The organism is Metapseudomonas phytobenefica (genome assembly GCF_043392685.1).
GTDB lineage: Bacteria > Pseudomonadota > Gammaproteobacteria > Pseudomonadales > Pseudomonadaceae > Metapseudomonas.
In genome coordinates, this window is sequence record NZ_JBHZGM010000009.1 from 113356 (window position 1) to 168434 (window position 55079).

The 55079-nt window shown below is 65.1% G+C and carries 57 protein-coding genes and 1 pseudogene (2 of these 58 only partly in view); 23 read left to right on the top strand and 35 right to left on the bottom strand.

All coding sequences use genetic code 11. The features are described from left to right. The 3 genes from recJ to ACFW0B_RS10350 form a co-directional block, all read right to left on the bottom strand. On the bottom strand, positions 1-1655 hold the 5' portion of the coding sequence (gene recJ / locus ACFW0B_RS10340; protein WP_449147821.1) for a single-stranded-DNA-specific exonuclease RecJ. 61 nt of this gene lie to the left of the window's left edge; 1655 of the gene's 1716 nt are visible here — the first part of the coding sequence; the start codon lies at positions 1653-1655; its stop codon lies off the left edge, out of view. A gap of 101 nt (positions 1656-1756) precedes the next feature. Next, entirely contained in the window at positions 1757-2296 is a 540-nt protein-coding gene (locus ACFW0B_RS10345; RefSeq protein WP_449147822.1) for a YaeQ family protein, read from the bottom strand. 72 nt (positions 2297-2368) lie between these two features. Continuing rightward, positions 2369-3523: a GGDEF domain-containing protein gene (locus tag ACFW0B_RS10350; RefSeq protein WP_449147823.1), complete on the bottom strand. Its 1155-nt coding sequence runs from the start codon at positions 3521-3523 to the stop codon at positions 2369-2371. Between the two features lie 201 nt (positions 3524-3724). Between ACFW0B_RS10350 and ACFW0B_RS10355 the strand changes: the two genes are divergently transcribed. After that, positions 3725-4924: a CaiB/BaiF CoA transferase family protein gene (locus ACFW0B_RS10355; protein ID WP_449147824.1), complete on the top strand. Its 1200-nt coding sequence runs from the start codon at positions 3725-3727 to the stop codon at positions 4922-4924. Positions 4925-5120: 196 nt separating this feature from the next. On the opposite strand, the gene thrC is transcribed toward ACFW0B_RS10355, so the two are convergent. The 9 genes from thrC to ffh all read right to left on the bottom strand — a co-directional run bounded on the left by thrC (position 5121) and on the right by ffh (position 13681). After that, complete coding sequence (gene thrC / locus ACFW0B_RS10360; RefSeq protein ID WP_449147825.1) at positions 5121-6530, bottom strand: threonine synthase; 1410 nt, start codon at positions 6528-6530, stop codon at positions 5121-5123. A gap of 90 nt (positions 6531-6620) precedes the next feature. Continuing rightward, positions 6621-7925 carry a homoserine dehydrogenase gene (locus ACFW0B_RS10365; RefSeq protein ID WP_449147826.1) on the bottom strand — a complete coding sequence of 435 codons (1305 nt, stop codon included), beginning with the start codon at positions 7923-7925 and terminating at the stop codon, positions 6621-6623. Between the two features lie 110 nt (positions 7926-8035). Continuing rightward, positions 8036-8764 carry a disulfide isomerase DsbC N-terminal domain-containing protein gene (locus ACFW0B_RS10370; RefSeq protein WP_449147827.1) on the bottom strand — a complete coding sequence of 243 codons (729 nt, stop codon included), beginning with the start codon at positions 8762-8764 and terminating at the stop codon, positions 8036-8038. A gap of 390 nt (positions 8765-9154) precedes the next feature. Continuing rightward, positions 9155-10051: a site-specific tyrosine recombinase XerD gene (gene xerD / locus ACFW0B_RS10375; RefSeq protein WP_449147828.1), complete on the bottom strand. Its 897-nt coding sequence runs from the start codon at positions 10049-10051 to the stop codon at positions 9155-9157. 177 nt (positions 10052-10228) lie between these two features. Continuing rightward, positions 10229-10579, bottom strand: a complete 351-nt coding sequence (rplS, locus tag ACFW0B_RS10380) for a 50S ribosomal protein L19 (RefSeq protein ID WP_028630298.1) — start codon at positions 10577-10579, stop codon at positions 10229-10231. A 44-nt stretch (positions 10580-10623) separates the two neighbouring features. Further along, positions 10624-11376 carry a tRNA (guanosine(37)-N1)-methyltransferase TrmD gene (trmD, locus tag ACFW0B_RS10385; RefSeq protein ID WP_449147829.1) on the bottom strand — a complete coding sequence of 251 codons (753 nt, stop codon included), beginning with the start codon at positions 11374-11376 and terminating at the stop codon, positions 10624-10626. A gap of 9 nt (positions 11377-11385) precedes the next feature. Next, positions 11386-11922 (bottom strand): ribosome maturation factor RimM, encoded by a 537-nt coding sequence (gene rimM / locus ACFW0B_RS10390; RefSeq protein ID WP_449147830.1) that lies wholly within the window; start codon positions 11920-11922, stop codon positions 11386-11388. Positions 11923-11931: 9 nt separating this feature from the next. Then, positions 11932-12183, bottom strand: coding sequence for a 30S ribosomal protein S16 (gene rpsP, locus ACFW0B_RS10395; RefSeq protein WP_151136526.1), 252 nt, complete (start codon positions 12181-12183; stop codon positions 11932-11934). A gap of 124 nt (positions 12184-12307) precedes the next feature. Continuing rightward, positions 12308-13681, bottom strand: a complete 1374-nt coding sequence (gene ffh / locus ACFW0B_RS10400) for a signal recognition particle protein (RefSeq protein ID WP_449147831.1) — start codon at positions 13679-13681, stop codon at positions 12308-12310. A gap of 156 nt (positions 13682-13837) precedes the next feature. On the opposite strand from ffh, the gene ACFW0B_RS10405 reads away from it, so the two are divergent. Both ACFW0B_RS10405 and ACFW0B_RS10410 read left to right on the top strand, forming a co-directional pair. Continuing rightward, the gene (locus ACFW0B_RS10405; RefSeq protein WP_449147832.1) at positions 13838-14638 is read left to right on the top strand and encodes a cytochrome C assembly family protein; all 801 of its coding nucleotides are present in this window, start codon (positions 13838-13840) and stop codon (positions 14636-14638) included. A 151-nt stretch (positions 14639-14789) separates the two neighbouring features. Further along, positions 14790-15470 (top strand): annotated as a pseudogene (locus ACFW0B_RS10410) (transporter associated domain-containing protein); the annotation flags it as partial. A gap of 11 nt (positions 15471-15481) precedes the next feature. Here the strand turns inward: ACFW0B_RS10410 and ACFW0B_RS10415 are convergent. From ACFW0B_RS10415 to ACFW0B_RS10435, 5 genes are read right to left on the bottom strand one after another with little or no spacing between them, the layout of a single operon-like run. Next, positions 15482-16255 carry an SGNH/GDSL hydrolase family protein gene (locus ACFW0B_RS10415; protein ID WP_449147833.1) on the bottom strand — a complete coding sequence of 258 codons (774 nt, stop codon included), beginning with the start codon at positions 16253-16255 and terminating at the stop codon, positions 15482-15484. Then, positions 16252-17433 carry a formate-dependent phosphoribosylglycinamide formyltransferase gene (purT, locus tag ACFW0B_RS10420; RefSeq protein WP_449147834.1) on the bottom strand — a complete coding sequence of 394 codons (1182 nt, stop codon included), beginning with the start codon at positions 17431-17433 and terminating at the stop codon, positions 16252-16254. The genes ACFW0B_RS10415 and purT overlap by 4 nt, the downstream gene beginning before the upstream one ends. Before the next feature lie 17 nt (positions 17434-17450). Next, complete coding sequence (locus ACFW0B_RS10425) at positions 17451-17660, bottom strand: DUF1289 domain-containing protein (RefSeq protein ID WP_449147835.1); 210 nt, start codon at positions 17658-17660, stop codon at positions 17451-17453. Next, complete coding sequence (locus ACFW0B_RS10430) at positions 17660-18184, bottom strand: gamma carbonic anhydrase family protein (RefSeq protein ID WP_449147836.1); 525 nt, start codon at positions 18182-18184, stop codon at positions 17660-17662. The genes ACFW0B_RS10425 and ACFW0B_RS10430 overlap by 1 nt, the downstream gene beginning before the upstream one ends. Before the next feature lie 21 nt (positions 18185-18205). Next, positions 18206-18808, bottom strand: coding sequence for a CoA pyrophosphatase (locus tag ACFW0B_RS10435; protein WP_449147837.1), 603 nt, complete (start codon positions 18806-18808; stop codon positions 18206-18208). A 166-nt stretch (positions 18809-18974) separates the two neighbouring features. On the opposite strand from ACFW0B_RS10435, the gene ACFW0B_RS10440 reads away from it, so the two are divergent. Next, a complete protein-coding gene (locus ACFW0B_RS10440) occupies positions 18975-19529 on the top strand; it encodes an NUDIX hydrolase (RefSeq protein WP_449147838.1) in 555 nt (184 codons plus the stop codon). Positions 19530-19574: 45 nt separating this feature from the next. Beyond that, complete coding sequence (locus tag ACFW0B_RS10445) at positions 19575-20078, top strand: L,D-transpeptidase family protein (protein ID WP_449147839.1); 504 nt, start codon at positions 19575-19577, stop codon at positions 20076-20078. A gap of 153 nt (positions 20079-20231) precedes the next feature. On the opposite strand, the gene ACFW0B_RS10450 is transcribed toward ACFW0B_RS10445, so the two are convergent. From ACFW0B_RS10450 to ACFW0B_RS10460, 3 genes are all read right to left on the bottom strand, one after another. Continuing rightward, a complete protein-coding gene (locus ACFW0B_RS10450; RefSeq protein WP_449147840.1) occupies positions 20232-20591 on the bottom strand; it encodes a PilZ domain-containing protein in 360 nt (119 codons plus the stop codon). Between the two features lie 60 nt (positions 20592-20651). Next, a complete protein-coding gene (locus ACFW0B_RS10455) occupies positions 20652-21074 on the bottom strand; it encodes a DUF4124 domain-containing protein (protein ID WP_449147841.1) in 423 nt (140 codons plus the stop codon). A gap of 83 nt (positions 21075-21157) precedes the next feature. Next, positions 21158-21529, bottom strand: a complete 372-nt coding sequence (locus ACFW0B_RS10460) for a tetratricopeptide repeat protein (protein WP_449147842.1) — start codon at positions 21527-21529, stop codon at positions 21158-21160. Between the two features lie 293 nt (positions 21530-21822). Here ACFW0B_RS10460 and pyk point away from each other — a divergent pair, with 293 nt between their 5' ends. Further along, positions 21823-23274 (top strand): pyruvate kinase, encoded by a 1452-nt coding sequence (pyk, locus tag ACFW0B_RS10465; RefSeq protein WP_449147843.1) that lies wholly within the window; start codon positions 21823-21825, stop codon positions 23272-23274. A gap of 113 nt (positions 23275-23387) precedes the next feature. Here the strand turns inward: pyk and ACFW0B_RS10470 are convergent, their stop codons facing one another. The 3 genes from ACFW0B_RS10470 to ACFW0B_RS10480 are packed head-to-tail and all read right to left on the bottom strand — an operon-like array spanning position 23388 to position 26255. After that, on the bottom strand, positions 23388-24161 hold the full coding sequence (locus tag ACFW0B_RS10470; RefSeq protein WP_449147844.1) for an enoyl-CoA hydratase: 774 nt from the start codon (positions 24159-24161) through the stop codon (positions 23388-23390). 32 nt (positions 24162-24193) lie between these two features. Then, on the bottom strand, positions 24194-25135 hold the full coding sequence (locus tag ACFW0B_RS10475) for an iron-sulfur-binding ferredoxin reductase (RefSeq protein WP_449147845.1): 942 nt from the start codon (positions 25133-25135) through the stop codon (positions 24194-24196). Then, positions 25128-26255, bottom strand: coding sequence for a GGDEF domain-containing protein (locus tag ACFW0B_RS10480; RefSeq protein WP_449147846.1), 1128 nt, complete (start codon positions 26253-26255; stop codon positions 25128-25130). The genes ACFW0B_RS10475 and ACFW0B_RS10480 overlap by 8 nt, the downstream gene beginning before the upstream one ends. A 215-nt stretch (positions 26256-26470) precedes the next feature. On the opposite strand from ACFW0B_RS10480, the gene ACFW0B_RS10485 reads away from it, so the two are divergent. Continuing rightward, entirely contained in the window at positions 26471-27994 is a 1524-nt protein-coding gene (locus ACFW0B_RS10485) for a fumarate hydratase (protein WP_449147847.1), read from the top strand. A gap of 124 nt (positions 27995-28118) precedes the next feature. Here ACFW0B_RS10485 and ACFW0B_RS10490 read toward each other — a convergent pair whose 3' ends face one another. Both ACFW0B_RS10490 and ACFW0B_RS10495 read right to left on the bottom strand, forming a co-directional pair. Continuing rightward, positions 28119-28997, bottom strand: a complete 879-nt coding sequence (locus ACFW0B_RS10490) for a carbon-nitrogen hydrolase family protein (RefSeq protein ID WP_449147848.1) — start codon at positions 28995-28997, stop codon at positions 28119-28121. Next, complete coding sequence (locus tag ACFW0B_RS10495) at positions 28994-29584, bottom strand: GNAT family N-acetyltransferase (protein WP_449147849.1); 591 nt, start codon at positions 29582-29584, stop codon at positions 28994-28996. Before ACFW0B_RS10495 ends, ACFW0B_RS10490 begins: the two co-directional genes overlap by 4 nt. Before the next feature lie 113 nt (positions 29585-29697). On the opposite strand from ACFW0B_RS10495, the gene ACFW0B_RS10500 reads away from it, so the two are divergent. Next, positions 29698-30096: a nuclear transport factor 2 family protein gene (locus tag ACFW0B_RS10500; protein ID WP_449147850.1), complete on the top strand. Its 399-nt coding sequence runs from the start codon at positions 29698-29700 to the stop codon at positions 30094-30096. A gap of 106 nt (positions 30097-30202) precedes the next feature. On the opposite strand, the gene ACFW0B_RS10505 is transcribed toward ACFW0B_RS10500, so the two are convergent. From ACFW0B_RS10505 to ACFW0B_RS10525, 5 genes are all read right to left on the bottom strand, one after another. Then, complete coding sequence (locus ACFW0B_RS10505) at positions 30203-30784, bottom strand: DJ-1/PfpI family protein (RefSeq protein WP_449147851.1); 582 nt, start codon at positions 30782-30784, stop codon at positions 30203-30205. Positions 30785-30866: 82 nt separating this feature from the next. Beyond that, positions 30867-32024: a phospholipase D-like domain-containing protein gene (locus tag ACFW0B_RS10510; RefSeq protein ID WP_449147876.1), complete on the bottom strand. Its 1158-nt coding sequence runs from the start codon at positions 32022-32024 to the stop codon at positions 30867-30869. Then, the gene (locus tag ACFW0B_RS10515; RefSeq protein ID WP_449147852.1) at positions 32021-32602 is read right to left on the bottom strand and encodes a YceI family protein; all 582 of its coding nucleotides are present in this window, start codon (positions 32600-32602) and stop codon (positions 32021-32023) included. The genes ACFW0B_RS10510 and ACFW0B_RS10515 overlap by 4 nt, the downstream gene beginning before the upstream one ends. A gap of 341 nt (positions 32603-32943) precedes the next feature. Beyond that, positions 32944-33993, bottom strand: coding sequence for an alkene reductase (locus tag ACFW0B_RS10520; RefSeq protein WP_449147853.1), 1050 nt, complete (start codon positions 33991-33993; stop codon positions 32944-32946). 91 nt (positions 33994-34084) lie between these two features. Further along, a complete protein-coding gene (locus ACFW0B_RS10525; RefSeq protein ID WP_449147854.1) occupies positions 34085-34393 on the bottom strand; it encodes an ArsR/SmtB family transcription factor in 309 nt (102 codons plus the stop codon). A gap of 124 nt (positions 34394-34517) precedes the next feature. Between ACFW0B_RS10525 and ACFW0B_RS10530 the strand changes: the two genes are divergently transcribed. The 9 genes from ACFW0B_RS10530 to ACFW0B_RS10570 all read left to right on the top strand — a co-directional run bounded on the left by ACFW0B_RS10530 (position 34518) and on the right by ACFW0B_RS10570 (position 45007). Beyond that, positions 34518-35099, top strand: a complete 582-nt coding sequence (locus tag ACFW0B_RS10530; RefSeq protein ID WP_449147855.1) for an acyl carrier protein phosphodiesterase — start codon at positions 34518-34520, stop codon at positions 35097-35099. Between the two features lie 73 nt (positions 35100-35172). Further along, complete coding sequence (locus tag ACFW0B_RS10535) at positions 35173-36054, top strand: universal stress protein (protein ID WP_449147856.1); 882 nt, start codon at positions 35173-35175, stop codon at positions 36052-36054. Between the two features lie 420 nt (positions 36055-36474). Next, positions 36475-37359 (top strand): acyl-CoA dehydrogenase family protein, encoded by an 885-nt coding sequence (locus ACFW0B_RS10540; RefSeq protein ID WP_449147857.1) that lies wholly within the window; start codon positions 36475-36477, stop codon positions 37357-37359. A gap of 212 nt (positions 37360-37571) precedes the next feature. Continuing rightward, a complete protein-coding gene (locus tag ACFW0B_RS10545) occupies positions 37572-38357 on the top strand; it encodes an oxygen-binding di-iron domain-containing protein (RefSeq protein ID WP_449147858.1) in 786 nt (261 codons plus the stop codon). A 241-nt stretch (positions 38358-38598) separates the two neighbouring features. Then, positions 38599-39804: a M20 aminoacylase family protein gene (locus ACFW0B_RS10550; protein ID WP_449147859.1), complete on the top strand. Its 1206-nt coding sequence runs from the start codon at positions 38599-38601 to the stop codon at positions 39802-39804. A 26-nt stretch (positions 39805-39830) separates the two neighbouring features. Beyond that, complete coding sequence (locus ACFW0B_RS10555; RefSeq protein WP_449147860.1) at positions 39831-41159, top strand: citrate-proton symporter; 1329 nt, start codon at positions 39831-39833, stop codon at positions 41157-41159. Further along, positions 41160-42644 carry an amidase gene (locus tag ACFW0B_RS10560; protein WP_449147861.1) on the top strand — a complete coding sequence of 495 codons (1485 nt, stop codon included), beginning with the start codon at positions 41160-41162 and terminating at the stop codon, positions 42642-42644. Between the two features lie 88 nt (positions 42645-42732). Beyond that, a complete protein-coding gene (locus ACFW0B_RS10565; RefSeq protein ID WP_449147862.1) occupies positions 42733-43503 on the top strand; it encodes an IclR family transcriptional regulator in 771 nt (256 codons plus the stop codon). A 196-nt stretch (positions 43504-43699) separates the two neighbouring features. Continuing rightward, the gene (locus ACFW0B_RS10570; protein ID WP_449147863.1) at positions 43700-45007 is read left to right on the top strand and encodes an OprD family outer membrane porin; all 1308 of its coding nucleotides are present in this window, start codon (positions 43700-43702) and stop codon (positions 45005-45007) included. Positions 45008-45106: 99 nt separating this feature from the next. On the opposite strand, the gene ACFW0B_RS10575 is transcribed toward ACFW0B_RS10570, so the two are convergent. Beyond that, positions 45107-45985, bottom strand: a complete 879-nt coding sequence (locus tag ACFW0B_RS10575) for an ATPase (RefSeq protein ID WP_449147864.1) — start codon at positions 45983-45985, stop codon at positions 45107-45109. A 305-nt stretch (positions 45986-46290) separates the two neighbouring features. On the opposite strand from ACFW0B_RS10575, the gene ACFW0B_RS10580 reads away from it, so the two are divergent. Further along, a complete protein-coding gene (locus tag ACFW0B_RS10580; protein WP_449147865.1) occupies positions 46291-46554 on the top strand; it encodes a hypothetical protein in 264 nt (87 codons plus the stop codon). Here the strand turns inward: ACFW0B_RS10580 and ACFW0B_RS10585 are convergent. Both ACFW0B_RS10585 and ACFW0B_RS10590 read right to left on the bottom strand, forming a co-directional pair. Beyond that, positions 46551-47540: an NAD-dependent epimerase/dehydratase family protein gene (locus ACFW0B_RS10585; protein ID WP_449147866.1), complete on the bottom strand. Its 990-nt coding sequence runs from the start codon at positions 47538-47540 to the stop codon at positions 46551-46553. The genes ACFW0B_RS10580 and ACFW0B_RS10585 overlap by 4 nt on opposite strands. A 271-nt stretch (positions 47541-47811) precedes the next feature. After that, entirely contained in the window at positions 47812-48708 is an 897-nt protein-coding gene (locus ACFW0B_RS10590) for a LysR family transcriptional regulator ArgP (protein ID WP_449147867.1), read from the bottom strand. 98 nt (positions 48709-48806) lie between these two features. On the opposite strand from ACFW0B_RS10590, the gene ACFW0B_RS10595 reads away from it, so the two are divergent. From ACFW0B_RS10595 to ACFW0B_RS10610, 4 genes are all read left to right on the top strand, one after another. Continuing rightward, the gene (locus ACFW0B_RS10595) at positions 48807-49214 is read left to right on the top strand and encodes an ACT domain-containing protein (RefSeq protein ID WP_449147868.1); all 408 of its coding nucleotides are present in this window, start codon (positions 48807-48809) and stop codon (positions 49212-49214) included. A 5-nt stretch (positions 49215-49219) separates the two neighbouring features. After that, complete coding sequence (locus ACFW0B_RS10600; protein ID WP_449147869.1) at positions 49220-49822, top strand: LysE/ArgO family amino acid transporter; 603 nt, start codon at positions 49220-49222, stop codon at positions 49820-49822. A gap of 205 nt (positions 49823-50027) precedes the next feature. After that, positions 50028-50609, top strand: coding sequence for a superoxide dismutase [Fe] (gene sodB / locus ACFW0B_RS10605; protein WP_215379733.1), 582 nt, complete (start codon positions 50028-50030; stop codon positions 50607-50609). A 498-nt stretch (positions 50610-51107) separates the two neighbouring features. Further along, positions 51108-53174: a putative bifunctional diguanylate cyclase/phosphodiesterase gene (locus ACFW0B_RS10610; protein ID WP_449147870.1), complete on the top strand. Its 2067-nt coding sequence runs from the start codon at positions 51108-51110 to the stop codon at positions 53172-53174. A 109-nt stretch (positions 53175-53283) separates the two neighbouring features. Here ACFW0B_RS10610 and ACFW0B_RS10615 read toward each other — a convergent pair whose 3' ends face one another. Further along, complete coding sequence (locus tag ACFW0B_RS10615; RefSeq protein WP_449147871.1) at positions 53284-54186, bottom strand: GIDE domain-containing protein; 903 nt, start codon at positions 54184-54186, stop codon at positions 53284-53286. A gap of 1 nt (position 54187) precedes the next feature. After that, positions 54188-54760, bottom strand: a complete 573-nt coding sequence (locus ACFW0B_RS10620) for a LemA family protein (protein WP_449147872.1) — start codon at positions 54758-54760, stop codon at positions 54188-54190. A gap of 201 nt (positions 54761-54961) precedes the next feature. Between ACFW0B_RS10620 and ACFW0B_RS10625 the strand changes: the two genes are divergently transcribed. Continuing rightward, positions 54962-55079: the 5' portion of an imelysin family protein gene (locus tag ACFW0B_RS10625; RefSeq protein ID WP_449147873.1), read on the top strand. The gene runs 1223 nt beyond the window's last position; 118 of the gene's 1341 nt are visible here — the first part of the coding sequence; the start codon lies at positions 54962-54964; its stop codon lies beyond the right edge, outside the window.

Here is a 55079-nt window from a genome sequence, read left to right on the forward strand (position 1 = left end):
ACGTCCAGCTTGTAGGCCAGTTCGGCCCAGCGGACGCTGGCGTTGGGCCATTGCTCGCGGTCGATATTGAAGGCGATGCCGTCCAGTTGCACCGAACCGCATTCGCTCTTGAGCACCAGCTTCAGGTGACGCTCCCCGACCAGACGCTGCTGGACGATCTGGAACACGCCATGGAACAACGGCTCGGGGAAGTGCTGGCCCCAGGGCCCGGCCAGGCGCAGGGCGCGGGCCAGTTCCAGGTGGAATTCCTCGATGCTCAGCTGGCCATCGGAGAGCAGGCGGCCGGTGAGGTCATCCTCATCGAGCTGGCGACGTGCTTCGGCGTCGAAGGCAGCGGCGAAGGCACCGAAGTTTTCCACAGGCAAGGACAGGCCGGCGGCCATGGCGTGGCCGCCGAACTTGCTGATCAGCCCCGGATGGCGGGCGGCGACGGCATCCAGCGCGTCGCGGATATGGAAACCTGGCACCGAGCGCGCCGAGCCCTTGAGCAGGCCATCGCCGGCATCGGCAAAAGCGATGGTCGGGCGGTGGTAACGCTCCTTGAGGCGCGAGGCGAGGATGCCGATCACCCCTTGGTGCCAGTCCGGCTCGAAGACGCAGAGGCCGAAAGGCATGTCTTCGATGGGCAGGTTCTTCAGTTGGGCCAGGGCCTCGCGCTGCATGCCCTGCTCAATGGCCTTGCGGTCCTGGTTGAGCTGGTCCAGCTGCACCGCCATGTCGCGGGCCAGAGCCTCGTCTTCGCACAGCAGGCATTCGATACCCAGGCTCATATCGTCCAGGCGGCCGGCGGCGTTCAGGCGCGGGCCGAGGATGAAGCCGAGGTCGGTGGAGGTGATGCGCCCGGCCGGCCGCCCGGCGACTTCGAGGATGGCCTTGAGGCCGGGCCGGGCACGGCCGGCACGGATGCGCGCCAGGCCCTGGTGGACCAGGATGCGGTTGTTGGCGTCCAGGGGCACCACGTCGGCCACGCTGCCCAGGGCGACGAGGTCGAGCAGGTCGCCGAGGTTGGGTTCCTTGAGGCCGGCACGGGCGAACCAGTCCAGCTCGCGCAGACGCGCGCGCAGGGCCATCAGCACGTAGAAGATCACGCCTACACCGGCCAGGGACTTGCTGGGGAAGTCGCAACCGGGCTGGTTGGGGTTGACGATGGCGTCCGCCGCCGGCAGCTCCGGTCCCGGCAGGTGGTGGTCGGTGACCAGGACCTTGAGCCCGGCGGCCTTGGCGGCGGCCACGCCTTCGACGCTGGAAATGCCGTTATCCACGGTCACCAGCAGGTCGGGGCGGCGCTCCAGGGCCACGGCGACGATTTCCGGGGTCAGGCCGTAGCCGTATTCGAAGCGGTTGGGGACCAGGTAGTCGACATGGAAGGCGCCGAGCATGCGCAAGCCAAGCACACCGACGCTGCTGGCGGTAGCGCCGTCGGCATCGAAGTCACCGACGTAGAGGATGCGCTGGCGCTTTTCCAGGGCTTCGACCAGCAGGGCCACGGCGGCGTCGATGCCCTTGAGCCGCTGGTAGGGGATCAGCCGCGCCAGGCTCTTGTCCAGCTCGGCCACCGATTGCACACCACGGGACGCATAGAGGCGGGTCAAAAGGGGTGGCAGGTCGCCCAGGTCGGGCAGGACATCGGGCAGGGCACGCTGTTCGATACGCATGAAAGGTCCAATCTATGACTCGACTTCCCCTCTCCCTCCCGGGAAAGAGCCTTGGGGCGAGCGCTGGGCACCCTCCCCCCGGAAATCCTCCGGACTTCCGATCAACGTTCCCCGGCCAGCCACTCCAGTGGAATTTCGTGCTGGCCGCGCTCATCGGTGATGAACAGCGAACCGTCGCTGATCATCACGCTCCAGCTCAGCGAGCGTGGCAGGTCGCGGGCGAGTTCTTCCAGGGCTTCCTGGTTGACGCCGACCACGTTGATGTTCTTCAGGTTGCGCACGCCGTCCAGCACCTTGCTCTGCCACACGCGCAGGTTGCCGTAGGCCACCAGGCTGAAGCGCTCGGTGCGGCGCGAGCACCAGGTGATGCGCTCGGCATCCGGCTGGCCCACTTCGATCCAGTGCAGGATGCGGTCGTCCAGGCTCTTTTCCCACAGCGCGGGTTCATCGACATCCGACAGGCCACGGCCGAAGGACAACTGCTCGTGGTACCAGAGGGCATAGGCGATCAGGCGCACAGCCAGGCGCTCTTCGGTTTCCGAGGGGTGTCTGGCGACGGTGAAACGCAGGTTCTCGTAGACGCTGCGGTCCAGGTCGGTGAGGTTGAGCTCGACTTTGTAGGGGGTCGCTTGGAGGGCCATGGCGGGCTTCTTGGTGATTCGCGGAGGGCGGCAAGTCTACCCTGATTCAGCAGCCTTGGCTGAGCCTTCCGGCTAATCGGCGGGATAGCGCTGGATGCGGTTGCGGCCCTTGTCCTTGGCGGCATAGAGGGCGTCGTCGGCCAGGGAAAGCAGGCGAAACAGGTCGTAGCCGGCGTCCCTGGAACTGACGATACCGATGTTGACGCTGTGCTCACCCGGCTCCTGGAACGGCAGTTCGGAGAATTCGCGGCGGATGCGCTCGGCCACCTGGGCGCCGGCTTCGTCGTCGGCGTCTGCCAGCAGGCAGGCGAACTGCCCTTCGCCAATGCAGCTGAACACATCCTGCTTACGCATGCTGCCGACAGCGATCCGGGTGAAGGCCACCAGGGCCTCATCGCCGATGTCGTGCCCATAGTTGTCGTCGAGGTGTTTGAAGTGGTCGAGGTCGTACAGCAGCAGGGCCACCGGCTCGCCCTGGTGCTCGCAGCTCTCCAGCAGGTATTCGCCGGTGGTCATGAAGGCGCGGCGGTTGCCGACGCCGGTGAGCGGATCGCAGTAGGCGGCGGCGCGGAACTTGAGCTCGGCGCGTTCCTTGACCATGGACAGGGTGACGAAGGAGATGCCGATGGCGTAGAGCAGGGTCTCTAACACCAGCAGGGAGAAGAAGCTGGCGCCCTGCCCGCTGCTGGCCACCGCTGCGTCGAAGGGCATACCGCGGTCGACGATGATGCGCACGCAGTAAAAGCCCATGTGGAAGAGGGTCAGGACCAGGGCCGGCAGGTAGGCCACTTCCAGGCTCTGGCGGCTGCGCCACAGCTCGTAGGCGCTGAGGCCGGTGTAGCAGACGGTGATCAGCGAACCGACCGCGATGCGCACCGTGAGGGACTCGTAGAACGCCGGATTGAGGCAGAACAGCGCCCAGACCACCGCCCCGGCGCAGATGCCCGGCACATGCGGCTGGCGTCCGGCGAACACCCGCATAGTGGTCCAGATCATGGCCGTGCTGATGTGCAGCACCACGTTGCCGATCACCAGCGGCAGGTAATCCACCCCCATGCCGCGCAGGTTGCCCAGCGCGGTGCCCAGCACACCGAGCAGCAGCGCGGCGGACAGGTAGCCGAGGGTCGGTTCGCGGCGGCCACGGCGCCAGGCGTGGAGCATGAGAATGCCCACCAGGGCGAGGATGTAGATATCCACAAGCACCAGGGTGGGCACATTCAGTTGCATGGTCCCTCCTCCCGACACGTGCTGGTCGACAAGCGGCGGAGGCTGGCAGCACGTGTTGGCACGGCGTCCGGCGTATGCGATCCGGGGTCCTGCCAAGAACTTTAAGTCGCCCTGCACAGGGGCGCCAGCGGTAAACCGGACTGTTCTCGGCAGGCCCCGCGGAGTAGAGTCGCCGCCATTGCCCGAAGCCTGGATATTCCGATGAACGTCGCTGCAAAACCCCTCGCCGGCCTCAAAGTGATCGAGCTCGGCACCCTGATCGCCGGTCCCTTCGCCTCGCGCCTGTGCGCGGAGTTCGGAGCGGAAGTCATCAAGATCGAATCGCCCGACGGCGGCGATCCGCTGCGCAAGTGGCGCAAGCTGTATGAAGGCACCTCGCTCTGGTGGTTCGTGCAGGCCCGCAACAAGAAGTCGCTGACCCTGAACCTCAAGCACCCGGAAGGCCAGGAGATCCTCAAGAAGCTGCTGGCCGAGGCGGACATCCTCATCGAGAACTTCCGCCCTGGCGTGCTGGAAAAACTGGGCCTGGGCTGGGAGACCCTCCACGCCCTGAACCCGAAGCTGGTGATGGTGCGGCTGTCCGGCTTCGGCCAGAGCGGGCCCTACAAGGACCAGCCAGGCTTCGGTGCGGTGGGTGAATCCATGGGCGGGCTGCGCTACATAACCGGCTTCGAGGACCGCCCGCCGGTGCGTACCGGCATTTCCATCGGCGACTCCATCGCCGCGCTCTGGGGCGTGATCGGCGCCCTCATGGCCCTGCGCCACCGCGAGGTGAACGGCGGCCAGGGCCAGGTGGTGGACGTGGCGCTCTACGAGGCGGTGTTCGCCATGATGGAAAGCATGGTCCCGGAGTTTGATGTGTTCGGTTTCATCCGCGAACGCACCGGCAACATCATGCCCGGCATCACCCCCTCCTCCATCCACACCGCCGCCGATGGCCGCCATGTGCAGATCGGCGCCAACGGCGATGCCATCTTCAAGCGCTTCATGCAGGCCATCGGCCGCGAGGACCTGGCCAACGACCCGACGCTGGCCAGCAACGACGGCCGCGACGCGCGCCGGGACGAACTCTACGGGGTGATCGACCGCTGGGTGGGCTCGCTGCTGCTGGAAGAGGTACTGGCCGTGCTGAACCGCGCCGAAGTGCCGGCCAGCCGCATCTTCTCCGCCGAAGACATGTTCGCCGACCCGCAGTTCCTCGCCCGCGAGATGTTCCTCTCGGCGAAACTGCCGGACGGCAAGCCATTCAAGATGCCGGGCATCGTGCCCAAGCTCTCGGAGACCCCCGGCTCCAGCGAATGGATCGGTCCGGAATTGGGGGAACACAACGCCGAGGTGCTTTCCGGTCTGGGCTACAGCGCCGAGCAGGTGGCGGCGCTGAAGCAGAATGGGGCGATTTGAGCGGGCGCAGAGGTGGTCTGGTCGACTGTGGGGGCGAATTCATTCGCTAAGCAGGCCGAAGGCCTGCCATTTGGAACATCAGGGGGCAGCTTCGCTGCCCTTTGCGAATGAATTCGCCCCCACAAGGTTTCCACCCCACCCAATGAAAAAGGCCGGCCCCTTTCGGGAGCCGGCCTTTTCGTTTCAGGCGCCTGGCTTACAGCGGCTTGCCGCGGTTGCCATGCTGGCTGACGAAGGCCTGGATCTGCTTCAGGTCGTTCGGCAGCACGGTGAAACGCTCCTCGCGCTGGAACAGGTCGGCAAGGTGCGGCGGCAGTGCAGGGGCCTGGCCAATGCCGGCCTTCTCCACAGCCTCGGGGAACTTCACCGGGTGGGCGGTGCCCAGGGTGACCATCGGGATCGCCAGGCTGCGGCGGCATTCGCGGGCAGCGCGTACGCCGATGGCGGTGTGCGGGTCCAGCAGCTCGCCGCATTCCTTGTAGACCTCGGCGATGGTTTCGCAGGTGGCTGCGTCATCCACGGCCAGGGAGTCGAACAGCTTGCGCGCTTCGGTCCAGCGGTCTTCCTCGACGCTGAAGCCACCACCCTGCTTGAAGGTATCCATCAGGCTGGCGATGGCGGCGCCGTTGCGGCCGTGCAGGTCGAACAGCAGGCGCTCGAAGTTGGACGAAACCATGATGTCCATCGACGGCGACAAGGTCGGGTGCAGGGTTTCCTTGACGTACTGATTGCCGCTCATGAAGCGGTGCAGGATGTCGTTGCGGTTGGTGGCGACGATCAGTTGGCTGACCGGCAGGCCCATGTTGCGCGCCAGGTAGCCGGCGAAGATGTCGCCGAAGTTGCCGGTGGGCACGGAGAAGGCCACGGAACGCGCCGGGCCGCCCAGCTGCAAGGCCGCGTGGAAGTAGTAGACGATCTGGGCCATGATCCGCGCCCAGTTGATCGAGTTCACAGCCACCAGGCGGGTGCCCTTGAGGAAGCCCTGGTCAGCGAAGCTCGCCTTGACCATCTCCTGGCAATCGTCGAAGTTGCCCTCGACCGCGATGTTGTGGATGTTGTCGCCGAGGATGGTGGTCATCTGCCGGCGCTGCACCTCGGACACGCGGTTGTTCGGGTGCATGATGAAGATGTCGACGTGCTCGCAGGCCTTGCAGCCTTCGATGGCGGCCGAACCGGTGTCACCGGAGGTGGCGCCCATGATCACCACACGCTCGCCGCGCTTGCTCAGCACGTGGTCGAGCAGACGGCCCAGCAGCTGCAGGGCGAAGTCCTTGAAGGCCAGGGTCGGGCCATGGAACAGCTCCAGCACCCACTCGTTGCCGTTCAGCTGGCGCAGCGGCGCCACGGCGTTGTGGGCGAAGCCGCCGTAGGTCTCTTCGAGGATCTTCTTGAAGTCGGCATCACTGATGCTGCCGGCCACGAAGGGACGCATCACGCGGAACGCCAGTTCGTGGTAAGGCAGGCCGGCCCAGGAGGCGATTTCTTCCAGGGTGAAGCGCGGCAGGTTTTCCGGGACGTAGAGACCGCCGTCGCTGGCCAGGCCAGCCAGCAGCACGTCTTCGAAGTTCAGGGCGGGAGCCTGGCCGCGGGTACTGATATAGCGCATGTCTTAAAACCTTCGGTTTTGGCTTCAGGCTCCAGGCCACAGGCTCCAGGCATTTCGCCTGCGGCCTGCCGCCTGTAGCCTGCAGCCCGGTTAGTTCAGTTGCTCGACGCGGATGCGTACAACGCTGCCTACCACGTCTTCCAGAGCTTCCAGCGCGGCGATGGCGTCGTTGACGCGCGCCTCGATGACCCGGTGGGTAACCAGGATCATCGGCACCAGGCCGTCCTGCTCTTCGACTTCTTTCTGCATGATGGATTCGATGTTGATGCCGCGTTCCGACAGGATGGCCGCGACCTGCGCCAGCACGCCCGGGTGATCCTTGGCCTGGATACGCAGGTAGTAGGCGCTTTCGCAGGCTTCGATCGGCAGGATCGGGTGGTCGGACAGGGCATCCGGCTGGAAGGCCAGGTGCGGCACATGGTTTTCCGGGTCGGTGGTCAGGGCACGGACCACGTCCACCACGTCGGCGACCACGGCAGAGGCGGTGGCCTCCATGCCGGCGCCAGCGCCGTAGTAGAGGGTGCTGCCGGCGGCATCGCCGTTGACCATCACCGCGTTCATCACGCCGTTGACGTTGGCGATCAGGCGGTCGGCCGGAATCAGGGTCGGGTGTACGCGCAGTTCGAAGCCGCTGTCGGTGCGACGCGCCACGCCCAGGTGCTTGATGCGGTAGCCCAGGGCTTCGGCGTAGTTGACGTCCGCGCTGGTGAGTTTCGAGATGCCCTCGGTGTAGGCCTTGTCGAACTGCAGCGGGATGCCGAAGGCAATGGACGCGAGGATGGTCAGCTTGTGGGCGGCGTCGATACCTTCGACGTCGAAGGTCGGGTCTGCTTCGGCGTAGCCCAGTGCCTGGGCTTCCTTCAGAACGTCTTCGAAGGCGCGGCCCTTCTCGCGCATTTCGGTGAGGATGAAGTTGCCGGTGCCGTTGATGATGCCGGCCAGCCAGTTGATGCGGTTGGCGGCGAGGCCTTCACGGATCGCCTTGATCACCGGGATGCCACCGGCGACAGCAGCTTCGAAGGCGACCATGACGCCCTTCTCGCGGGCCTTGGCGAAGATTTCGTTGCCGTGCACGGCAATCAGCGCCTTGTTGGCGGTGACCACGTGCTTGCCGTTCTCGATGGCCTTCAGGACCAGTTCGCGGGCCTGGGTGTAGCCACCGATCAGCTCGATGACGATGTCGATTTCCGGGTTGTTGGCCACGTCGAAGATGTCGGCGGTGATGGGGGGAGCGCCGGTTTCACACTTCGGGTTGGGACGACGAGCGGCAATCTGGGCAACTTCGATTCCACGCCCGGCACGGCGGGCAATCTCCTCGGCGTTGCGTTTGAGTACGTTGAAGGTGCCGCCACCGACGGTCCCCAGGCCACAGATGCCTACTTTTACCGGCTTCACGCTGAACTCCCCATCATCACTGCGAAAACGGCCGGGTGAGTCCCGGCCGAGGAAAAGAGCCGCACTTTACGAAGCGGCTGAATATTGGTCAATCGAAGCGAGCGCCCGGATTACTTGGCCTCCAGGGCAAGTTTCGCCAGCTGCGGAGCCGGCTGGTAGCCCGGGATCATCTGGCCATTGCCCAGCACGATGGCCGGGGTGCCGTTGACGCCGATCAGCTGGCCCAGTTCGAACTGCTTGGCCACCGGGTTGTCGCAGGTCGCCGCCGGCAGTTCTTCTCGTGCCTTGGCCTTGTTCATCGCGGCCTGGCGGTCCTTGCTGCACCAGACGCTGACCAGGCTGTTGTAGCCATGGCTGCCGATGCCCTGGCGCGGGAAAGCGACATAGCGCACTTCGATGCCGCGGCGGTTCAGCTCCGGCACTTCGCTGTGCAGCTTCTGGCAGTAGCCGCAGTCAGTGTCGGTGAACACGGTGATATGGGCCTTGGCCGGCTCCTTGGGCGAGAACACCACCATCTCGCTGGCGGGGATGGCGTTGATTTCCTTGGCGATAGAGCGGCTCTCGGCCTGCTCGGTGAGGTTCACCGGCTTACCGTTCTGCACGTGATAGAGGTAGCCCTGCATCAGGTATTGGCCATCGGCGCTGGTGTAGAGCATGCGGCCGCCCTTGAGCTGAACCTGATAGATGCCGGGCATCGGGCTCTCGGCGATGGACTCGATGGGCAGGCCGAGTTGCAGGGCGTCGAGGGTCTTGCGGATGGCCTGGTCCGGATCGTCGGCGAGGCTGATGGTGCTGGCGAGGCCGAGGGCCAGGCCGGCGATAAGACGGGTCACGCGCATGGGTACTCCTGTCGAGCGGCGGACGTTCGGGAAACCGCTCAAGCCTAACACAGAAGCCCTGGCACGCAGACCTCGGGTGCCCGGCGGACGTTGCCGGAAGCCGGTCGGGCATTTGTAGGAACCGGACCCGGTATTCCATGGCCGTGTCGTTCGCCGGGGCGACGCAGCGCGAAGGTCGGGACTTGTGCATGACATCCCTGTCGCGCCTTCTGTGCCGGGTTCGACCCCGGCCCGGCCATCCATGGCCGGTCGTTCGCCGGGGCGACGCAGCGCGAAGGTCGGGACTTGTGCATGACATCCCTGTCGCGCCTTCTGTGCCGGGTTCGACCCCGGCCCGGCCATCCATGGCCGGTCGTTCGCCGGGGCGACGCATGCGTCGCCTTATCCGGCTCACCCCCGCGGGTGGTGGCGGGCGTGCAGTTCCTGCAGGCGGGCGCGGGCGATGTGGGTGTAGATCTGGGTGGTGGACAGGTCGCTGTGGCCCAGCAGCATCTGCACCACGCGCAGGTCCGCGCCGTGGTTGAGCAGGTGCGTGGCGAAGGCGTGGCGCAGGGTGTGCGGCGACAGGGACTTGCTGATGCCGGCCACCTGGGCCTGGTGCTTGATGCGGTGCCAGAAGGTCTGGCGGGTCATCTGCTCGCCGCGCAGGCTGGGAAAGAGCACGTCGCTGGGCTTGCCGTCCAGCAGGAAAGGTCGCGCCTCGCGCTGGTAACGCTCAAGCCAGGCGATGGCTTCCTCGCCCAGGGGCACCAGGCGCTCCTTGCTGCCCTTGCCGAACACCTTCAGCACGCCCTGGCGCAGGTTGACCTGTTCCAGGGTAAGGCTCACCAGTTCGGTGACCCGCAGGCCGCAGGCGTAGAGAACTTCGAGCATGGCGCGATCACGCAGGCCGATGGGGTCTTCCAGGTCGGGGGCGTCCAGCAACGCCTCCACATCCGCTTCGGAGAGCGATTTGGGCAAGGGGCGGCCGAGTTGCGGCAGGTCCACCTGCAGGGTCGGGTCTTCGAGAATCAGGTTTTCCCGCAGCAGGAAGCGGTAGAAACCGCGCAGGCCGGAGAGGAACCGCGCCGTGGAGCGCGCCTTGTAGCCCTGGTCCAGGCGCCAGGCCAGGTGGTCGAGGATGAGGTCGCGCCCGGCCTTGTCCAGGGTCATGCCGCGCTCATCGAGCCAGCCATTGAAATGGGCGAGGTCGCTGCGGTAGGCCGAGCGGGTGTGTTCGGACAGGCCCTTTTCCAGCCAGAGGGCGTCGAGAAAGCGGTCAATCAGGGGATGGTCTAGCGCGGGCATGAATGGCGGCCTTGACGGTATGAGACGCTAGTCTTCCATAGCGCCACATCCGATTCATCTCCGATCGGGGCGTCCGATGAGTGAACAGTTCCGTAGCCACTCACCAGGCTTTTCACACAGGTAAGAAAAAACCCGCCGAGGCGAACCTGGGCGGGTTTTTCGGGAAAGCTGTGGCGATTAGGCCAGCTTCTCCTTGATACGAGCTGCCTTGCCGGACAGGTCGCGGAGGTAGTACAGCTTGGCCTTGCGCACGTCGCCGCGACGCTTGACGCTCAGGCTGTCAACCAGCGGGGAGTAGGTCTGGAAAGTACGCTCTACGCCAACGCCGTTGGAGATCTTGCGCACGGTGAAAGCGCTGTTCAGGCCACGGTTACGCTTGGCGATGACCACACCTTCGAAGGCCTGCAGACGGGAACGGTCGCCTTCCTTCACTTTCACTTGAACGATTACGGTGTCGCCCGGGGCGAAAGCCGGAATCTCTTTGTTCATTTGTTCAGCTTCGAGTTGCTGAATGATCTTGTTGGTCATCGCTATGCTCCTAAGACAGCCCTTCTGGGCGTGCCATCGATACGTTAACTATCGTTCCGCTGGCGGATGTATTCCTCCAGCAGCTTTTTCTCTTCTCCAGAAAGCGAGCGGCAATCCAGAAGATCGGCCCGACGTTCCCAGGTGCGCCCAAGCGCCTGCTGCAAACGCCATCGCCGGATGTGTTCGTGGTTGCCGCTGAGCAGCACCTCGGGAACACGTTTGCCTGCATACAGCTCCGGACGGGTGTAATGCGGGCAATCGAGCAGGCCGTCCGTAAAGGAGTCCTCCTCAGCGGAGTCCGCGTGGCCCAGAGCGCCGGGCAGCAACCGCGTCACCGCATCGATCAGCACCATGGCCGGCAGCTCACCGCCGGACAGGACGTAGTCGCCGATCGACCATTCTTCATCGACGTGCTCCTCAATGAAGCGTTCGTCGATGCCTTCGTAGCGCCCGGCAATGAGGATCAAAGCTTCCTCGTTCGCCAGCTCGCGCACGGCCGCCTGCTTCAGCTGGCGCCCTTGCGGCGAGAGGTAGATCACCTTCGCCTTCTCCCCCGCCGCTGCCTTGGCTGCTGCCAGGGCCCTTTCCAGGGGCTGGATCTTCATCACCATCCCGGGGCCGCCGCCGAAGGGCCGGTCATCCACCGTCTGGTGGCGGTCCTCGGTGAAGCTCCGCGGGTTCCAACAGTTGAGCTTGAGCAACCCCTGCTTCACCGCTCGGCTGGTGATGCCGTATTGGCTGATGGCGGCAAACATCTCGGGAAAGATGCTGATCACTTCAACCTGCATGCTTTTCATGTCAGGTCCTCAGAAATCGGCGTCCCATTCCACCCGCATCTCGCCGGCTTCCAGGTCGATCGACCGTACGCACTGCTCCGTGTAGGGCAGCAGGCGTTCGCGATCATCCAGGCTTCCAGCGCAGGGCTTGACCACCATCACATCGTTGGCGCCGGTCTCCAGAAGGTGATCGATGCGGCCGAGCAGCTGCCCATCCTGGTTGATCACGTTGAGACCTTCCAACTGGTGCCAGTAGAACTCGTCTTCGTCGAGATCCGGCAGTTCGCTGACGGGAACGCAGATTTCAAAACCTGCGTAGGTGCGGGCGACATCTCGATCGACCAACCCCTTCAGCTTCACCACCAGGACCTTGCCATGCAAGCGTCCGCTGGCGACTTCAACCTGCTTTACCTCGTTGTCACGCCTGAGCGTCCAACGGCGGTAATCGAGCACGTTATCCAGCGGGTCGGTGAAGGAGTAGACCTTCACCTCACCACGTACGCCGTGCACCGAGAAAATCTTGCCGAGAACGATGAGTTCGTCGGCGGCGGCCGGCGTCGTGCTCATAAAAGATGCTTAGGCAGCAGCCTTGGCAGCTTCCTTCAGCAGCTGAGCAACGCGCTCAGACGGCTGGGCGCCCTGGCTCAGCCAGTAGTTGGCGCGTTCCTGGTTAACGGACAGCTTGACTTCCGCACCGGTGGCGATCGGGTTGAAGAAACCGATGCGCTCTACGAAGCGACCGTCGCGCGCATTGCGGCTGTTGGTCACGGTCAGGTGGTAGAAGGGGCGCTTCTTGGAGCCGCCACGGGCAAGACGGATGGTTACCATTGAACTTCGTTCCTATAGTCGGTGCTTTTCAAGCATGGGCCATGGGCCCGAAAGGCCGCATATTCTAAGGATTATCCGGCCGATTGCAAATCTCTTTTTAGAGGCCGCCGGTCGGCGGCCGGGCTCACATCTTCGGCATGCCGCCGGGGAACATGCTGCCCATGCCGCGCATCATCTTGGCCATGCCGCCCTTGGCGGTGACCTTCTTCATCATCTTCTGCATCTGCTTGTGCTGCTTGATGAGGCGGCCGACGTCCTGCACCTGGGTGCCGGAGCCCAGCGCGATGCGGCGCTTGCGCGAACCACTGATCATTTCCGGATCACGGCGCTCGGCGGGCGTCATCGAGTTGATGATCGCCTCCATCTGCTTGAACTGCTTCTCGGCGGCGGTCTGGGCGTTGCCCATCTGCGCCAGGTTGACGCCACCGAGCATCGGCAGCTTGTCCATCAGGCTGCCGAGGCCGCCCATGTTCTTCATCTGTTGCAACTGGTCGCGGAAGTCTTCGAGGTCAAAGCCCTTGCCTTTCTTGATCTTCTTCGCGAGTTTCTCGGCCTTCTCGCGGTCCATGTTCTGCTCGGCCTGTTCGATCAGGCTGAGCACGTCACCCATGCCGAGGATGCGCGAGGCGACGCGGTCGGGGTGGAAGGGATCGAGGGCTTCGGTCTTCTCGCCCATGCCAAGGAACTTGATCGGCTTGCCAGTGATGGCGCGCACCGAGAGCGCGGCACCGCCCCGGGCGTCGCCGTCGACCTTGGTCAGCACCACGCCGGTCAGCGGCAGGGCGTCGTTGAAGGCCTTGGCGGTGTTGGCGGCGTCCTGGCCGGTCATGGCGTCGACCACGAACAGAGTTTCCACCGGCTTGATGGCGGCATGCACCTGCTTGATCTCGTCCATCATCTCGGCGTCGACGTGCAGGCGGCCCGCGGTGTCGACGATGACCACATCGATGAACTTCAGCTTGGCTTCGCGAATCGCCGCCTGGGCGATATCCACCGGCTTCTGGCTGGTATCGGAGGGGAAGAAGGTGACGCCGATGTCATTGGCCAGGGTTTCCAGCTGTTTGATGGCCGCCGGGCGGTAGACGTCCGCGGAAACCACCAGCACCGACTTCTTCTTGCGCTCCTTGAGGAAGCGCGACAGCTTGCCCACGGTGGTGGTCTTGCCCGCGCCCTGCAGGCCGGCCATCAGGATCACCGCCGGCGGCGCGGCGTTCAGCGCCAGGTCCTCGTTGGCGGCGCCCATCAGCTCCACCAGTTCGGCCTGGACGATCTTCACGAAGGCCTGGCCCGGGGTCAGGCTCTTGGAAACCTCGGTACCGACCGCCCGATCCTTGATTTTGGCGACGAAGTCCTTCACCACCGGCAGGGCGACGTCGGCCTCGAGCAGGGCCATGCGCACCTCGCGCAGGGTGTCCTTGATGTTGTCCTCGGTCAGTTTGGCCTTGCCGGTGACATGGCGCAGCGTCTGTGAGAGGCGGTCGGTAAGGTTTTCAAACATGCGCGTTCCTTTCGGGCTCTCGTGAGCCCCGGCTGAGCTTGCGGCAGGCGGCGGAGTATAACGAAGAGTCGGCTTTGCCGACACCGCCAGCGGTCTTTCACCGGCAGGCCTTGTATGCCACACTCACTGCCTTTCGGGCTTGCCTTACAAGGACTTATGCACCCTCTGCTGCCCAGCCTCCTGGCTGCATTCCTCTATGCGGGCATCACTGGCTACCAGGGCCTTCGCCTTGGCCAGCGCACTACGCCGGACAAACGCCTGCTGATCATCGGCGGCGGCCTGGCGCTGCTCGCCCATGGCACCGCGCTCTTCCTCGAGCTGTTGACGCCTGCCGGCCTCTACCTGGACTTCTTCAACTCCGCGAGCCTGATCGCGGCGGCGGTGATCCTGCTGACCATCGTGGCCATCGCGCGGATTCCCATCGAGAACCTGTTGCTCCTGCTATTGCCCCTCGGCGCCCTGACGGTGCTGGCGGCGGCACTGGTACCGGGCGGCACCTCCCAGGTCATCGACGAAGCGCCGGGCATTCTCGCCCACATCCTGCTGTCGATCCTGGCCTACGGCCTGCTGACCATGGCGGTGTTCCAGGCCTTGCTGCTGTTGCTGCAGGACCACCAGCTCAAGCACAAGCATCCGTCCGGGCTGATCAAGAACTTCCCCGCCCTGCAGACCATGGAAAGCCTGCTGTTCGGCTTCCTCTGGGCCGGCTGGAGCCTGCTGTCGCTGTCGCTGATCTCCGGCTGGGTGTTCGTCGACAACCTGTTCGCCCAGCACCTGGCGCACAAGACCATCCTTTCCTGTATCGCCTGGGTGGTGTTTGGCGTGCTGCTCTGGGGCCGCCACCAACTGGGCTGGCGCGGGCACAAGGCCGTCCGCTGGACCCTGGCGGGTTTCTGCCTGCTGATGCTGGCGTACTTCGGCAGCAAGCTGGTCCGCGAATTCATCCTCCACGTCTGAAGACACCATGCACGGACTGCTCGCCGGCCTCCTCCTCGGAATCACCCTCTCCCTGGTGGCCGGCGCGATAGTGGCCTGGCTGGCAGCCCGGCGCCGCCATGGCGTCGAGATCCAGCCACAATCCCGCCTGCCGGTAGCGGTGAGCGATGCGCTGCAGCAGGTCACCGTCGCCTCGATCATGATTCCCCGCAACGAAATCCAGGGCATCAACCTGGACACTTCGCCGGACGAGCTCCTCAGCCAACTGCAGAACGCCACCCACACCCGCCTGCCGCTCTACCGCGAAGACATCAACCAGATCGAAGGCATCCTCCACCTGCGCCAGCTGCCGCGTCTGCTGACCCAGGGCCCGACCAGCGCCGAGCAGCTGCTGGCGGTAAGCCGCGAGACCTATTTCGTCCCGGAAAGCACGCCGCTGCTGACCCAGCTGGTGAACTTCCAGAAGCACAAGCGCCGCCTTGGCATCGTGGTCGATGAATACGGCGACGTGGTGGGCCTGGTCAGCCTGGAAGACATCTTCCAGGAGCTGGTGGGTGAGTTCGGCAGCCTGGAAGATTTCGCCCCCAATCCCGGCATCCAGTCCCGCGACGACGGCCGCTACGAGCTGGACGGCGCATTGCACCTGCGTGAGCTGAACCGGGCGCTCGGCTGGCACCTGCCCTGCGACGGCCCGAAAACCCTCAATGGGCTGATCACCGAGGCCCTGGAGCAGATTCCCGACTGCAGCGTCTGCCTCAAGGTCGGCCCCTATCGCCTGGAAATCCTCCAGTCCGGCGGAAACCGCGTGCAGCGCGTACTCGCCTGGCGCGCCGGGCTTACGCCGAAGGCGTAGTGGCTTCGATCTCAGACGCCGAGATCGAGCGCCAGCGCCTCTGCTTTCCGCGGTGATGAAGCCAGCTCGATGAACCAGTCCGCCAGCGACTCGCCCCAGACGCGATAGCCCAGGCTCGACGGATGGTAGCCATCCAGCGCCAGGTAATCCGGGCGCATCTCCAGACTGGTGGCGCAACATGCCAGCCCTTCCCGCAGCGCCAAGGCTTGCAGTTGGCGATCCAGCAGCCGCGCCCGCCAGCCCAGCAACTGGCGCAACAGCCAGGGCAAGGCACTGAAATGCTGCAGCGGCGGCACGCCCGCCAGGACGACTTGCGCGCCACGTCCGGTGAAATGTCGGGCCAGGCCCTGGAGCGATCCCAGCCAACTGCGGCTGGAGCTGAAATGGGTGGTGTCGTTCACGCCGAACACCAGCAACACCAGATCGACGGGCTCCTCCGCCACCTCTGGCAGCAGGCGTTGCAGTGCCTCGCTGGCGGTGATGCCATTCTCGCCACAGGCACGCCAGGCAACGGGGCGCCCCAGACGCATCGCCAGGGCCGCGGCCAACTGGCCGGCCAGGGCGAAGTCCAGGCAGGAAGCACCGACCCCGGCCACAGTGGACTCACCAATCAGGAGAAGACGCAGGGGCTCGTCTTCGAGCTCACCCCCTGCAAGGCCGAACTCTGGCCCGGCGGCAGGCGCCAGGCGCAGGGCGGTACGGTGGGTATGCACGGCCATGGGCAATGCCAGGGGCAGCAGCGGCAGCGCCGCCGCCCACCAGCACAGACCGGCCAGATGCATCACAGCTGGACGTCGACCGCCTGAGCCGAACGGGTCGCCTTGGCCCGCGCGAGGTCGGTGGATTCGTCTCGCGCCAGGGCCACGCCCATGCGCCGCTGACCATCCACTTCAGGCTTGCCGAACAGCCGCAGGGCGGTATCCGGCTCGCTGAGGGCGGCGCCCAGGTTGCCGAAGCTGACCTGGCTGGACTTGCCTTCGACCAGGATCACCGCCGACGCGGAAGGCCCCATCTGGCGGATGGCCGGGATCGGCAAGCCGAGGATGGCCCGCGCGTGCAGGGCGAATTCGGAAAGGTCCTGGGAGATCAGGGTGACCAGGCCGGTGTCGTGGGGGCGCGGCGAAACTTCGCTGAACCACACCTGGTCGCCCTTGACGAACAGTTCCACGCCGAACAGTCCACGGCCGCCCAGGGCTTCGGTCACCGCCTGGGCGATGCGCTCGGACTCGGCCAGGGCCTTCGGGCTCATGGCCTGGGGCTGCCAGGATTCGTGGTAGTCGCCCTTCACCTGGCGATGGCCGATGGGGGCGCAGAAGCTGGTGCCGCCCACGTGGCGAACGGTGAGCAGGGTGATCTCGTAGTCGAAATCGATGAAGCCTTCGACGATCACTCGGCCCTTGCCGGCGCGGCCGCCTTCCTGGGCGTAGTCCCAGGCTGTCTTGAGGTCGGCATCCGACTTCAGCACGGACTGGCCCTTGCCGGAGGAACTCATGATCGGCTTGACCACGCAGGGATAACCCACGCTGGCCACGGCGGCGCAGTAATCCTCGAAATTGTCGGAGAAGTGGTACGGCGAGGTGGGCAGGCCCAGCTCTTCGGCGGCGAGACGGCGGATGCCTTCGCGGTTCATGGTCAGCTGGGCGGCACGGGCGGTGGGCACCACGGTGAAGCCTTCGGCTTCCAGCTCCACCAGCGTGGCGGTGGCGATGGCCTCGATCTCCGGCACGATGAAGTGCGGTTTTTCCTGCTCGATCACGGCACGCAAGGCAGCGCCGTCCAGCATGCTGATCACGCGGCTGCGATGGGCCACCTGCATGGCCGGGGCATCGGCGTAACGGTCGACGGCGATGACTTCGCAGCCCAGACGCTGCAGTTCGATCGCCACCTCCTTGCCGAGCTCACCGGAGCCGCACAGCAGTACACGGGTCGCGCTAGGCGACAAGGGGGTTCCAATACGGGGCATGTCGTTTCCTCGGGGAGTCAAGAAACCTGGGGCGGGGGAATGATGAACTGGCCGCCGGCACGGGCGCGCTCGAAGCAACGGGCCAGGACCTCGCGGCGCTCGGCATTGTCCATGCGGCCCCAGCGGGTGATTTCATCGGCGCTGCGCTGGCAGCCGCTGCAGATGTCGTGGTCGTCCAGCACGCAGACCTGCACGCAAGGCGAACGGACGGGGCGCTCGGCGTCCATCAGTCGTCCTGCTCCGCGAGGTCGCGGGCGTAGCGCTGGGCGTTTTGCACATAGTGGGCGGCGCTGGCTTCGAGCATCTTCTTCTGTTGCTCGGTCAACTCGCGCACCACCTTGCCGGGGGAGCCCATGACCAGCGAACCGTCGGGAATTTCCTTACCTTCGGGAATCAGCGCGTTGGCGCCGATGATGCAGTACTTGCCGATCTTCGCGCCGTTGAGCACCACGGCGTTGATGCCGATCAGGCTGAAGTCGCCCACCGAGCAGCCGTGCAGCATGGCGTTGTGGCCGATGGTCACGGAGCGGCCGATGTTCAGCGGGTAGCCCATGTCGGTATGCATCACGGTGCCATCCTGGACGTTGCTGTTCTCACCGATGTGGATCAGCTCGTTGTCGCCGCGCAGCACGGCGCCGAACCAGACGCTGGCACCGGCATCCAGGCGCACCTTGCCCACGAGGGTGGCGGTGGGGGCGGTCCAGCTGTCGACATGGGCTTCGACCTGTGCGGTTCCAAGGCGGTATTTCATCAGGCGCTCCTCGAACGGGGCTTATTTGAGTCTTATGAAGGTCTCGGGGGCGCGGGTCATGTCTATCCCGGCGTCAAACACCAGGTTGACCAGCTCGACCACCATGATGGCGGTCAGGCCCCAGATCTTGTATTCGCCGTACTGGTAGCTGGGCACGTACCAGCTGCGGCCGAGGTAGTCGATGCGGTGGGTCACCTGGCGCGGGTCATCGCGAAAGAACGCCAGCGGGACGCTGAACACCGAGTCGATCTCGCCATGGTTGGCCTTGTACTGGACGAAGTCCGGAACCAGGCCGACATAGGGCGTGACCTTGATGCCGTGACGGGAGACCAGTGAGCTGAGCGGGCCGATGACCTCCACCAGCCCGGGCGGCAGGCCGACCTCTTCCTCCGCCTCGCGCAGGGCGGTGCGGACCAGATCCTGATCCTCGGGATCGCGGCGGCCGCCGGGAAAGGCGACCTCTCCGCCGTGGGTGGACAAGCCGCTGGCACGCAGGGTCAGTACCAGTTCCGGCTCGTCACTGCGGGTGATGGGCACCAGCACCGCGGCTTCGGGGAAGTCACGATCGATTTCCAGGATTTTCGGGGAGTAGCTCTGCACGCGACGGAGCAGGTCATCCAGCATGGATTATCTCGTTGTTCTCGACTGCCGGGCATGATGGCATGAACCTTGGGGACGCCCAAGTCCCACACCGACAGGTCGCACCCTCCCCTCCTCGGTTTGTCCGTCCCGCCGCTTGCCGTGCGACACCGTGCCGCGCCAAGATGGATGCCTGCCCCGAGGACCCACGATGAAATACTGCAGCCAGTGTGGCGGTCCGGTCGTCCAGCGCATCCCCGACGGCGACAACCGTCTGCGCTATGTGTGCGAGATCTGCCACACGATCCACTACCAGAACCCACGCATCGTCGCCGGTTGCCTGCCGGTGTGGGGTGAGCAGGTACTGCTCTGCCGCCGCGCCATCGACCCGCGCAAGGGGTTCTGGACGCTCCCGGCCGGTTTCATGGAAAACGGCGAGACCATGGAGCAGGCCGCCACCCGTGAAACCTTCGAAGAAGCCTGCGCCCGTGTGCGCAACCTCAGTCTCTACACCCTGTTCGACCTGCCGCATATCAGCCAGGTCTACACCTTCTTCCGCGCCGAACTGGTGGACCTGGACTTCGCCGCTGGCGAAGAAAGCCTGGAGGTACGCCTGTTTCACGAGCGGGATATTCCCTGGTCGGAGCTGGCTTTTCCGACCGTGGGCCGTACCTTAGAATGCTTCTTCGCCGACCGCGCCGGACAGGTCTTCCCGGTGCGCAACGAGCCGCTGGCACCCTTGCTGGCCTATTACAAGAAAGCCTGACCGCTATTCTGCTTAATATTTGAACACTGTGGGGATGTCGTACCGATGCGCTGGTTGCTAGTCGTACTTTTCATGAGCCTTGCCGCTCTCGCCCAGGCAAGTACTGCGCCGACGCTGGGTGGCAAGTCCATCGACAAGGTCCTGGTAGTGAAATCGGAACGCAAGCTGTTGCTGATGAATCGTGGCGACATCCTCAAGGCGTACCGCATTTCCCTTGGCAAGGTTCCAACCGGTCCCAAGCTGCGCGAAGGCGACCAGCGCACTCCGGAAGGCTTCTACTGGATCGACTGGCGCAAGACCAGCGACAAGTTCAACCTGGCCATGCACATCTCCTATCCCAATGCCCGCGATGCCGCCAAGGCCCGGGAAAAGGGCGTGTCCCCCGGCGGCATGATCATGATCCACGGCACCCCGCTGGATGAGGAATACCCGGAGTGGTACTTCCACACCCTGGACTGGACCGAGGGCTGCATCGCCATGAAGAACGCGGACATGCGGGAAATCTGGAGCCTGGTGAAGGACGGCACCCTGATCGAGATACGACCCTGAAGCCATCTGCAACGAAAAAGGCGCCATCTGGCGCCTTTTTCATTTGCCTGTGGAAGCGAATTCATTCGCGATTGAGATCTCCCCCAGGCAAATCGTAGCCTGGATGAAATCCGGGAGTCGGCCAGCCAACCGCTGGCCAATTTTCAGGCAGACTCAGGCCGAGGCGGCCAAAGGACGAAAGCTGAAATAGAAACGCAGGGCATCGATGAGGTCGACGTAATCCGCCGGCGGTGCCTCCAGGGAAAAGCCGGAATCGTAGTTCCCCGGGGTCACGTCCTCGTGGCACCACTGGCAGGTGGCGTAGAAGTCGATGAAGTGCAGCTGCCCATCCTTGCCCGGAATCTTCAAACGCATGTCGAAGCGCGCGCCCACCAGCATGGGCAGCTGGCTTATCAGCATCAGGCCGTCCATGGAAACATTGCCCAGGTACCCCATGGGCTTGTCGGTGATGCGATTGAACACCTTCAGGTAGTAAGGCAACTGATGGCGTTCGATATGGCGCTTCGTCGGCATGATATCAAATAGCTATTGATGGCACTTCAGTATGGACTCGTTGCCGCCCCGGACCAACCGTCAATTGCAATCACGGGCCACGCTCTCGGCCAGTTTGCGACGGATGGATTCGATCTGCTCATCAGTGTAGTACTGACGCTCACCACGCTCGTCGAGGCGATACAAAGGTCCGCCAAGGTTCAGCTGACCCAGCTGATCGCGCATCTGGCTGCATCTCTTCTGCCGCTGTTCACGTGCAGCCTGGGCCTTGTCGGCGGCCGCCGCCTGCTCCTGCCGGCGTGCGTCGTGAATTCTCTCGGTACGTGCCTCGCGCTCGCGGGTCGCCTGATCGCGCTCCACGACCTGGGGCTTCACCGATACCGCCTCGGCGCCCTCCCGCGGCGTCTCGCTGAAATGCACCTGTCCCTGGGCATCGGTCCAGCGGTAGATCTGTGCACCGGCGATGGCCGGTATCAGCAACAGGCAGCACAGCAGGTGGCGCATTCCTGGGTCCCTCGGGTAGAGGCTCAGCTTAGTCCCGGCCGGGCGTGGCTCAACCCGCCAACGACCGACGGCCGGGTTACGGGTCAGAACGGTGCCGCGCTCGCCTTCACGCTACTGCCGCCTATACGGCCGAGCTGCTGGAGTGTCTCCAGGCGCGCCTTGGCGCGGTAGGCGTACTCGCTGGTGGGGTAGCGGGCGATGATGAACTGGTAAGTCTGCGCCGCATCGACGAACAGGCTCTGGCGCTCCAGGCACTGGCCGCGCAGCAGGGAGATTTCCGGCTGCAGGTACTGGCGGGAGCGACTCTTGCGCTCGGCCTTGGACAATTCGAGCATCACGTCTTCGCAGTCTCCGTGCTCGTAGGAGCGGTAGGCATTGTTCAGGTGATGGTCGAGGGACCAGCGCGTGCAGCCGCCCACAGCTGCCAGCAGGGTCAGGATGATCAGGGTTCGCATGGTGGGTTCCTCCGTCCACCGGGATATCGGCCGGGTTCGCCGTTTCTTCAGGCCGCCGGGCGATCCGGATACGCAGCGTACCTTCTGTTTGGCCTTGCCGGCTGCGGGTGCAATTTCCCGGCAGCGACCTGGCGAGCAGGGCCTCGCGCAATCTGGACCAGGCGCTGAATTCGCCCCCTGTAACACCGCTCTGCGGGCCAACTGAAACAATTCAGCGGGTAGTGCACAGGAACAATGACTACAGTTTTCTCGCGTAGTAGCCTCGCGCTCTGCTTGAAAAATGGAGTCTTCGCATGCCTTTCCGCCGCACCAAAATCGTCGCCACCCTCGGCCCGGCCAGCAACTCCCCGGAAGTCCTGGAGCAGCTGATCATCGCGGGACTGAACGTCGCCCGCCTGAACTTCTCCCACGGCAGCCCCGAAGAACACAAGGCACGCGCCCGCCTGGTCCGCGAACTGGCCGCCAAACACGGCCGCTTCGTCGCCCTGCTCGGCGACCTGCAAGGCCCGAAGATCCGCATCGCCAAGTTCGCCAACAAGCGCATCGAACTGAAGGAAGGCGACAGCTTCCGTTTCTCCGTCACCCATCCCCGTGACGCCGGCAACCAGGAAGTGGTGGGCATCGACTATCCGGACCTGGTCAGGGATTGCGGCGTGGGCGACGAGCTGCTGCTGGACGACGGCCGCGTGGTCATGCGCGTCGAAAGCACCAGCGCCGACGAACTGCAGTGCCGCGTGCTGATCGGCGGTCCGCTGTCCGACCACAAGGGCATCAACCGTCGCGGCGGCGGCCTGACCGCTCCGGCCCTGACCGCCAAGGACAAGGCCGACATCAAGCTGGCTGCGGAAATGGAACTGGATTACCTGGCGGTGTCCTTCCCCCGTGACGCCGCCGACATGGAACTGGCCCGCCGCCTGCGCGACGAAGCCGGTGGCAAGGCCTGGCTGGTGGCCAAGATCGAACGCGCCGAAGCGGTGGCCGACGACGAAGCCCTCGACGGCCTGATCCGCGCCAGCGACGCCGTGATGGTGGCCCGTGGCGACCTGGGCGTGGAAATCGGCGACGCCGAGCTGGTGGGCATCCAGAAGAAGATCATCCTGCACGCCCGCCGCTACAACAAAGCCGTGATCACCGCGACCCAGATGATGGAGTCGATGATCCACAGCCCGATGCCCACCCGCGCCGAAGTCTCCGACGTAGCCAACGCCGTGCTCGACTACACCGACGCCGTGATGCTCTCGGCCGAAAGCGCCGCGGGCGAGTACCCGGTCGAAGCGGTGCAGGCCATGGCACGCATCTGCCAGGGCGCCGAAAAGCACCCGGACAGCCGCCGCTCGCACCACCGCATCGGCCAGACCTTCGACCGCTGCGACGAGAGCATCGCCCTGGCGTCGATGTACGCCGCCAACCATTTCCCGGGCATCAAGGCCATCATCTGCCTGACCGAAAGCGGCTACACCCCGCTGATCATGTCGCGTATCCGTTCCTCGGTGCCGATCTTCGCCTACTCCCCCCACCGCGAAACCCAGGCCCGCGTGGCGCTGTTCCGTGGCGTGGAAACCATCCCCTTCGACGCCGCCGCACTGCCGCCGGAGAAGGTCAGCCAGATGGCCGTGGACGAACTGCTGCAACGCGGCGTGGTGACCAAGGGCGACTGGGTGATCCTGACCAAGGGTGACAGCTACACCACCCAGGGCGGCACCAACACCATGAAGATCCTCCACGTGGGTGATCTGCTGGTCTGACCTGGCCGGTGAAACAAAAAAGCCGCCTTTCGAGGCGGCTTTCTTGTTTGAGCAATCGGGGATCAAAAATCTTGTGGGGGCAAGTTCATTCACCCCCACAGGCACACCCGATCTCACGCGAACTTCGAGAAATCCGGCTTGCGGCGCTGGGTGAAGGCCGACAGCGCTTCCACCGCTTCCGGGGAGCGCAAGCGCTGGATGAACAGCTCGCCCTCCTCCGCGATCACCCGGCGCAGCTCCTCACGGCCCGGCGCCTGCATCAGGCGCTTGCTCACCGCCAGGGCAGAGGGCGCCAGGTCGAGGAAGCGCAGCGCCGCCTCGCGGGCACGGACCAGGGTCGCGGCGCCGTTTTCCAGGGCGGCGTTGGCAATACCCCAGTTGGCGGCCTGCTCACCGCTGAAGCCTTCGCCCAGCAGCAACAACTCCGCGGCCTTCGCGTGGCCGAGCAGGCGCGGCAGGATCAGGCTGGAACCGAACTCGGGACAGAGGCCGAGGTTGACGAACGGCATCTTCAGCTTGGCGTTGCAGCTCACATAGACCAGGTCGCAATGCAGCAGCAGGGTGGTGCCAATGCCCACCGCCGGGCCACTCACCGCCGCCACCACCGGTTTGGGGAAATCGAACAGCGCGCGCATGAACTGGAACACCGGGCTGTCCGCCCCGCTCGGCGGCTCCTGCAAGAAATCGACGATATCGTTGCCGCTGGTGAAGCACTCCTCGGTGCCGGTGATCAGCACGGCGCGCACATCGCGATCGTCCCGCGCCGCATCCAGCACTTCGGCCATGCGGCTGTACATGGCACGGGTCAGGGCATTCATCTTGTCCGGGCGATTCATGCGCAGGGTCAGCAGACCCTGCTCGCGCTCGACCAGAATATGCTCGCTCATGGCAACTCCTCGAATGGTGTCGGCCCGCGACGTCAGGTCTCACGGGTCAGGAAGGTATCGGCCAGCAGCTGGTTACGGGGCAAACCGGCCAGATAAAGCCGGCGCGCGAACTCTTCGACGCTGGCGGGGTGGCCGCAGAGTAAGGCGACGGTTTGCCGCGAAACAAGACGGAATTGCGCCAAAACCTCTGGCAGCTCGGCCGGTGTGATCAGCTGGACGACAAGCCCGGAATGGGTTGCAGCCAGCTCGGCGAGGGATTTGGCCAGATAATGCCCGGTGGCGTCATGGGCCAGATGAATGATGCGGATGGGGCCCTGATGATGATTGCGCAATGCTTCCCGCAGCAGCCCCCAGAGCGGCGCCAGTCCAGTACCTGCGGCAAGGAACAGCAGCGGCCGGGTGTCCCAGGCCGGTTCATAGTGCAGCGCGCCGCCGTGCAGTTCGCCCAAGCGCAGCCTGTCTCCCGGCGCCAGGCGCCGGGCCCTGTCGCTGAACATTCCCGGCTTGCGGCAATCCAGGTGGAATTCGAGGAAGTCGTCGACGCCAGGCAGGCTGGCCAAGGAATAGGGTCGGGCGACGCCTTCGTCATTCCACAGCAGGAGATGCTGGCCGGCGCTGTAACGCAGCGGCCGCGATGGCGCCAGTCGCAGGCGCAGGACATCCGACGCCGGCCAGTCGATGCCGACGACTTCGGCTTCCACGCCATCGCGCGCCGGGTCGAACACCTCCACCACCAGGTCCTGCACCACCAGGCACTGACAGGACAGCCGCCAGCCTTCGGCGCGCTGGACACTGTCCAGCGCGTGCGGCCTGGCGTCCGCCGGCTCGCCGGACAGGCAGCGCACCAGGCAGGCATGGCAGCTGCCGGCCCGACAGCTGTAGGGAACCTTGCAGCCCCCGGCATTCAGGGCATCCAGCAGGTTGCTTGCAGGGGCTACAGTCCAGCGTTTTCCAGCGACTTCGAGTTCAGGCACCCTGACCCTCCCAAGCGGCATCGCAACGGTTACGTCCGCCGCGCTTCGCCCGGTAGAGTGCCTGATCCGCACGCTGCAACGCATCATCCAGATCATCCCCGGCAGACAGCAGGGTCATGCCCGCCGAGAGGCTCAACTGTTCCACCTGAACCCCCACCGGCTCCGCGATGGCGAAAGCCTCGCGCAGACGTTCGCAGCAGGCAGTGAGGCGATCCGCATCACACCTGGGCAGCAGCAGGACGAACTCCTCGCCGCCGTAGCGTGCCAGCACATCGCCGTCGCGCAGGCAGGCACGCGCCACCGCGGCGAAGGTCTGCAGCACCCGATCGCCGGCGGCATGGCCGTGAACGTCGTTGATTCGCTTGAAATGGTCGAGATCGATCAGCGCCAGGCCGTGCTGGCGATTCGGCGTCAGGTTATCCAGCTCACGGCTGGCAAGGCGCAGGAAATGGCGGCGGTTGAACAGCCCGGTCAGCTCATCCGTGGCCACCAGGTCTTCCAGCTGTCGCATCATGCCGCGCAGGGTGTCCTGGTGCGCCTGAAGGGCGAAGCGGCGTTGGCGCATGCGCTGTCGCAGTGCCTGAACATAGCTGCCGAACAGGCTCAGCCAGACCATCAGCACGAAGAGCACGCAGACCTGCAGCAGCGCCAGGGCCGGGTCGACCAGCTGCATCTGGTGAGCTTCGTAGAGGTTGAGGCCGGCAAAGGCGAAGAAGCCGATCGCGGCACATCGGGCCAGGACCGGGGGTTTGAGCTGGAACACACCGAACAGCAGGATCAGCACGTAGACCGCCAGCAGGGTGCCCCGCGCGCTGTCGACCATGGACATCAGCCAGGTGTTCCAGGCCAGGGCGAGCAGCACCTGGGGCTCCGTCAGGCTGGGGTCGGAGAATCGCAGGTTGTGATCGCGGATGAACAGCCAGAACAGCACGAACTGGGACAGGGCAACGCAGCCGGAAGCGATCAGGACGGTACTCGGCGGAACCCGCAGCAACCCGCCCAGCATGGCGACCCAGCACAACAGCAGTACCATCGAGTAGGTAGCCACTGCCATGCCGAATCGCTTCAGCAGCAGACTTTGCAAGGCTCTGTGGCTGCCCCGCTGGCTGGATGGGCTCATGGACTCCTTCCCGTAGTGGCACCATGCCTTCAATGTACGCTTGTGATCACAGATTGCCTAGTGCGCAGAAAACGTGCGACCACCGACCATGGTCGACTACCGGCGACTGTGCCCGACAGTTCCCACGCGCTATACTGCCGCGCCTTTTTAGCCTGCAAGCGCGCCGGGTCGTGGTCCGGCGCTTCCCTGATGTTCCCTCCAAGAGGAGCGCCCTCATGACCGTGATCAAGCAAGATGATCTGATCCAGAGTGTCGCCGACGCCCTGCAATTCATCTCCTACTACCACCCCGTGGATTTCATCCAGGCCATGCACGAGGCCTACCTGCGTGAAGAATCGCCCGCCGCGCGCGATTCCATGGCGCAGATCCTGATCAACTCGCGCATGTGCGCCACCGGCCACCGCCCGATCTGCCAGGACACCGGTATCGTCACCGTGTTCGTCCGCGTGGGCATGGACGTACGCTGGGATGGCGCCACCATGAGCGTGGACGACATGATCAACGAGGGTGTGCGTCGCGCCTACAACCTGCCGGAGAACGTCCTGCGCGCCTCCATCCTGGCCGACCCGGCGGGCGCCCGTAAGAACACCAGGGACAACACCCCGGCGGTCATCCACTACTCCATCGTCCCCGGCGACAAGGTCGAGGTCGACGTCGCAGCCAAGGGCGGCGGCTCCGAGAACAAGTCGAAGATGGCCATGCTCAACCCGTCCGACTCCATCGTCGACTGGGTCCTGAAGACCGTCCCGACCATGGGCGCCGGCTGGTGCCCGCCGGGCATGCTCGGCATCGGTATCGGCGGTACCGCCGAGAAGGCCGCGGTGATGGCCAAGGAAGTCCTGATGGACCCGATCGACATCCACGAGCTGAAGGCCCGCGGCCCGCAGAACCGCATCGAGGAACTGCGCCTGGAACTGTTCGAGAAGGTCAACCAGCTGGGCATCGGCGCCCAGGGCCTGGGCGGCCTGACCACCGTGCTCGACGTGAAGATCATGGACTACCCGACCCACGCCGCCTCGCTGCCGGTGTGCATGATCCCCAACTGCGCCGCCACCCGTCACGCCCACTTCGTGCTCGACGGCTCCGGCCCGGCAGCCCTGGAAGCCCCGCCGCTGGACGCCTACCCGGAAATCGTCTGGGAAGCCGGCCCGTCCGCGCGCCGCGTCGACCTGGACAAGATCACCCCGGAAGAAGTGCAGAGCTGGAAGCCCGGCGAGACCCTGCTGCTCAACGGCAAGATGCTCACCGGCCGCGACGCCGCGCACAAGCGCATGGTCGACATGCTGAACAAGGGCGAAGAACTGCCGGTGGACCTCAAGGGCCGCTTCATCTACTACGTCGGCCCGGTCGATCCGGTGCGTGACGAAGTGGTTGGCCCGGCCGGCCCGACCACCGCGACCCGCATGGACAAGTTCACCCGCCAGATCCTGGAAAGCACCGGCCTCTTGGGCATGATCGGCAAGTCCGAGCGTGGCCCGATCGCCATCGAAGCGATCAAGGACAACAAGGCCGTGTACCTGATGGCCGTTGGCGGCGCCGCCTACCTGGTGGCCCAGGCGATCAAGCAGTCCAAGGTCCTGGCCTTCGCCGAACTGGGTATGGAAGCCATCTACGAGTTCGAAGTGAAGGACATGCCGGTGACCGTAGCGGTCGACACCAATGGCGAGTCGGTACACATCACCGGCCCGGCGATCTGGCAACAGAAGATCGCCGAGAACCTGGCGGTGGAAGTGAAGTAAGCCTTCACCTTCGCGCAATGAAAGAGCCCGGCCATGATGCCGGGCTTTTTCATTCATATGTCCCGTCTGTTGGTGCTAAATGCTGGGCTTCGCTGCGCTCTGGCGGAGCGCCGCCCGCACCGACCTACGAGAGCTGTGCCTGGCCGAACTGCTCCGGCCAGTCGCGCCGGGTGAATACCTGCCCTTGCGCGCGCACCCGGCGCACTTCGGCCAGGTCGAGGTCGCAGATCAGCCACCGGCTGGCCGAAGGGCAGAGTTCGGGGCTTTCGGCGATCACCCCGTTGCTCGGCATGCCGTAGTCCGGCGGCACGTAAAGGCCAGCGCGGCCGATGTTCTCGTCCAGCGCAGGCGACCAGGGCGCCAGTCCAACGGTGGGCGACTGCAGCACGGCGATCTGGTTTTCCAGCGCACGGGCCTGGGCACCGATGCGTACGCGGTGGTAGCCGGCTTCGGTGTCGGTGCAGCTGGGGGCGAGTATCAGGTCGGCGCCGCCTTCGGCCAGGGTGCGGGCGAGCATGGGGAATTCGTTGTCGTAGCAGATCAGGATGCCCAGCCGCCCGAGGGCGGTGTCGAACACCTTGAGCCCTTCCCCCGCCTCGATGCCCCATTGTTCGCGCTCGAAGCGGGTCATGATCAGCTTGTCCTGGAAACCCAGTTCGCCCCCCGGACCGAACAGCCAGGCACGATTGCGGAACCGTCCATCGGCATCGCGCACGGGCAGGCTGCCGGGTAGCAGGTAGACGCCGAGCTTCGCTGCGATACCGGCGCAGAGCGCCCGCCAATCCTGAAGCAGCGGCTGGATACCGGCGATGGACGCCTGCAGGTCACAGCGCTCGGCGGGCGGCAGCTGGCCGGCCAGCACCAGGCCGGCGTATTCCGGCAGCACCAGCATCTGCGCGCCACTCGCGGCGGCTTCCGCGCAGAGGCTCTCCAGGTGACTGGCGTAGGCATCCCAGCTTTCATGCAACTCGATGGCGTACTGGCAGGCCGCGATCCTGATCATCGGGTTAGCTCCTTGAGCCAGAAGGACATGGGCTTGGCCGACTCGGTGTCTTCATCCAGGTCACGCCAGTGGTATTCGGTGCGTAGTTCCGGGTGATGGCGATAACCACGCCGCTCCCAGAACTCGTCAAGCGGCTGGTAGCCGGGCGGGCGGCGCGGATGATCGGCCGGACGCTCCACCGCGCAGAAGGCGCAGTGGTCGAAGCGCGCCAGGCGCCGTGCATAGTCTTCGCGCTCAGCGAAGAAACGCACGCCCAGGCCGCTGCCCCGGTACTCGGGCAGCAACACCGACTCGCCGAAATAGAAGATGCGTTCCGGTGCCCAGCCCTGTTCGCGGAAAGGCCGCTGGAATTCCTCGGTTTCGTCCGCCATCGGCAGGCCGGTGGAAGCGCCTACCACCCGCTCGCCGTCCAGCGCCAGGACGAACACGCTTTCTTCCGACTCGGCGTAGGTCGCGAGGTAGCGCGCTTCGTAGTCGAGGGTGCCGTCGTACAGGTAGGGAAACTCGCGGAACACCGTCAGGCGCAGGTGCGCGAGGTCATTGATGTGGGGCGCGATGGCGCCGCCGTGAAGAAGTCGGATCTGCATGGGAGCGGTCGTTCTGGCGATGTGGATGACGCCCCTGGCTAAGCCGGGGCCGGGGCAAGAACCTATCATGCCGGTCACCAACCGATTGATTCCATTGCGACAGGAACCCAGCCATGACCGCTATCGAACTGGTGCAAGCCTATTACGACGCCTTCAACGCCGGCGACATGCCGGCCTTCCTCGCCCTGCTCAGCGAGGATGTGGTGCACGATATCAACCAGGGTGAGCGCCAGCAGGGCAAGGCCGCCTTCGCCGCCTTCATGGACAAGATGAACCGCTGCTACAAGGAGCGCCTCGCGGACATCGTGGTCATGCAGAGCGCCGACGGCAGCCGCGCCGCCGCCGAGTTCGTGGTGCACGGCCAGTACCTGGCCGACGATGAAGGCCTGCCGCCGGCCAAGGGTCAGACCTACGTACTGCCGGCCGGCGCCTTCTTCCATATCCACTGCGGCAAGATCGCCCGCGTGACCAACTACTACAACCTCAACGACTGGGTCGAACAGGTCTGCTGAGGCACCTGCAGGAGCGAGCCTGCCCGCGAAAGTTCGCCGGCAAGCTGGCTCCTGCGAAGAAGCACATGGGACCTACATCAACCCATTGAGCGGTTTCCACCGCGCTTCACAGCTCGATCCGGGTGCCCAGCAACCTGAGGAAACCTGCCAGCCAGGCAGGGTGGGCCGGCCAGGCCGGAGCGGTGACCAGATTGCCCTGGGTATGGGCCGCGTCCACCGGGATATCCACATACTGGCCACCGGCGAGTTTCACTTCCGGTCCGCAGGCCGGATAGGCGCTGCATTCACGCCCTTCCAGTACGCCGGCGGCCGCCAGCAGCTGGGCGCCATGGCAGACGGCGGCGATGGGCTTGCCGGCCTGGTCGAAGGCCTTCACCAGTTCCAGAACCCTGGCGTTCAGACGCAGGTATTCCGGTGCGCGACCACCGGGAATCAGCAAGGCGTCGTAGTCCTCCGCCCGGACCTTGGCGAAGTCGAAGTTGAGGGCGAAGTTATGCCCAGGTTTTTCGCTGTAGGTCTGGTCGCCTTCGAAGTCGTGGATGGCGGTGCGCACGGTCTGTCCGGCGACCTTGTCGGGGCACACGGCATGCACGGTGTGCCCGACCATCAGCAGGGCCTGGAACGGCACCATGGTTTCGTAATCTTCGGCGTAGTCGCCGACCAGCATTAGAATTTTCTTCGCAGCCATTTCGCACTCTCCTGGATTGGAAACCTTAGGCATCAAAGGGTAGACAATTATGCGGCCGCCCCCGCGCGTGCTCGCCTCGTTCTCAGCGACGACGGTCGAGGAGGTTCACCACCAGCCGGTCCAGCCAGCCCCAGAGACGCTGGCGCAGGCGTTTCAGCAGCGGGCGCGCGTGCCAGTCGACCATGGTGATCTCGCGGCTGTCGGAGAAGTCCTGGCGCATGCAGGCATCCACCGCCTGGGTGAAGTTCGGGTCCAGCGCTTCCAGGTTGGCTTCCAGGTTGAAGCGCAGATTCCAGTGGTCAAAGTTGCAGGAGCCCACGCTGACCCAGTCATCGACCAGCACCATCTTCAGGTGCAGGAAACGCTGCTGGTACTCGAATATCCGCACCCCGGAGCGCAGCAGGCGCGGGTAGTAGCGCTGGCCGGCGAAGCGCACCGGCGGGTGGTCGGTGTGCCGGCTGGTGAGCAGCAGGCGCACCTCCACGCCCCGCCGTGCGGCCTTGATCAGGGCGCGGCGCACCTTCCAGCTCGGCAGGAAATAAGGCGTCGCCAGCCACACCCGATTGCGCGCCGTGCGAATGCTGCGCACCAGCGACTGGACGATGTCGCGGTGCTGGTTCGCATCGGCGTAGGCCAGCCGGCCAAGCCCCTCCCCCACCGCCGGATAGGGCGGCAAATGGGCCAGCCCCGGGGCCTCGCCCGGCTTCCAGGGGTGGCGGCCGAGGCTGGCCAGCCACTGGTAGTCGAAGATGAGTTGCCAGTGCGCCACCAGCGGCCCCTCGATGGCGACCATCACTTCGTGCCAACGGCTGGTCTCCTGGCTCGGATCCCAGAACTCGTTGGTGGAACCGGTGCCGCCGATGAACGCCTGGCGATCATCCACCACAAGGATCTTGCGGTGGTCGCGGTACAGGTTGCTGAAACCGTTCCGCCAGCGCAGCGGGTTGTAGAACTGCAGCATCACCCCGGCTTCGACCAGCCGCTCGCGCAGCGCCGTACCCAGCTTCAGGCAACCGAAATCATCGAACAGGCAACGCACCCGCACGCCGCGCACGGCGGCCACGCACAGGGCGTCCACCAGGGCCTGGCTGCAGCGGCCGTCTTCCACCAGGTAAAGCTCCAGCGCGACCTGATGCTCGGCCCGCGCAATGGCGGTGAGCATGATCGGAAAGAACTGCGGGCCGTCGATCAACAGCTCGAAGCGGTTGCCGGACTTCCAGGGGAAGATCTGCCCCATCAGCGCTCCGTGAATATCAGCACGGCGCCCACCGGCACCGACAGGCTGATGCCGGGCAGGCCGGCCACCTTGCGCAAGCCTTCCAGCGCCGTGGTCAGGCCGAAGTCCTCCACCTGCAGCACCAGCGGCGCCAGGGTCACCACCTGGAAGCGATGGTCATCCAGGCGCGTGGCCAGGAGTTCGGCGCGGTATTCCCGGGACTTGTCGCGCAACTTCACCGTCAGCGGCAGGCCCAGCTCCAGTTGGGCGCCGGGGGCCAGGTCGGTGATGGGACGCAGGTCGAGCTGGGCGGTGATCTCGGCCTCGGGGTACTTGGCGATCTCGAAGAACTGGTCACGCAGGCGCTGGTCACGCAGCGGGATCCCGGTGCTCACAGACTCCAGTTCGACGCGCAACTTCGCCTTGCCGTCCCCGCCGATCCTGCCGTGCAGGGTGAGGAAACGGTGGACCTCGGAAATGCTGCCGGCCTTGGTGGAAATGAAGGAGATGCGCGACGACTCGTTGTCCAGGTACCAGCTGGCCTGAACCGGCAGGGCCAGGACGCCGAGCAGGGCAATGAGGGGGCGTATCGATTTGTGCATGCGGGCTTCCTTTGGCATGTCGCGGATGGCCGGAAGACTGCGGCCGGACTCCATTGGTCACACGAATCGCCGCCGGGTTCCGCCTTGGCGACCCCGACAGACGGCGGTGGGTGCAAAGCTACCAGAGGAAACGAATCTTGGGGCTCGGCAAGACACCTGTAGGGGCCAATTCATTCGCCCCTACAGAAAACACGAACGCCGCGCACAGCAAGGTCCGTCAATCGGCGTAATGCTGTTTATTTGAGCCCTGGGTGGGCTTCAGCCCACGATCGTAAGCCAGCGTGGGCTAAAGCCCCCTACCAGGCTTGGCAAATGAACTACCCCTACAAGGCCGGCTGCGCTTACAGGCGCGGGTAGTCGATGTAACCCACCGGGCCCTTGGCATAGAACAGATCGGGGCGCGGTTCGTTCAGCGGGGCGTCCAGGCGCAGGCGCTCGGGCAGGTCGGGGTTGGCGATGAAGGGAATGCCGAAGGCCACGGCATCGGCCTTGCCGCTTTCCAGCCAGGCATTGGCGCTGTCCCGGGTGAAGCGCTCATTGGCGATGAACACGCCACCAAAGGCTTCCTGCAATTGCGCCGCCAGGCTGTCCTCGCCTTCCTTTTCGCGGACGCAGATGAACGCCACGCCGCGCTTGCCCAGCTCACGGGCGACATAGCCGAACGTGCCGGCCAGGTCGGAGTCGCCCATGTCATGGGCGTCGGCACGGGGCGACAGGTGCACACCCACGCGGCCGGCGCCCCACACTTCGATCGCGGCGTCGGTGACCTCCAGCAGCAGGCGTGCACGGTTCTCGATCGAGCCACCGTAGCGGTCGCTGCGCTTGTTGGTGCTGTCCTGGAGGAACTGGTCCAGCAGGTAACCGTTGGCGGCGTGGATCTCCACACCGTCGAAACCGGCGGCCTGGGCATTTTCGGCACCGATGCGGTAGGCCTCGACGATGTCGGCGATCTCTTCGGTTTCCAGGGCGCGCGGCACCGGATAGTCACGCAGCGGACGCAGCAGGCTGACGTGGCCCCTGGCGGCGATGGCGCTGGGGGCCACCGGGGCTTCGCCGTTCAGGTAGCTCGGGTCGGAAATGCGGCCCACGTGCCACAGCTGCAGGACGATCTTGCCGCCGTTGGCGTGCACCGCCTTGGTGATATTGCTCCAGCCCTTCACCTGCTCGTCGGACCAGATGCCGGGGCTGTCCGGATAGCCGACGCCCAGGGGCGTGACCGAGGTGGCTTCGCTGATGATCAGCCCGGCGGACGCGCGCTGGGCGTAGTACTCAGCCATCAGCGCGTTGGGCACACGGCCTTCGTCCGCGCGGCAGCGGGTCAGGGGAGCCATGATGATGCGGTTGGCGAGTTCCAGGTCGCCGATCTTGATCGGGTCGAAGAGCGTGGGCATGTCGTTTACCTCGGGTCAGTCGAGAGCCGCAGGCATCTCGGGATTGCGGTTGCAGAAGGTGGGAAGTCTCGGGTTGCGGGCGGGGCTGCAGTTACAGCTCGTCGCTCATCTGGCGAAGAAATTCCGCGATGACGGCTTCATTGCGTTTGAAGAAGTGCCATTGGCCGACCTTGCGGCTGGTGACCAGGCCGGCGCGCTGCAATATCGCCAGGTGTGCCGAGACGGTGGACTGGGACAGCCCGCAGCGCTGATCGAACTTGCCGGCGCAGACGCCGATTTCGAACGGGTGGTCCTGCTCGGCAAAGTACTTCTCCGGCTCCTTGAGCCACTGCAGCATCTCCCGCCGGACGGGATTGGCCAGTGCCTTGATGATTTCGTCGAGGTCGATGGAGGTGCTCATGGCGGTGGATTCGCATATCGGGATGGAACGAACTTTATATCGAGAAACAACGATACAGGATCGTTTATCCCGATAGTCTTCATCGACTGCCATGATGAAACCGACTCTGGGTTAAGCTCGGCCAATGAACTACCTCGCCCACCTCCACCTCGGCGGCTCGCAGCCGGCGCAATTGCTCGGCAGCCTCTATGGCGACTTCGTCAAAGGGCCGCTGGTCGGGCGCTGGCCGGCGGATATCGAAGCCGGTATCCGCCTGCACCGGCGCATCGACGCCTTCACCGACAGCCACCCGCTGATCACCCAGGCCAAGCTGCGTTTCCCCAGCGAGCGGCGGCGCTTCGCCGGCATCCTGCTGGACGTCTTCTTCGACCACTGCCTGGCCCGCGACTGGGAGCGCTATGCCGCCGAACCGCTGGATGCCTTCACCCGCCATGTCTACGCTGTGCTGGTCAACGAGCCCACACTGCCCGGACGCCTGGCGCTGATCGCCCCGCGCATGGCCGCCCAGGACTGGCTCGGCAGCTACCGGGAATTCGAGACCCTGGAATTGGTCATCGCCGGCATGGCGCGGCGCATTTCGCGCCCGGAATCACTGGATGGTGCGATGGCCGAGCTGGAGGCGCTGTATCAGCCACTGTTCGATGACTTCCGTGAGTTCTATCCACAGCTCCAGCAATTTGCGGGAACCCGGCCAGACATCGGTTGACCTGCATCAAGGGAAATTTCCTACAGCCGGAGTGGAATAGCGTCAAAAGAACCCCACAGACTGGAGGTGCCCGATGAATGCGCTGATGCTGGCGACCGACCTTTCCAATCGCTCCGACCTCGCCTTGCGACGCGCAGCGCGACTGGTCCGGCAGTTCGACTGTCCCTGGTACATCCTTCATGTGGTAGACGAAGACCAACCCCAGCTGCGGATCGAAGTGGAAGTCGAGCAGGTCCGTCGCTACCTCAATTCACAGCTGGCCTTTTTCACCGAACTTGCCGGCCGCACACCGGAAATCTGGGTGGAAGTAGGCGACCCGGCCAAGCACATCAGCGACTGCACCCGCTGGGCCAACATCGACCTGCTGGTGGTCGGCAGCCACCGCAAGAACCCGCTGCGCGACATCTTCGTCGGGACCACCCTGGAACGCCTGGTACGCACCAGCCACGTGCCGATCCTGCTGGTGAACAGGGCCGCCGAGGACGATTACCTGATGCCACTGCTGGCCCTGGATTGCTCCCCGGCTTCCGCCCAGGCCGTGCGCGCCGCCCACGAGCTGGGCCTGCTGCCGAAATCCGGCGCCAAGGCGATGTACGCCTTCGACCCTCTGGGGGGTGCCATGCTGCTGACAACCGGGGCCAGTGCCGGGGCGATTACCGGCGACTACTCCGCCGAAGAGCGCCGCCGGGCGATCGCCGAGCTGGATGAATTCCTGCTCAAGGAAGAACTGGGCCCCGTCATCGACCAGCGCCTGATCGAGGAAGGCCAGCCGATGACTGCACTGCGACGGGTGATGGATCGCGAACCGGTCGACCTGCTGGTGATGGGAACCCGCGGACTGACAGGGATGAAGCGGGTGCTGATCGGCAGCGTGACGGATGCCGCCATGCGTGAACTGGATTGCGACATCCTTGCAGTACCGCCGATTAACTGGCCGGAAACGGACAAGGCCTGATCCTCTCAGGCGGTCAGCGCCGTCGTCCAGCTCACCGAAGAGCGCCCGTTGCACGGCGCTCTTCGCTTCTTGGCTCAGCTCGGTGCGGGTCAGCCCCTGGCTGGCAAACGGCTCAAGCAGCTGGATTTCCACTTCGGCCAGGTCGCTGCGCAACAGGCGCACCAGGTGCGAGAGGCGCTTGCTCCGGAGACGGCGAGGGCTTTGCCCGTTGGGTGCGATGCTGCCGCGGACCATGGCGATCCGGGTCATGAATAAGCCGCTGTTGGCCGGCTGGATCCCGGTTGCAGCCGGACGATCTTGTTGTGCAAGCTCAGGCCAGGTAGACCCGGTGTCACCCCCATGACGATCCCGTGATGCTTGTATGACATGGGGTCGCTGACAGCCCGCAACCACGCAGCCACCGCCCTCGAGGAGCCTTCAATGCCCTGGCAACGCCTGTTCGAAGCCACAGCCCGCCTGCCCTCCGGCCAATCTCTGGACGACTGGTACGGTTCCCTCCTGGATCGCCTGGGCGAGGTGACGCCCTTCGAACTGGCAGTGCTCGGCGGCTCGCTGTCCGCCACGCCCGGGCTGGCGTTCCTCGCCGGCTACCAGGGCGCCCTGCGCCTGCTCTGGCCTTCGGCGCCGCAGAGCCTGGGCGCGCTGTGCGTGACCGAGAACCGCAGCGTGCGCCCGGCGGACCTGCAGACCCGCCTGAACGGCCTCAGCCTCGCTGGCTGCAAGGACTTCGTCACCGCCGGGGAGGCCGCCGACTGGCTGCTGGTGGCGGCCCGCGAAGAGGCTGACGGCGAATCGCCGCGCCTGGCCCTGACCGTGGTGCGCAACGGCGCCCCGGGCGTGCGCATCGAGCCGCTCAAGCCGCTGCCGCTGATGCCCGACGTCCCCCATGCACGCCTGCATCTGGAAAGCGCCCATTGCGAGCGCCTGGCCGGGGATGGCTGGGACGCCTACGTAAAACCCTTCCGCAGCATCGAGGACCTCCATGTCCTCGCCGCGCTGGTGGCCTGGCTGTACGGCGTGGGCCGCGACAATGCCTGGCCCCGGGACTTGCAATTGCGCCTGCTGGCGTTGCTCGGCGGCGCCGCCGAGGTCTCCCGCCAATGCTCCACCACACCGGCCATGCACCTCCTGCTGGCCGCCCTCTTCGCCCAGTTCAAGGCGCTCAAGCCGGAACTGGACACTGCCTTCGCCGGCGGGACGGAGGAATGGGCGAGCCTGTGGAAGCGCGACCAGGGCGTGCTGGAGATCGCCAGCGGAGCGAGGGCGAAGCGGCTGGAAAAGGCCCTGGCGACGTTCGGCCTCTGACGGCGAACAGCCACTGCGCGCAAATTCATTCGCGATTGAAATCGCCCCCACAAAAAAGCACTGCCTGCCGACGTGTAGGGTGGAAGTCGCTTTTCACTTCCACCAGCGGTGTGGTCGGCGAGCGCTGGCGGTGGATCGGCATTGACTCAAATCAGCACTCGCTACTCAGAAATTCCTTACATTTGAACGTCGCCCTTCCTACAGAGGTTTACATGCGTCGCGAGCCCATCGTGCTGTTCGACAACGGTACCCACCAATGCCTGATGTTCGACGATCTGGTCAGCGGCGACGGCGTGCAGTCCAACCAGTTCCTGATTACCGACAACGAGCAGTACCTGCTGCTGGACCCGGGCGGCGACCTGACCTATACCCCTCTGTCGCTGGAACTGTCCAAGCACATTCCGGTGCAGGACCTGACCTACATCTTCGCCTCCCACCAGGATCCGGACATCATCGCCTCCCTGGACAAATGGCTGCTGCACACCCGCGCACGGGTGATCTGCTCCAAATTGTGGGCGCGCTTCCTGCCGCACCTGACCGCCGGCTACCTGGCCATCAGCCACGGCATCTCCACCTACGACCGCATCATCGCCCTGCCCGACCGTGGCGACTCCATCACCCTGGGCCGCTGCCAGTTGAAAGCGGTGCCTGCGCATTTCCTCCACTCGGTGGGCAACTTCCAGATCTACGACCCGGTCAGCCGCATCCTCTTTTCCGGCGACATGGGGGCGTCCCTGGTGGAAGACGCCACGCCGGTGCGCGACTTCGTCAACCATGTGCCGAACATGGAAGGCTTCCATCGCCGCTACATGGCCAGCAACAAGGTCTGCCGGCTCTGGGCCTCGATGGTCCGCGGCATGGACGTGGAAATGATCGTCCCGCAGCACGGCCGGCCCTTCGTCGGCAAGGAAATGATCAGCGCCTTCCTCTACTGGATCGAAAACCTGGAGTGCGGCATCGACCTCCTCGGGCCGGACGATTACCGACTGCCACGCTGAACGGACGTATCGCGCCCAATAGCCGCACAAACCGGCACGTTCGGCGCTGTTTACCGAACGCTGACCTGCCGGACCTGGTGAACCCGGCCCAGCCTGCCAAGCCCGACGCAGCGCCCTCCCCGGCTGCACGCGCCTGTTCCACCCTGTGGAACCACCTTCGATTGTTCTCCTTTCGTCCTCGCGGTTAGCTGGAGGCCGGCCGCGAAAGGCGGCCGACGCCCCAACGAGGAGAACAACAACAATGACCCGTTACGCCCATATCCAGGCCTGGCTCGACGACGTTGCCGCCGACTTGAAGGCCCTGCGCCAGGACATCCACGCCCACCCTGAACTCGGTTTCGAAGAACAGCGCACCGCCGCCCTGGTGGCCCGTCTGCTGAATGAATGGGGCTATGAAGTCCACTGCGGCATCGGCCGCACCGGCGTGGTCGGCGTGCTGCGCAATGGCGATGCCAGCCGCACCCTGGGCCTGCGCGCCGACATGGATGCCCTGCCCATCATCGAAACCACGGGCGTCACCTACAGCAGTTGCCACGCCGGGCGCATGCACGCCTGCGGCCACGATGGCCATACCGCCATGCTGCTGGGCGCGGCGCGCTACCTGGCGGCCACCCGCAATTTCGAGGGCACCCTCAACCTGATCTTCCAGCCGGCCGAGGAAGGCCAGGGCGGCGCCGAGGCCATGCTCGCCGATGGCCTGCTGGAGCGGTTCCCTTGCGAGGCCCTGTACGGCATGCACAACATGCCCGGCCTGGAAGCCGGCCACCTGTGCTTCCGCGAAGGTTCCCTGATGGCCTCGCAGGACCTGCTGGAAGTCGTGATCGAAGGCGTTGGCGGCCACGGCTCCATGCCGCACCTGACGGCGGATCCGCTGGTGGCTGCCTCCAGCACGGTGATGGCGCTGCAGACGGTGGTCGGACGCAACGTCGACCCGCAGCAGGCGGCAGTGGTCACGGTCGGTGCCCTGCAGGCCGGTGAAGCCGCCAACGTGATTCCCCAGAGCGCACTGCTGCGCCTGAGCCTGCGCGCCCTCGACGCCGGGGTGCGCGAGCAGGTGCTGGAACGGGTACAGGCGATCATCCGCAGCCAGGCCGAAAGCTACGGCTGCCGCGCCAGCATCGTTCACCGCCCGGCCTACCCGGTACTGGTCAACAGCGCTGCGGAAACTGCCTTCGCCCGCCGCGTGGGCGAGGAGCTGATCGGTGCCGGACAGGTGCTGGACGCCCCCACCGTAATGGGCAGCGAGGACTTCGCCTGGATGCTCCAGCGCTGCCCCGGCAGCTACCTGTTCATCGGCAATGGCGCCGGCGGGCCGATGGTCCACAACCCCGGATACGACTTCAACGACGACATCCTGGTATGCGGCGCCGCGTACTGGGCCGCGCTGACGGAAGCCTGGTTCCAGACACCGCCCGCCACCTCCCCGGCTTCTGCCACAGCCGCCTGACTTCAACGTTTTCCGGAGAATTCCCCATGCACGCTTCCCAGAGCGGAACCTCGCGCGCCCGTCAGGTGACCGCCGCCGTCATCGGCAACGCCCTCGAGTGGTACGACTTCATCGTCTACGGCTTCCTGTCGAGCATCATTGCCCGCCTGTTCTTCCCCGCCGACAGCGAATACGCCTCGCTGCTGATGGCCCTGGCCACCTTCGGCGTCGGCTTCTTCATGCGCCCGGTGGGCGGCGTCCTGCTCGGCCTGTACGCGGACCGCAAGGGTCGCAAGGCAGCCATGCAACTGATCATCCTGCTGATGACCCTGTCCATCGCGCTGATCGCCTTCGCCCCGGACTACGCCGCCATCGGCATCGGTGCGCCGGTGCTGATCGTGGTCGCGCGCATGCTGCAGGGCTTCGCCACCGGCGGCGAATACGCCAGTGCCACCGCCTTCCTGGTGGAGAGCGCTCCGGAAAACCGCCGCGGCCTCTATGGCGCCTGGCAGTTGTTCGGCCAGTGCCTGGCGGTGTTCGCCGGCGCCGGCATGGGCGCCCTGGTGACCCACAGCCTGTCCCCGGAAGCCCTGGAAAGCTGGGGCTGGCGCGTTCCCTTCATGCTCGGCCTGCTGATCGGCCCGGTGGGGCTGTGGATGCGCCGTCACATGGAGGAGCCCGAAGCTTTCGTCGATGCTCGCCAGGCACACAAGGGCGAGTCCCTCAGCCTGATGCAGGTCCTGCGCGAACAACGCCGCGCCGTGCTGGTGACCATGGGCAGCTGCATCTACGGCACCGTGGCCTTCTACGTGGTGCTGGTGAACATGCCGACCTTCGCCCACAAGCAACTCGGCCTGCCGCTGGACCAGGTATTCATGGTGCAGATGCTCGCAGTGGCACTGATGACGGTGATCATTCCCTTCGCCGGAGCGCTCTCGGACCGCATCGGCCGCCGCCCGGTGCTGCTCGCCGGCTGCCTGTCCTTCTTCCTGCTGGTCTACCCACTGATGGCCTGGGTGGCCGAAGCACCGAGCCTGGAGCGCCTGACGCTGATGCAACTGCTGCTCTGCGCGATGATCGGCGTGTCCTACGGTCCCGCCCCCACCGCCGTCGCCGAACAGTTCCCCACCCGTGTGCGCTCCACCGGCCTGGCTCTGGCCTACAACGTCGCCGTGATGCTGTTCGGCGGCTTTGCGCCGTTCATCGTCACCTGGCTGACCCGGGTGGCCGGCACCCCGGTGGCACCGGCCTACTACGTGCTCTTCGCCGCGCTGATCGGCGTGATCGCCACCTGCTTCCTGCGCGAAGGCGCTCCCGCCGCCGTGGAGCGCCGCCAACGCCGCAGCCCCATCGTTACCTCTGCCCGGAGCCTGTGAATGACCCGTTTCGAATTCCCGCAGAACACCTCCACCACCCTGCGGCAGGACGTCGTCGCGCTGGACGCCCTGCCCCTGTCGGAGGCCATCCGCACACGCCAGCTGTCCTGCCGCGAAGTGATGCAGGCCTACCTGGAGCAGATCGGGCACTACAACCCAAGGGTCAACGCCCTGGTAGCGCTGCGCCCGGCCGAGGAACTGCTGGCCGAAGCCGACGAGCACGACCGCCTCCTGGCCCAGGGGAAATGGCTCGGCTGGATGCACGGCATGCCGCAGGCAGTGAAGGACCTCGCCGCCTGCGCCGGCCTGCCCACCAGCATGGGGTCGCCGCTGTTCGCCGGGCAGTTGGCGCAGCATGACGCGATCGCCGTGTCGCGGGTGCGGGCAGCCGGCGCGATCTTCATCGGCAAGACCAACGTGCCGGAATTCGGCCTCGGCTCGCAAAGCTACAACAACGTCTTCGGCACCACCGGCAATGCCTATGACCCGGCGCTCTGCGCCGGCGGCAGCAGCGGTGGCGCGGCGACGGCCCTGGCCCTGCGCCTGCTGCCGGTGGCCGACGGTAGCGACATGATGGGCTCGTTGCGCAACCCGGCGGCCTTCAACAACGTCTATGGCCTGCGCCCGTCCCAGGGGCGCGTGCCCTTCGGCCCCACCCCGGAGCTGTTCGCCCAGCAACTGGCCACCGAGGGCCCCATGGGTCGCAGCGTGGCGGACGTAGCAGCGCTGCTGCGCACCCAGGCCGGCCCCCATCGGGCAGTCCCGCTGGCACTATCCAGCACGGCCGACCTGATCGGCCCGCTGCAGCGCGACTTCACCGGTACGCGCATTGGCTGGCTCGGCGACCTGGGCGGTCACCTGCCCATGGAAGTCGGCCTGCTGGGCCTTTGCGAAAGCGCACTGGCGGACTTCCGCGAACTTGGCTGCCAGGTCGAGGCCTGCCTGCCGGAGTACGACCTGGATCGCCTGTGGCGCTGCTGGCTGGTGCACCGCCAGTGGCTGGTGGCCGGCAGTCTGGCCCAGGCCTACGCCGATCCGGCGCGCCGTGCGCAACTCAAGCCGGAGGCCGTCTGGGAAGTGGAAAGCGGCCTTGGCCTCGGTGCGGCGGACGTCTACCAGGCCTCGGTCGACCGCAGCGATTGGTACCGCGCCGTGGAAAAACTCTTCGAGCGTTACGACTTCCTGCTGCTGCCCAGTGCGCAGGTGTTCCCTTTCGACGCAACCCTGCACTGGCCCAAGGCCATCGCCGGGCGGGAGATGGACACCTACCACCGCTGGATGGAAGTGGTGATCGGCGCTACCCTCGCCGGCATCCCGGCCATGAGCGTGCCCGCTGGCTTCAACCCCGCCGGACTGCCCATGGGCCTGCAGATCATGGGCCCGGCCCAGGCCGACCTGGCGGTGCTGCAACTGGCCCATGCCCATGAACAGCTCACCCGGTGGGTACGCAACTGCCCACCGCCGCTGCTCGATGACGTTCGCTAGTCGGGCGACGCCAGCCACCACCGCGCCCGGGCCTGCATCTTGCAGTGTCCGCGCGGTGGGTCCACGCAGGGCACGACAGGGTTTGGACATGCACGGCAAAGATGAAGGCGGCACGGTACGGTCAGTGGAGCGGGCACTGGCGATCATCGAATTGCTCGGCGAGCACCAGGAACTCGGCCTGGAGGAATTGCACTACCTCACCGGCCTGCCCAAGGCCACGGTCTCGCGCCTGCTCCACACCTTGCAGGAACAGGGCTGGCTCTATCGCGGCCTGTGCGACCGGCGCTACCGACTCTGCTCCGGCAGGCTGTACGGCGACCCGCTCCAGCGCTTCAGCCGCCGCCTGGTGGAACAGGCCGCGCCGCTGATGCAGGAACTCAGCGAACGCACCGGCCTGGTGGCCGATCTGTCCTTCTTCGACGGCGACGACCTGCATGTGATGGAAAGCGTCATCCCCGAGGTGTTGCGCAAGCGCTACCCGAGCAATCGCCTGGTCATCGGCCTGCAGGCCAGCCTGTTCCAGTCGGCCATGGGCAAGGCCTGCCTGGGCGAACTGGACAGCGATGAAGTGCAACGCTTGGCGCTGCGCCATCGGCTCAGCGGCGATGAGCTGCTGCGGGCCCACGAGCAGACCCATACCCAAGGTTTCGGCGAGCGCACCGAGGGCTCCTGGGAATACGCCGTGCGCCTGCCCTTCCTGATTCGTGCCGTGGCCCTGCCGATCCGCAGCAGGGGCCGCCTGGTGGGCAGCATCGCGCTGCACTGGCCACGAGATACCCACAGCGTGGAAAGTGTGCAGCACCGCCATCTGGGCAGCCTCGCCGAAACGGTCAGTCAGTTGCAGCAAAGTCTCGACTGATATTCCTGCTTCCCTATCCGCGAAGTTTCCGAACATGCAGCCTCGGAACTTTCGCTCGCCCATCGATAAAATTCCAAAAGTTTAATATTCCACTGCATGGAACCCAATTGAATTGCCCTTTATTTGCCTGACTCGACAATAGATTCCGGCCCGGACACAGGCCCTATCGTCAGAACAAGAAAATAAAGGTGATGAGATGTGCAACGTTCGCTGCAAGTATCTGGCAGGGATTGCCGGGTGCTTATTGGCCGGGAGTGCCGCTGCCGATGGTTTTATCGATAACAGCCTCACCACACTGCGTTACAGCCAGTTCTACTGGAAGGAAAACGACGGCGGCGGCGTGGGACCCACCCGCGACGAATGGGTCCAGGGCGCGCAGTTCAGTTTCGCTTCCGGCTGGTACGCCGACATGCTGGGCCTGGACTACAGCTATGGCCTGGCCGACGACCTGAACATCGGCAGCGACGCCAACAGCATTACCAATCTTGAAGCCGACGATTCGGTGCAATCGCCCCACGGCCTGGCCAAGCCCATCGAGGCCTATCTGCGCGGCCGCCTCAACGGTGATGCCGGCGAGCTGGTGCTGGGCGGCGGCAAGAAGGTGCGCCGCTACGCCCAGTACTTCGACGACGCCACACGCATCCTGCCCGCCGCCACGCTGGGCGTGGATGCGGACTACCGTCTCGATGGCCTGAACCTGCGCTACAGCCATATCAGGGAATTCAGCCCACGCAATGAAAACGGCTGGGGCGACGAGCTGACCAACTTCCGCGGCGAGAAGATCGACAACCTGCAGCTCTTCGCCCTGGGCTACCAGTTGCCCTTCGGCAGCCGGCTGCAGGCCGAGTACGCCGAGTCCAGGGACTACCTGCGGGCCGCCTCGCTCAAGGTGGAGCACAGCATCGACCTGGGCGCCGGCCGCGCGCTCGATCTTTATGTCACCAACGGCATGCAGCAGGACGCCGGAGACCTGTTCGAATTCAACGGCGTGCCAGGAATCTATCGAGCGGAAACTTCCCACTATGCGCGTTATATCGACCTGTCCGCCAAGTACCGGACGTCCAATTACTATCTGGGCATGACCTATAACAAAGTTCGCGGCGACGACTTCGACCGGGTTTTCTTCAGCAAGGATCATGGCGCCTGGAACAGCAGTGCGAAGTTGTTCTACTTCTTCGGCGTGGAAAATGAAGAAATGTTCAAACTGATGGGCGGCACCAACTTCTCGTCCATCGGAATTCCGCAACTAAGACTGGATGTGCATTACGCCTTTTCCGACCATGCAGCCGGTTACGACGGATTCTCCCGACGCGAATTCCAGAGCCTTTTTCAATACCACTTCGACGGCATGTTCAGAGGCCTGAGCCTGGTCTGGCTGCACAACGAATTCCACACCAAGGGCCAGCCGGATGGCATCGAGCGCACCAGCGCCTCGCGCGGTCCGGCGGGGATCATCACCCACAACGCCGAGCGCTTCTATCTGAACTACGTCTACAGCTTCTGACCGGCCAGCTTGCTCACCAACGAGCGGTTTCCTGCGCCAGCACAAACGAAAAAACCCCCGGGCCATGACAGCCCGGGGGTTTTCATTGAGCACGCTGCCTCAGCGCATGTTGATCTGCTGCTGCAGGTTCTGCACCTGGCTCTGCAGGGTATTGATGTTGCGGGTCATCTGAGCACGGAAGGCATCGAACTCGGCGGTGCTGGTGCCCTGGGAGGGTGCCGGGCGGTTGTCCAGCTCGCTGCGCAGTACCAGCAGGTCCTGCTCCAGCCGCTTGATCGCCTGGTTCGGGTTGCCCTGCTTCTTCAGCGCTTCAACATCGCTGCCCAGGCCCTTCAGGCGACTGTCGAGTTGGGCCATGTCGCCCTGGGCGGCCTTCAGCTTCGCCTGCTCGGCAGCCAGGCCGTCGAGCTTGCCATTCAGCTGCGTGCCCAGCTGGGTCGCGGCGCCCTGGGCGGTCTTGATGTCAGCGGCGAGCTGGTCGACGCGCTTGCCCTGGGCACCCAGCTGGGCATTGGTGGCTTGCTGCTGCTTGGACAGCTCCATCACCTGGGCTTGCTGCTTGGACAGCTCGATCACCTTGGTCTGCAGCTGCTTGAGCTGCAGCTTCATGGACTCGCTGCCGCTGGTCATGCTGGATTCGGTGGCGACCACCTTGCCGGAAATGTCCTGGATGCGGCCGGCGGCCTCCTCGCTGATGCGGGCGAAGCTTTCCTGGGTAGCAACCAGTTGCTGCTCCATCAGGCTGATCTGCTGGAAGCTCCACCAGCCCAGGCCGCAGAGGGCGACGAGCAGTGCAACCACCAGGGCCCAGAGCGGACCGGTGCTGGCGGCCCTGGGCACAGCTGCAGGAGCGGTATAGCCGTTGGAGTGGCGGTGCAACGGCTCGACCACCGGAATATGGCCGAATTCGTCGCGATCACGGGCATCGGTGGTCAGGCTGGGAACATCATCCACTTCGTCGAGAGCGTCATTGCGCATAGGGGGACCTTTGGAGAGAAACGCAGAACCGCGAATGGCCGGAAGTATACCGGTTCGCACGGCGGCCTTCAGCGTCGCGCCATGGCGGTGCGGGTTGCACCGTGCGAGGGCGACGCCCCTCGATTGACCACGCCAGGGCCCCGCAGTTCCGGGCCTTGCGGGCTGGTACGGGGCTTGCTAGCCAGATGCCATCCCTGGCACGAGGCCATGCCAGGAAATCACCATCCGGAGCCGGCGTCTCCGTCCGGCTCCGCACACTTCGCCAGGAAGGAACGGAGCACTCTTCGACCATGGGGGAAGAAGGAATGGAATTGACCAAGGCTGTGCTGGATTGCATGCAGATCCTGCGGCGCCAGCTTCGTGAAGAACAGGCTGTGGATATCCGCCTCAGCCAGCCCGATGCCATCCTGGCCATGCTCAACGCCTGCGCCGAATCCCAGCGTGACGCCACCCGAGAGCTGGGCGAACACCTGAGCAGCCTCACCGGCGTGCGCCTGAAACCGGCGGTCCTCAGTGAAGAAGAACTGGTGCGCAAATACACCCAGTACGCCGGCCCGCTGCGTGGCTAGGGATGCTGGGCGCCCCACCAGGCGCAGAACTCGTCCAGCGCCGTCCACAGGCTCACCCGTGGCTCGTACTCCAGGTATTGCCGGGCACGGCTGATGTCCAGGGAGAAGTCCCTGGACATCACCGCCACGGCCAGCCGATAGAGCGACGGTTCCGGCCGCCCCGGCAGCAGCCTGCACACCGACTCGTTGATCAGCGCGGCGCTGTAGGCCAGGCCATAGGGAACGTGGCGGTTCACTTGCGGCATGCCCAGCTTGCGGAACACATAATTGATCACGTCCCAGATCGGCACCGGCTGGCCGTTACTGATGTTGTAGACCTGCCCCAGCGCCGGACCGGTGGCCAGCAGGCCGCTGAGCAGGGCGTCGTTGAGGTTCTGCACGCTGGTGAAGTCGACCTTGTTCAGGCCGTTGCCGATGATCTTCAGGCGGCCCTTGCGCTGCATGGCGATCAGCCGCGGGAAGATGCTGGTGTCACCGGCGCCGGTGACGAAGCGCGGGCGGAAGGCGATCACTTCCAGACCGAACTCCTCGGCGGCAAAGACCTTCTGCTCGGCCAGATATTTGGTCGCACCGTAGTGGTCGGAGAAGCGCGTGGGCACCTGCTCTTCGCGAATGCCCACGTGGGAGCGTCCATCGAAGTAGATCGACGGCGAGGACAGATGCACCAGGCGCCGCACCCGCTGCTTCAGGCAGGCTTCCACCACGTTCTCGGTGACCTGCACGTTGGCCTGGTGGAAGTATTCGTACTTGCCCCAGACGCCCACGGCGCCCGCGCAATGCACCACCGCGTCGACGTCATCGCACAAGCGCAGCACCAGCTCCGGGTCCGACAGGTCGCCCTGGATGAACTCGGCACCACGCTTGACCAGATGCTCCACGCCTTCCGGACGGCGGCCGTTCACTCGCACGTCGAGTCCCTGCTCCAGGGCGAAACGCGCGAAGCGCCCGCCGATGAACCCGCTCGCCCCCGTCACCAGAATCTTCATCTATGGCCCCCTGCCATGCATCGTGATGCCCGCGACTCTAGCAGGTTGTTAAAAAACGTAGGCGAGGCAGCCGAGACAAGGCAAAAACGGCCGAAGAAGCGGAGTTTACGAGTTGTAAATGAGCATTCTGAGGACGTTTTTAACGCCGTATCGGCAACGCAGGTGGTTTTTCAACAGCCTGCTAGCAGCCCCGGCGCCGGCCAGGTGTCGCGTCGCGAGCCAATGGAACGACTCTGAACGCAATCCCGGCCCATCGTTCCCGCCGGGGCCGTCAATGCGCAAGCGGCACCAGCCAGCGGCCCGCTGCAGTCGCCAGATAGTCGGTGAGCAGGCCGAGCAGTTCGCCGCCGTGGCGCCAGTGATGCCAATACAGCGGCACATCGATGGGGCGGTCGGGAATCAGTTCCTGCAACTCGCCCCGCGCCAGTTGCGCCCCCACCTGTTGCTCGGGCACTAGTCCCCAGCCCAGGCCGCCTTCGGTCAGGCGCACGAAACCTTCGGAAGAGGGGCATAGGTGATGGACGAAGCCGCCCTCGACGCCCAGCGCCGCCAGGTAGCGATGCTGGAGCAGGTCATCCGGGCCGAACACAATGGCCGGTGAGCGGGCCAGGGCCTGGGGCGTCACGCCCTTGGGGAAATGCCGTTCGATGAAGGCCGGGCTGGCCAGCGCGCGATAGCGCATGGCACCCAGCGACAGGCTGCGCGCCCCGGCCACCGGGCGCTCGGCAGCGCAGACACAGGCCGCGACCTCGCCGGCGCGCATGCGCTTGAGGCCCACTTCCTGGTCTTCCACCACCAGCTCCATCAGCACCTGCTGTTCGGCGCAGAAACCACCCACGGCAGCCGCCCACCAGGTGGCCAGGCTGTCGGCATTGAGGGCGATGCGCAGGCGCTCCGGCAGGCCGCCCTCCTCCAGGGCCGGCACCTGGCGTTGCAGGTCGCGCTCCAGCAGGCGCACCTGCTGCACATGGTTGAGCAGGCGGGTGCCCACCTCGGTGGGAGCCGGCGGCGTGGCGCGCACCAGCACGGGCTGGCCGACCCGCGCCTCCAGCAGCTTGATGCGCTGCGACACCGCGGACTGCGACAGGCCCAGCATCTGGGCTGCACGCTCGAAACCACCCTGCTCCACCACGGCCGCCAGGGCGGACAGCAACTTGTAGTCGAACAAATCAGTTTTCCTAATGAGAGATCAGCAAGATTCGTTTTCCTTATACATTGCCGCGCCCCAGACTCGCCACATCCCAACGGCTTATCGAAGGACGCACCATGGCCGGCGAAACCGCTCTCTCCACCCTGATCCGCAACCTGTCGCCGCAGCTCAACCCGGGCCAGTACGTGTTCTGCACCCTGGACGACGCTGCCCGCCTGCAAGGCAGCGTGCCACTGGGCAGCTTCCGCGAACAGGAAGGCCTGACAGTGATCCTCGAACGCGCTGAGGCCGATCGACTGGGGCTCTCCTACGACTACACCGCCGCCTGGATCACCCTGCAGGTGCATTCATCCCTCAGCGCCGTCGGCCTGACCGCCGCCTTCGCCGCCGCGCTGGCCCAGGCCGGCGTGAGCTGCAACGTGGTGGCCGGCTATTTCCACGACCACCTGTTCGTCGCCAGCGAAGACGCCGAGCGCGCCGTTTCCACCCTGCGGGCCCTCGCGGCCAACGCACAGCCGGAGTGAACGCCATGTGGCAGAGCTACCTGAACGGTCTATTGATGGCCGCCGGCCTGATCATCGCCATCGGCGCCCAGAATGCCTTCGTCCTGGCCCAGAGCCTGCGCCGCGAGCATCACCTGCCAGTGGCCGCCCTGTGCGTGCTGTGCGACGCGCTGCTGGTCAGCGCCGGTGTCTTCGGCCTGGCGACCCTGCTGGCGCAGAATCCCCTGCTGCTGGCCATCGCCCGCTGGGGTGGCGTGGCCTTCCTGCTCTGGTACGGCGTACAGGCGCTGCGCCGCGCCATCAGCCCCGGCGTCCTCGACCAGTCCAGTGAAGCCGGCCCCCGCTCGCGTCGCACTGTGCTGCTGGCGGCCCTGGCGGTGACCCTGCTCAATCCCCACGTCTACCTCGACACGGTGCTGTTGATCGGCTCCCTCGGTGCGCAGCAGACGGTTCCCGGCGCCTACGCCCTGGGTGCGGCCAGCGCCTCGCTGGTGTGGTTCTTCGCCCTGGCGCTCGGCGCCGCCTGGCTCGCCCCCTGGCTGGCACGGCCTTCCACCTGGCGCCTGCTCGACCTGGCGGTGGCGATGATGATGTTCGGCATGGCGGCACAACTGGTGAACGGGATCTGAGCCTGGAAGGTCCAGATGGGATAGGCGCGCCAGAGCCGACGGCCATGGCTTAACCACACACTTGCTGCGTGGTTAAGCCCTATGCCCGGTGCTATGATCCGGAATTCGCGGCAAGAAAGAGTACGAACTCGCAGCCGCATTCTCGGCCGACCGTGAACGGCCCCGCGCCTTGCGCAAAAATCCCGACCTGATGAAGGAGATAGACATGGCTTTCGAATTGCCGCCGCTGCCTTACGAGAAAAACGCCCTCGAGCCGCACCTGTCCGCCGAGACCCTGGAATACCACCACGGCAAGCACCACAACGCTTACGTGGTAAACCTGAACAACCTGGTTCCGGGCACCGAGTTCGAAGGCAAGAGCCTGGAAGAAATCATCAAGACCTCTTCCGGCGGCATCTTCAACAACGCAGCCCAGATCTGGAACCACACCTTCTACTGGAACTGCCTGAGCCCGAACGGCGGTGGTCAGCCCACCGGCGCCCTGGCTGATGCCATCAACGCCGCTTTCGGTTCCTTCGACAAGTTCAAGGAAGAGTTCACCAAGACCGCCATCGGCACCTTCGGCTCCGGCTGGGCCTGGCTGGTGAAGAAGGCTGACGGTTCCCTGGCCCTGGCCAGCACCATCGGCGCCGGCGTTCCGCTGACCAGCGGCGACACCCCGCTGCTGACCTGCGACGTGTGGGAACACGCCTACTACATCGACTACCGCAACCTGCGTCCGAAGTATGTAGAGGCCTTCTGGAACCTGGTCAACTGGGACTTCGTAGCCAAGAACTACGCTGCCTGAGACCCGCTCCAGAGGTAAGAGAAACCCGGCCAATGGCCGGGTTTCTTCATTTTTGCGTGTCATTCGGCCTGCTGCGGTACTAAAGAAAAAAATGTCGGACAGCCCTCAAGCTCGGACCTGTTCGCACCGACATAAAGTCGACGGAAATAAAGGTGCCGTCTGCGTCAGCTGTTGCAGTGGTGAAGGGAAGACTCTGGCCCGAGGCTTGCAGGTTTCCGTATGCGCCTGACACTTCCCTTTCACGGAGGGAGAGGGGACTCACGCGACGCGGCACAAGTCATCTTGAAGCAAGCAGCGGTCTGAAAAATGGCTGAAGCGGTGGGGTAGCGGTACCAACAGCACTTGACGCAGGCATAGCCAAAATAGAGGTGGCTATCCCGGCAGTGGGTCGTCGTCCTGAATAGTGGCACTTGCATACTGGCCCTTTGACGGCCAGGACCTGTTTGCCAATACTCACACCCGTCTGGCGCCTCGCGGCATCGAACAAGGAATTTCCATTTGAAGCTGGATCTCAAACACAGCTTGTCATTGAAGCTGCTGCGCGTGGTGCTGCTGTCCGCACTGGTAGTCGGTGTGGTGCTCAGTTGCGCGCAGATCGTGTTCGATGTCTACAAGACACGGCAGGCTGTCTCCAATGACGCCAACCGGATCCTCGGCATGTTCCGCGACCCTTCGACCCAGGCGGTCTACAGCCTGGACCGCGAGATGGGCATGCAGGTGATCGAGGGCCTGTTCCAGCACGAATCGGTCCGCCACGCCTCCATCGGCCACCCCAACGAACCCATGCTGGCGGAGAAGGAACGGCCGCTGATGGAGCTGTCGACCCGCTGGCTGACCGACCCCATCCTCGGCAAGGAACAGACCTTCACCATCCAACTGGTCGGCCGCAGCCCCTACAGCGAGTACTACGGCGACCTCAGCATCACCCTCGACACCGCCCCCTACGGCGAGGACTTCGTCACCAGCTCGGTGATCATCTTCATCTCCGGCGTACTGCGCGCCCTGGCCATGGGCCTGGTGCTCTACCTCGTGTACCACTGGCTGCTGACCAAGCCGCTGTCGAAGATCATCGAGCACCTGTCCAGCATCAATCCCGACCGCCCCAGCGAACACAAGCTGCCCATGCTCAAGGGCAACGAGAAGAACGAACTGGGCCTGTGGATAAACACCGCCAACGATCTGCTGGCCTCCATCGAACGCAACACCCACTTGCGCCGTGAAGCCGAGAACAGCTTGCTGCGCATGGCCCAGTACGACTTCCTCACCGGCCTGCCCAACCGCCAGCAACTGCAGCAGCAGCTCGACCAGATCCTCGAAGACGCCGGCCGCCTGCAACGTCGCGTGGCCGTGCTCTGCGTTGGCCTGGACGACTTCAAGGGCGTCAACGAACAGTTCAGCTACCAGACCGGCGACCAGTTGCTGATCGCCCTGGCCGATCGCCTGCGCGGCCACAGCGGCCGTCTCGGCGCCCTCGCGCGCCTGGGTGGCGACCAGTTCGCCCTGGTCCAGGCCGATATCGAGCAGCCCTACGAGGCCGCCGAGCTGGCCCAGGCCGTGCTGGACGACCTGGAAGTGGCCTTCTCCCTGGAGCAGCAGGAAGTGCGCCTGCGCGCCACCATCGGCATCACCCTCTTCCCCGAGGATGGCGACAGCACCGAGAAACTGCTGCAGAAAGCCGAGCAGACCATGACCCTGGCCAAGAGCCGCTCGCGCAACCGCTACCAGTTCTATATCGCCAGCGTGGACAGCGAGATGCGCCGTCGCCGCGAACTGGAGAAGGACCTGCGCGAGGCCCTCAACCGTGGCGAGATGCATCTGGTCTACCAGCCCCAGGTGGATTACCGCGACCACCGCATCGTCGGCGTCGAAGCCCTGCTCCGCTGGCAGCATCCGCAGCACGGTTTCGTGCCGCCGGACCTGTTCATCCCCCTGGCCGAGCAAAATGGCACGATCATCCCCATCGGCGAATGGGTGCTGGACCAGGCCTGCCGCCAGCTGCGCGAATGGCACGACCAGGGGTTCTCCGAACTGCGCATGGCCATCAACCTGTCCACCGTGCAGCTGCACCACGCGGAACTGCCGCGGGTGGTGAACAACCTGCTGCAGGTCTACCGCCTGCCCCAGCGCAGCCTGGAAATGGAAGTCACCGAAACCGGCCTGATGGAAGACATCTCCACCGCCGCCCAGCACCTGCTCAGCCTGCGCCGCTCCGGCGCCTTGATCGCGATCGACGACTTCGGTACCGGCTATTCGTCCCTGAGCTACCTGAAGAGCCTGCCGCCGGACAAGATCAAGATCGACAAGAGCTTCGTGCAGGACGTGCTGGAAGACGAGGATGACGCCACCATCGTCCGCGCCATCATCCAGCTGGCGCGCAGCCTGGGCATGCAGGTCATTGCCGAAGGTGTGGAAACCGCCGAGCAGGAGGCCTACATCATCGCCCAGGGCTGCAACGAGGGTCAGGGCTACCTCTACAGCAAACCCCTGCCCGCCCGCGAACTCACCCTCTACCTCAAGCAGGCCCGGCGCCTGTCCAGCGCGATCTCAAATCCCGCGACGCTCTGAGGCGGACTCGTTCTCGAACGGGCTGCAAAGGCAACCCCGCAGGCTGGATGGAGCCCCGCCCATCCACCACCGCGCCGGATCAACGATGAATCGGTGAAACACGCGCTCCCTACAAGAGCCCGGTCACCCTGAGCAGGTAAACCGTCGCTACCGCTCCGGCCACGCAAAGCACCGCACCGAACAGCGCCTGCCAGCGGAAATGCCGCGCCAGCACGTCCTCGCCATGGCTGGAAAGCACGAAGGGCTGGGACTCCCTCGGCCGGCGCATGTGGTTCATCGCCGGCGCCGCGCTGGCGCGGCGATGCCGGTCTTCGGCCTCCAGCCTGGCGGCCAGGCGCACGCGGCCCCATTCCGCCTCGTCCAGCCGCCCATCACCATTGCTGTCGAAGCGCGTCAGCAGGCCGCTGAAGTCGCCCTTCCACTCGCGAATCACGGCAGCCTGTGCGGTATTCAGGTCCAGCCCCTGACGGCCTCCGCCAGTGGTGTGGAAGTCGCCGATGGCGTAGAGCGGCTCCCCAACGTGCAGGCGTTCTTCCGTGTAGCGGTATTCGCCGCCACCGATCCAGGAGCCCAGGCCGCTCCTGGCCAGTCCGCGCGGATGACGGGAAGTTCCTTTCCAGACCTCGCGGGACGACGGGCGCACCTCGGCGCCGCGTGGATCGATCAGGCATTCGCCCGTGGCATCGGCCAAGCGCAGCCAGGCATCGCTGACACCGCTGTCCACCACCCGCCAGCTCTTGCTCTTGCCGCTTTCGCTGTATTCCTCGATGCGATAGCGCCACCACAGGCAGGGCTTGCCCGTCAGCGGCGCGCTGAGCTGGCCGTCCCCCGGCTCGTGCAGGATGCCGTACAGCTCCACGTAGCCCTGGGCGGCGGAGCGGATCTTCGAGGTCGGGGTATCCAGCAGCATCCGCGCCTGCGCCAGGCGGCGCAGGCACCACCAACCGCCACCGGCGAACGCGCCGAGGCTGAACCCCAGGCTGATGGCCAGCCCGGCGACATCCACGGCCATATCAGCCGAACAGGCTCTTGAGGTCGACGTCGGCCTTTTCCGTCTCGCTGAACTCCAGCAGCTCGGCGGCCTTGAAGCCGAACAGGCCGGCGATGATCACGTCCGGGAACTGCTCGATACGCACGTTGTTGAGGTTCACCGCCTCGTTGTACAGCTCGCGGCGGTCGGCGATGCCGTTCTCCAGGCCGCTGATGCGCTGCTGGAGGAACTGGAAGCTTTCGTTGGCCTTCAGCTGTGGGTAGTTCTCCGCCAGGGCGAAGAGCTGTCCGAGGCCGGCACGCAAGCCGCTTTCAGCCTGGCCGAGGGCACCGATGTCGCCCTTCTCGCGGGCGCTGGCTACCGCATTACGTGCGGCGATCACCCGCTCCAGGGTGGTGCGCTCGTGCTGCATGTACTGCTTGCAGGTTTCCACCAGCTTGGGCAGCTCGTCATGGCGCTGCTTGAGCAGCACCTCGATGTTCGACCAGGCCTTGCCAACACCGTGCTTGAGGCGCACCAGCGCGTTGTAGAGGATCACCGCATAAGCGGCAACGAGTAGCAGGACCACGATCAGGGCGACACTGGTCAGACTCATGCAGGCATCTCCTTCAGGCTGCGGGTCATGGGGCTGCGGCGATTCTAATGGCCTTTGGCCGAGGATGCGGAGACCTCGTGCTCAGCGCCTGCAAAACGCCCGAGAACAGCCTTTCCAAAAATGAAAATCTTTCGCATTATGTTGCAGTTTTCGTTTGCGCAAATGCATATTGCCATCACTCAGCAGCAAAGGACCTCGCCCATGATTCATAAGCCCCTGGCCGCCGCCAGCCTGCTCGCCGTCGCCATTGCCCTCGCCGGTTGCGGTGACGACAAGAAAGAAGCCGCAGCAACGCAAGCCGCCGCCCCGGCCGCCACCA

Coding starts and splice junctions, on each gene's coding strand:
- ACFW0B_RS10345 (WP_449147822.1), bottom strand. CDS start 2,296: ATGGCCCTCCAAGCGACCCCCTACAAAGTCGAGCTCAACCTCACCGAC.
- ACFW0B_RS10350 (WP_449147823.1), bottom strand. CDS start 3,523: ATGCAACTGAATGTGCCCACCCTGGTGCTTGTGGATATCTACATCCTC.
- ACFW0B_RS10355 (WP_449147824.1), top strand. CDS start 3,725: ATGAACGTCGCTGCAAAACCCCTCGCCGGCCTCAAAGTGATCGAGCTC.
- thrC (WP_449147825.1), bottom strand. CDS start 6,530: ATGCGCTATATCAGTACCCGCGGCCAGGCTCCCGCCCTGAACTTCGAA.
- ACFW0B_RS10370 (WP_449147827.1), bottom strand. CDS start 8,764: ATGCGCGTGACCCGTCTTATCGCCGGCCTGGCCCTCGGCCTCGCCAGC.
- xerD (WP_449147828.1), bottom strand. CDS start 10,051: ATGCCCGCGCTAGACCATCCCCTGATTGACCGCTTTCTCGACGCCCTC.
- rplS (WP_028630298.1), bottom strand. CDS start 10,579: ATGACCAACAAGATCATTCAGCAACTCGAAGCTGAACAAATGAACAAA.
- trmD (WP_449147829.1), bottom strand. CDS start 11,376: ATGAAAAGCATGCAGGTTGAAGTGATCAGCATCTTTCCCGAGATGTTT.
- rimM (WP_449147830.1), bottom strand. CDS start 11,922: ATGAGCACGACGCCGGCCGCCGCCGACGAACTCATCGTTCTCGGCAAG.
- rpsP (WP_151136526.1), bottom strand. CDS start 12,183: ATGGTAACCATCCGTCTTGCCCGTGGCGGCTCCAAGAAGCGCCCCTTC.
- ffh (WP_449147831.1), bottom strand. CDS start 13,681: ATGTTTGAAAACCTTACCGACCGCCTCTCACAGACGCTGCGCCATGTC.
- ACFW0B_RS10405 (WP_449147832.1), top strand. CDS start 13,838: ATGCACCCTCTGCTGCCCAGCCTCCTGGCTGCATTCCTCTATGCGGGC.
- purT (WP_449147834.1), bottom strand. CDS start 17,433: ATGCCCCGTATTGGAACCCCCTTGTCGCCTAGCGCGACCCGTGTACTG.
- ACFW0B_RS10425 (WP_449147835.1), bottom strand. CDS start 17,660: ATGGACGCCGAGCGCCCCGTCCGTTCGCCTTGCGTGCAGGTCTGCGTG.
- ACFW0B_RS10430 (WP_449147836.1), bottom strand. CDS start 18,184: ATGAAATACCGCCTTGGAACCGCACAGGTCGAAGCCCATGTCGACAGC.
- ACFW0B_RS10435 (WP_449147837.1), bottom strand. CDS start 18,808: ATGCTGGATGACCTGCTCCGTCGCGTGCAGAGCTACTCCCCGAAAATC.
- ACFW0B_RS10440 (WP_449147838.1), top strand. CDS start 18,975: ATGAAATACTGCAGCCAGTGTGGCGGTCCGGTCGTCCAGCGCATCCCC.
- ACFW0B_RS10445 (WP_449147839.1), top strand. CDS start 19,575: ATGCGCTGGTTGCTAGTCGTACTTTTCATGAGCCTTGCCGCTCTCGCC.
- ACFW0B_RS10450 (WP_449147840.1), bottom strand. CDS start 20,591: ATGCCGACGAAGCGCCATATCGAACGCCATCAGTTGCCTTACTACCTG.
- ACFW0B_RS10455 (WP_449147841.1), bottom strand. CDS start 21,074: ATGCGCCACCTGCTGTGCTGCCTGTTGCTGATACCGGCCATCGCCGGT.
- ACFW0B_RS10460 (WP_449147842.1), bottom strand. CDS start 21,529: ATGCGAACCCTGATCATCCTGACCCTGCTGGCAGCTGTGGGCGGCTGC.
- pyk (WP_449147843.1), top strand. CDS start 21,823: ATGCCTTTCCGCCGCACCAAAATCGTCGCCACCCTCGGCCCGGCCAGC.
- ACFW0B_RS10470 (WP_449147844.1), bottom strand. CDS start 24,161: ATGAGCGAGCATATTCTGGTCGAGCGCGAGCAGGGTCTGCTGACCCTG.
- ACFW0B_RS10480 (WP_449147846.1), bottom strand. CDS start 26,255: ATGAGCCCATCCAGCCAGCGGGGCAGCCACAGAGCCTTGCAAAGTCTG.
- ACFW0B_RS10485 (WP_449147847.1), top strand. CDS start 26,471: ATGACCGTGATCAAGCAAGATGATCTGATCCAGAGTGTCGCCGACGCC.
- ACFW0B_RS10490 (WP_449147848.1), bottom strand. CDS start 28,997: ATGATCAGGATCGCGGCCTGCCAGTACGCCATCGAGTTGCATGAAAGC.
- ACFW0B_RS10495 (WP_449147849.1), bottom strand. CDS start 29,584: ATGCAGATCCGACTTCTTCACGGCGGCGCCATCGCGCCCCACATCAAT.
- ACFW0B_RS10500 (WP_449147850.1), top strand. CDS start 29,698: ATGACCGCTATCGAACTGGTGCAAGCCTATTACGACGCCTTCAACGCC.
- ACFW0B_RS10505 (WP_449147851.1), bottom strand. CDS start 30,784: ATGGCTGCGAAGAAAATTCTAATGCTGGTCGGCGACTACGCCGAAGAT.
- ACFW0B_RS10515 (WP_449147852.1), bottom strand. CDS start 32,602: ATGCACAAATCGATACGCCCCCTCATTGCCCTGCTCGGCGTCCTGGCC.
- ACFW0B_RS10520 (WP_449147853.1), bottom strand. CDS start 33,993: ATGCCCACGCTCTTCGACCCGATCAAGATCGGCGACCTGGAACTCGCC.
- ACFW0B_RS10525 (WP_449147854.1), bottom strand. CDS start 34,393: ATGAGCACCTCCATCGACCTCGACGAAATCATCAAGGCACTGGCCAAT.
- ACFW0B_RS10530 (WP_449147855.1), top strand. CDS start 34,518: ATGAACTACCTCGCCCACCTCCACCTCGGCGGCTCGCAGCCGGCGCAA.
- ACFW0B_RS10535 (WP_449147856.1), top strand. CDS start 35,173: ATGAATGCGCTGATGCTGGCGACCGACCTTTCCAATCGCTCCGACCTC.
- ACFW0B_RS10540 (WP_449147857.1), top strand. CDS start 36,475: ATGCCCTGGCAACGCCTGTTCGAAGCCACAGCCCGCCTGCCCTCCGGC.
- ACFW0B_RS10545 (WP_449147858.1), top strand. CDS start 37,572: ATGCGTCGCGAGCCCATCGTGCTGTTCGACAACGGTACCCACCAATGC.
- ACFW0B_RS10550 (WP_449147859.1), top strand. CDS start 38,599: ATGACCCGTTACGCCCATATCCAGGCCTGGCTCGACGACGTTGCCGCC.
- ACFW0B_RS10555 (WP_449147860.1), top strand. CDS start 39,831: ATGCACGCTTCCCAGAGCGGAACCTCGCGCGCCCGTCAGGTGACCGCC.
- ACFW0B_RS10560 (WP_449147861.1), top strand. CDS start 41,160: ATGACCCGTTTCGAATTCCCGCAGAACACCTCCACCACCCTGCGGCAG.
- ACFW0B_RS10565 (WP_449147862.1), top strand. CDS start 42,733: ATGCACGGCAAAGATGAAGGCGGCACGGTACGGTCAGTGGAGCGGGCA.
- ACFW0B_RS10570 (WP_449147863.1), top strand. CDS start 43,700: ATGTGCAACGTTCGCTGCAAGTATCTGGCAGGGATTGCCGGGTGCTTA.
- ACFW0B_RS10575 (WP_449147864.1), bottom strand. CDS start 45,985: ATGCGCAATGACGCTCTCGACGAAGTGGATGATGTTCCCAGCCTGACC.
- ACFW0B_RS10580 (WP_449147865.1), top strand. CDS start 46,291: ATGGAATTGACCAAGGCTGTGCTGGATTGCATGCAGATCCTGCGGCGC.
- ACFW0B_RS10585 (WP_449147866.1), bottom strand. CDS start 47,540: ATGAAGATTCTGGTGACGGGGGCGAGCGGGTTCATCGGCGGGCGCTTC.
- ACFW0B_RS10595 (WP_449147868.1), top strand. CDS start 48,807: ATGGCCGGCGAAACCGCTCTCTCCACCCTGATCCGCAACCTGTCGCCG.
- ACFW0B_RS10600 (WP_449147869.1), top strand. CDS start 49,220: ATGTGGCAGAGCTACCTGAACGGTCTATTGATGGCCGCCGGCCTGATC.
- sodB (WP_215379733.1), top strand. CDS start 50,028: ATGGCTTTCGAATTGCCGCCGCTGCCTTACGAGAAAAACGCCCTCGAG.
- ACFW0B_RS10615 (WP_449147871.1), bottom strand. CDS start 54,186: ATGGCCGTGGATGTCGCCGGGCTGGCCATCAGCCTGGGGTTCAGCCTC.
- ACFW0B_RS10620 (WP_449147872.1), bottom strand. CDS start 54,760: ATGAGTCTGACCAGTGTCGCCCTGATCGTGGTCCTGCTACTCGTTGCC.